The 51539-nt window shown below is 68.1% G+C and carries 51 protein-coding genes and 1 pseudogene (1 of these 52 cut by a window edge); 30 read left to right on the plus strand and 22 right to left on the minus strand.

The features are described 5' to 3' along the window. From J2739_RS22085 to J2739_RS22130, 10 genes are all read left to right on the plus strand, one after another. Positions 1-645, plus strand: the 3' portion of a protein-coding gene (locus J2739_RS22085; protein ID WP_309905608.1) for a LysR family transcriptional regulator. Its footprint begins 270 nt before the window's first position; only the last 645 of its 915 coding nucleotides appear in the window; its start codon lies beyond the left edge, outside the window; it ends in the stop codon at positions 643-645. Between the two features lie 163 nt (positions 646-808). Further along, the gene (gene madL / locus J2739_RS22090; RefSeq protein WP_309905610.1) at positions 809-1225 is read left to right on the plus strand and encodes a malonate transporter subunit MadL; all 417 of its coding nucleotides are present in this window, start codon (positions 809-811) and stop codon (positions 1223-1225) included. 5 nt (positions 1226-1230) lie between these two features. After that, on the plus strand, positions 1231-1995 hold the full coding sequence (gene madM / locus J2739_RS22095; RefSeq protein WP_309905612.1) for a malonate transporter subunit MadM: 765 nt from the start codon (positions 1231-1233) through the stop codon (positions 1993-1995). A gap of 11 nt (positions 1996-2006) precedes the next feature. Next, a complete protein-coding gene (gene mdcA / locus J2739_RS22100) occupies positions 2007-3689 on the plus strand; it encodes a malonate decarboxylase subunit alpha (RefSeq protein ID WP_309905614.1) in 1683 nt (560 codons plus the stop codon). A gap of 15 nt (positions 3690-3704) precedes the next feature. Next, entirely contained in the window at positions 3705-4037 is a 333-nt protein-coding gene (gene mdcC / locus J2739_RS22105; protein ID WP_309905616.1) for a malonate decarboxylase acyl carrier protein, read from the plus strand. Further along, complete coding sequence (locus J2739_RS22110) at positions 4034-4930, plus strand: biotin-independent malonate decarboxylase subunit beta (protein WP_309905618.1); 897 nt, start codon at positions 4034-4036, stop codon at positions 4928-4930. The genes mdcC and J2739_RS22110 overlap by 4 nt, the downstream gene beginning before the upstream one ends. A gap of 9 nt (positions 4931-4939) precedes the next feature. Then, the gene (locus tag J2739_RS22115; protein WP_309905620.1) at positions 4940-5641 is read left to right on the plus strand and encodes a biotin-independent malonate decarboxylase subunit gamma; all 702 of its coding nucleotides are present in this window, start codon (positions 4940-4942) and stop codon (positions 5639-5641) included. Positions 5642-5648: 7 nt separating this feature from the next. Next, complete coding sequence (gene mdcG, locus J2739_RS22120; RefSeq protein WP_309905622.1) at positions 5649-6341, plus strand: malonate decarboxylase holo-[acyl-carrier-protein] synthase; 693 nt, start codon at positions 5649-5651, stop codon at positions 6339-6341. Further along, positions 6338-7201, plus strand: a complete 864-nt coding sequence (gene mdcB / locus J2739_RS22125; protein WP_309905624.1) for a triphosphoribosyl-dephospho-CoA synthase MdcB — start codon at positions 6338-6340, stop codon at positions 7199-7201. Before mdcG ends, mdcB begins: the two co-directional genes overlap by 4 nt. Next, entirely contained in the window at positions 7198-8106 is a 909-nt protein-coding gene (locus J2739_RS22130; protein WP_309905627.1) for an acyltransferase domain-containing protein, read from the plus strand. The genes mdcB and J2739_RS22130 overlap by 4 nt, the downstream gene beginning before the upstream one ends. A gap of 44 nt (positions 8107-8150) precedes the next feature. Here the strand turns inward: J2739_RS22130 and J2739_RS22135 are convergent, their stop codons facing one another. Both J2739_RS22135 and J2739_RS22140 read right to left on the minus strand, forming a co-directional pair. Continuing rightward, positions 8151-9872 (minus strand): bifunctional protein-serine/threonine kinase/phosphatase, encoded by a 1722-nt coding sequence (locus J2739_RS22135; RefSeq protein WP_309905629.1) that lies wholly within the window; start codon positions 9870-9872, stop codon positions 8151-8153. A gap of 4 nt (positions 9873-9876) precedes the next feature. Next, on the minus strand, positions 9877-10698 hold the full coding sequence (locus J2739_RS22140) for a formate/nitrite transporter family protein (protein WP_309905631.1): 822 nt from the start codon (positions 10696-10698) through the stop codon (positions 9877-9879). Between the two features lie 393 nt (positions 10699-11091). Here J2739_RS22140 and J2739_RS22145 point away from each other — a divergent pair, with 393 nt between their 5' ends. After that, positions 11092-11415 carry a hypothetical protein gene (locus J2739_RS22145; protein ID WP_309905632.1) on the plus strand — a complete coding sequence of 108 codons (324 nt, stop codon included), beginning with the start codon at positions 11092-11094 and terminating at the stop codon, positions 11413-11415. Between the two features lie 127 nt (positions 11416-11542). On the opposite strand, the gene J2739_RS22150 is transcribed toward J2739_RS22145, so the two are convergent. Further along, the gene (locus tag J2739_RS22150) at positions 11543-13780 is read right to left on the minus strand and encodes an NADP-dependent isocitrate dehydrogenase (protein WP_309905635.1); all 2238 of its coding nucleotides are present in this window, start codon (positions 13778-13780) and stop codon (positions 11543-11545) included. Positions 13781-13998: 218 nt separating this feature from the next. Next, the gene (gene putA, locus J2739_RS22155; protein WP_309905636.1) at positions 13999-17772 is read right to left on the minus strand and encodes a trifunctional transcriptional regulator/proline dehydrogenase/L-glutamate gamma-semialdehyde dehydrogenase; all 3774 of its coding nucleotides are present in this window, start codon (positions 17770-17772) and stop codon (positions 13999-14001) included. Between the two features lie 80 nt (positions 17773-17852). Here putA and J2739_RS22160 point away from each other — a divergent pair, with 80 nt between their 5' ends. Beyond that, entirely contained in the window at positions 17853-18356 is a 504-nt protein-coding gene (locus J2739_RS22160; RefSeq protein ID WP_309905638.1) for an Lrp/AsnC ligand binding domain-containing protein, read from the plus strand. 215 nt (positions 18357-18571) lie between these two features. After that, entirely contained in the window at positions 18572-18904 is a 333-nt protein-coding gene (locus J2739_RS22165) for a hypothetical protein (RefSeq protein ID WP_309905640.1), read from the plus strand. A 60-nt stretch (positions 18905-18964) separates the two neighbouring features. Here the strand turns inward: J2739_RS22165 and J2739_RS22170 are convergent, their stop codons facing one another. Then, positions 18965-19246, minus strand: coding sequence for a hypothetical protein (locus J2739_RS22170; RefSeq protein WP_309905642.1), 282 nt, complete (start codon positions 19244-19246; stop codon positions 18965-18967). 186 nt (positions 19247-19432) lie between these two features. On the opposite strand from J2739_RS22170, the gene J2739_RS22175 reads away from it, so the two are divergent. Together J2739_RS22175 and J2739_RS22180 are read left to right on the plus strand one after the other, a co-directional pair. Then, positions 19433-20800, plus strand: coding sequence for a lytic murein transglycosylase (locus J2739_RS22175; RefSeq protein ID WP_309905644.1), 1368 nt, complete (start codon positions 19433-19435; stop codon positions 20798-20800). A gap of 131 nt (positions 20801-20931) precedes the next feature. Next, on the plus strand, positions 20932-22176 hold the full coding sequence (locus J2739_RS22180) for a c-type cytochrome (protein ID WP_309905646.1): 1245 nt from the start codon (positions 20932-20934) through the stop codon (positions 22174-22176). 20 nt (positions 22177-22196) lie between these two features. Here the strand turns inward: J2739_RS22180 and J2739_RS22185 are convergent, their stop codons facing one another. From J2739_RS22185 to J2739_RS22210, 6 genes are all read right to left on the minus strand, one after another. Beyond that, positions 22197-22895 (minus strand): GntR family transcriptional regulator, encoded by a 699-nt coding sequence (locus tag J2739_RS22185; protein ID WP_309905648.1) that lies wholly within the window; start codon positions 22893-22895, stop codon positions 22197-22199. Positions 22896-22952: 57 nt separating this feature from the next. Further along, positions 22953-23942 carry a zinc-dependent alcohol dehydrogenase family protein gene (locus J2739_RS22190; protein ID WP_309905650.1) on the minus strand — a complete coding sequence of 330 codons (990 nt, stop codon included), beginning with the start codon at positions 23940-23942 and terminating at the stop codon, positions 22953-22955. Positions 23943-23961: 19 nt separating this feature from the next. After that, positions 23962-24540 carry an amino acid synthesis family protein gene (locus J2739_RS22195; RefSeq protein WP_309905652.1) on the minus strand — a complete coding sequence of 193 codons (579 nt, stop codon included), beginning with the start codon at positions 24538-24540 and terminating at the stop codon, positions 23962-23964. A 7-nt stretch (positions 24541-24547) separates the two neighbouring features. Further along, positions 24548-25516: a Bug family tripartite tricarboxylate transporter substrate binding protein gene (locus tag J2739_RS22200; RefSeq protein ID WP_309905654.1), complete on the minus strand. Its 969-nt coding sequence runs from the start codon at positions 25514-25516 to the stop codon at positions 24548-24550. 62 nt (positions 25517-25578) lie between these two features. Further along, positions 25579-26442: a fumarylacetoacetate hydrolase family protein gene (locus tag J2739_RS22205; protein WP_309905656.1), complete on the minus strand. Its 864-nt coding sequence runs from the start codon at positions 26440-26442 to the stop codon at positions 25579-25581. A gap of 59 nt (positions 26443-26501) precedes the next feature. After that, a complete protein-coding gene (locus J2739_RS22210; protein WP_309905658.1) occupies positions 26502-27083 on the minus strand; it encodes a VOC family protein in 582 nt (193 codons plus the stop codon). Positions 27084-27236: 153 nt separating this feature from the next. On the opposite strand from J2739_RS22210, the gene J2739_RS22215 reads away from it, so the two are divergent. Together J2739_RS22215 and J2739_RS22220 are read left to right on the plus strand one after the other, a co-directional pair. Then, positions 27237-27818 carry an NADPH-dependent FMN reductase gene (locus J2739_RS22215; protein ID WP_309905660.1) on the plus strand — a complete coding sequence of 194 codons (582 nt, stop codon included), beginning with the start codon at positions 27237-27239 and terminating at the stop codon, positions 27816-27818. Between the two features lie 46 nt (positions 27819-27864). After that, positions 27865-29571, plus strand: coding sequence for a tannase/feruloyl esterase family alpha/beta hydrolase (locus J2739_RS22220; RefSeq protein ID WP_309905662.1), 1707 nt, complete (start codon positions 27865-27867; stop codon positions 29569-29571). 35 nt (positions 29572-29606) lie between these two features. Here J2739_RS22220 and J2739_RS22225 read toward each other — a convergent pair whose 3' ends face one another. Beyond that, the gene (locus tag J2739_RS22225; protein ID WP_309905664.1) at positions 29607-30536 is read right to left on the minus strand and encodes a LysR substrate-binding domain-containing protein; all 930 of its coding nucleotides are present in this window, start codon (positions 30534-30536) and stop codon (positions 29607-29609) included. A gap of 113 nt (positions 30537-30649) precedes the next feature. Here J2739_RS22225 and J2739_RS22230 point away from each other — a divergent pair, with 113 nt between their 5' ends. Next, a complete protein-coding gene (locus J2739_RS22230) occupies positions 30650-31738 on the plus strand; it encodes a tartrate dehydrogenase (RefSeq protein WP_309905666.1) in 1089 nt (362 codons plus the stop codon). A 14-nt stretch (positions 31739-31752) separates the two neighbouring features. After that, positions 31753-32730 (plus strand): Bug family tripartite tricarboxylate transporter substrate binding protein, encoded by a 978-nt coding sequence (locus tag J2739_RS22235; RefSeq protein WP_309905668.1) that lies wholly within the window; start codon positions 31753-31755, stop codon positions 32728-32730. Positions 32731-32755: 25 nt separating this feature from the next. Here the strand turns inward: J2739_RS22235 and J2739_RS22240 are convergent, their stop codons facing one another. Both J2739_RS22240 and J2739_RS22245 read right to left on the minus strand, forming a co-directional pair. After that, complete coding sequence (locus J2739_RS22240) at positions 32756-33217, minus strand: Lrp/AsnC family transcriptional regulator (protein ID WP_309905670.1); 462 nt, start codon at positions 33215-33217, stop codon at positions 32756-32758. Beyond that, positions 33178-34368, minus strand: coding sequence for a saccharopine dehydrogenase family protein (locus J2739_RS22245; RefSeq protein WP_309905672.1), 1191 nt, complete (start codon positions 34366-34368; stop codon positions 33178-33180). Before J2739_RS22245 ends, J2739_RS22240 begins: the two co-directional genes overlap by 40 nt. Before the next feature lie 256 nt (positions 34369-34624). On the opposite strand from J2739_RS22245, the gene J2739_RS22250 reads away from it, so the two are divergent. Beyond that, positions 34625-35842: an acyl-CoA dehydrogenase family protein gene (locus J2739_RS22250; RefSeq protein ID WP_309905674.1), complete on the plus strand. Its 1218-nt coding sequence runs from the start codon at positions 34625-34627 to the stop codon at positions 35840-35842. Positions 35843-35950: 108 nt separating this feature from the next. Here J2739_RS22250 and J2739_RS22255 read toward each other — a convergent pair whose 3' ends face one another. From J2739_RS22255 to J2739_RS22275, 5 genes are all read right to left on the minus strand, one after another. Beyond that, the gene (locus tag J2739_RS22255; protein WP_309905676.1) at positions 35951-36556 is read right to left on the minus strand and encodes a class I SAM-dependent methyltransferase; all 606 of its coding nucleotides are present in this window, start codon (positions 36554-36556) and stop codon (positions 35951-35953) included. 177 nt (positions 36557-36733) lie between these two features. Then, a complete protein-coding gene (locus tag J2739_RS22260; protein ID WP_309905678.1) occupies positions 36734-37438 on the minus strand; it encodes an SDR family oxidoreductase in 705 nt (234 codons plus the stop codon). A 36-nt stretch (positions 37439-37474) separates the two neighbouring features. Beyond that, positions 37475-38476, minus strand: a complete 1002-nt coding sequence (locus J2739_RS22265; RefSeq protein ID WP_309905680.1) for an NADP-dependent oxidoreductase — start codon at positions 38474-38476, stop codon at positions 37475-37477. A gap of 85 nt (positions 38477-38561) precedes the next feature. Further along, positions 38562-39167, minus strand: coding sequence for a TetR/AcrR family transcriptional regulator (locus J2739_RS22270; protein WP_309905682.1), 606 nt, complete (start codon positions 39165-39167; stop codon positions 38562-38564). A 48-nt stretch (positions 39168-39215) separates the two neighbouring features. Continuing rightward, positions 39216-40217, minus strand: a complete 1002-nt coding sequence (locus J2739_RS22275) for a LysR substrate-binding domain-containing protein (RefSeq protein ID WP_309905684.1) — start codon at positions 40215-40217, stop codon at positions 39216-39218. Positions 40218-40325: 108 nt separating this feature from the next. Between J2739_RS22275 and J2739_RS22280 the strand changes: the two genes are divergently transcribed. From J2739_RS22280 to J2739_RS22305, 6 genes are all read left to right on the plus strand, one after another. Further along, positions 40326-41309 (plus strand): tripartite tricarboxylate transporter substrate binding protein, encoded by a 984-nt coding sequence (locus tag J2739_RS22280; protein WP_309905686.1) that lies wholly within the window; start codon positions 40326-40328, stop codon positions 41307-41309. Positions 41310-41332: 23 nt separating this feature from the next. After that, on the plus strand, positions 41333-42886 hold the full coding sequence (locus J2739_RS22285) for a UxaA family hydrolase (protein ID WP_309905688.1): 1554 nt from the start codon (positions 41333-41335) through the stop codon (positions 42884-42886). A 93-nt stretch (positions 42887-42979) separates the two neighbouring features. Then, positions 42980-43654 carry a response regulator transcription factor gene (locus tag J2739_RS22290; RefSeq protein ID WP_309905691.1) on the plus strand — a complete coding sequence of 225 codons (675 nt, stop codon included), beginning with the start codon at positions 42980-42982 and terminating at the stop codon, positions 43652-43654. Next, positions 43641-45038, plus strand: a complete 1398-nt coding sequence (locus J2739_RS22295; protein WP_309905692.1) for a sensor histidine kinase — start codon at positions 43641-43643, stop codon at positions 45036-45038. The genes J2739_RS22290 and J2739_RS22295 overlap by 14 nt, the downstream gene beginning before the upstream one ends. Before the next feature lie 150 nt (positions 45039-45188). Beyond that, positions 45189-45914: a TerC family protein gene (locus tag J2739_RS22300; RefSeq protein ID WP_309905695.1), complete on the plus strand. Its 726-nt coding sequence runs from the start codon at positions 45189-45191 to the stop codon at positions 45912-45914. A gap of 10 nt (positions 45915-45924) precedes the next feature. Further along, entirely contained in the window at positions 45925-46356 is a 432-nt protein-coding gene (locus tag J2739_RS22305; protein ID WP_309905697.1) for a universal stress protein, read from the plus strand. 30 nt (positions 46357-46386) lie between these two features. On the opposite strand, the gene J2739_RS22310 is transcribed toward J2739_RS22305, so the two are convergent. Further along, the gene (locus J2739_RS22310; protein WP_309905700.1) at positions 46387-47301 is read right to left on the minus strand and encodes a LysR family transcriptional regulator; all 915 of its coding nucleotides are present in this window, start codon (positions 47299-47301) and stop codon (positions 46387-46389) included. A 119-nt stretch (positions 47302-47420) separates the two neighbouring features. Between J2739_RS22310 and J2739_RS22315 the strand changes: the two genes are divergently transcribed. The 4 genes from J2739_RS22315 to J2739_RS22330 are packed head-to-tail and all read left to right on the plus strand — an operon-like array spanning position 47421 to position 50726. Beyond that, positions 47421-48686 (plus strand): aromatic ring-hydroxylating dioxygenase subunit alpha, encoded by a 1266-nt coding sequence (locus J2739_RS22315; protein WP_309905701.1) that lies wholly within the window; start codon positions 47421-47423, stop codon positions 48684-48686. Position 48687: 1 nt separating this feature from the next. Next, a complete protein-coding gene (locus J2739_RS22320; RefSeq protein ID WP_309905703.1) occupies positions 48688-49158 on the plus strand; it encodes an aromatic-ring-hydroxylating dioxygenase subunit beta in 471 nt (156 codons plus the stop codon). Positions 49159-49166: 8 nt separating this feature from the next. Further along, positions 49167-49484: a non-heme iron oxygenase ferredoxin subunit gene (locus J2739_RS22325; RefSeq protein ID WP_309905705.1), complete on the plus strand. Its 318-nt coding sequence runs from the start codon at positions 49167-49169 to the stop codon at positions 49482-49484. 24 nt (positions 49485-49508) lie between these two features. Continuing rightward, complete coding sequence (locus tag J2739_RS22330; protein ID WP_309905707.1) at positions 49509-50726, plus strand: NAD(P)/FAD-dependent oxidoreductase; 1218 nt, start codon at positions 49509-49511, stop codon at positions 50724-50726. A gap of 22 nt (positions 50727-50748) precedes the next feature. On the opposite strand, the pseudogene J2739_RS22335 reads toward J2739_RS22330, so the two are convergent. Further along, positions 50749-50880: pseudogene (locus J2739_RS22335) on the minus strand (hydroxyacylglutathione hydrolase); the annotation flags it as partial. 24 nt (positions 50881-50904) lie between these two features. Next, positions 50905-51351, minus strand: a complete 447-nt coding sequence (locus tag J2739_RS22340) for a hypothetical protein (protein WP_309905709.1) — start codon at positions 51349-51351, stop codon at positions 50905-50907. Positions 51352-51539 lie beyond the last annotated feature (188 nt).

Genomic DNA, 51539 nt, shown 5'->3' on the forward strand with positions numbered 1-51539 from the left:
CGCGAGGTGGCCGGCTACTCGGCCGACCGCATCCGCATCGGCTCGCTCTATTCCCTGACCCATCGCACGATTCCGGCACTGGTGATGGGCATCAAGTTGCGCAAGCCGGACATCCAGACCGAGCTCATCCTCGGCTCCAACGCCGACCTGCTGCAGAAGCTGCGAGACGGCGCACTCGATGCCGCGGTGATGGCCATTCCCAAGGAGGCTTCCGACGTCGAGTCGCAAGCCCTGTTCGAGGACGACATCCTGTTCGCCGCGCCGGTCGGCTCCCGCTACGCGGCGCAGAACGAAGTCGACCTGAGCGCCTGCGCCGGCGAGCGCTTCGTGACGCTGAAGGAAGGCTTCGTCACCTACAGCGGCTTCCTCGATGCTTTCGAGGTGGCCGGCTTCACGCCGAACGTGGTGATGAAGACCGGCGACATCTTCTCGCTGATGAACCTGGTGAGCGGCGGCGTCGGCTACACGCTGCTCCCGGGCCGGGTGCGGGGGGTGATGCCGCAACGCGTGCAGCTGATTCCGCTGCAGCCGAAGTTCCTCATGCGCCAGACCATCGCACTCAACTTCCTGCGCACGCGCGAACGCGATCCCAACCTGCTTGCCCTGCTCGCCGTTTGCCGCACGGCCGGGGCCGAATTGGCCTGAGCCCGCGCCTGCCGATCAGGGTTAACCCGCGATCGTTTCGTCCGACGTAATCGTCGCGCCGCGCCCTTGATTGATCGGAAGGGGTGGGCGCCGATACGGTACGTCCCCAGGGGGAAGAGGCCGCACCGTCGTGCGGCACACGCCCCCCCCGGAGACACACCCCATGATCATCTACGGCACCGCGCTGCTGGCTGTCTGCCACCTGCTCGGCATCTTCATCGGCGACCTGCTCGGGCAGGCGCTGGGCGTCAAGACCAACGTCGGAGGCGTGGGCATCGCGATGCTGCTGCTGATCTTCGCACGCCTCTACATGCAGAAGAACCACAAGCTGCCCAAGCTCACCGAGCTGGGCGTGGAGTACTGGGGCGCGCTGTACATCCCGGTCGTGGTGGCCATGGCGGCGCAGCAGGACATGGTGGCGGCCCTGCGCGGCGGCCCGGTGGCGGTGCTGTCGGCGATCGCGGCCGTGGCGGTCTGCGCCGTCGTGATCGCGGTGATCAATCGCAGCGAGCGCCCGGCCGACGCGCCCGTTTCCGCGCCGATGCTGCACGACAACCCCCTGCTCACCGAAGCGGAGTGATCGCCATGCTCGACATCCTCGAAAAAGCCGCCGCCCACAACGGCCTCGTCACCGCCTTCGCGGTGGTCGGATTGATCGTCCTGGTCTCCGGCCAGATTTCCAAGCGCCTGACCTTCGGCCGCATCCACGGCTCGGCTATCGCCATCGTGATCGGCCTGGCCCTGGCCTACTGGGGCGGCACCAAGACCGGCGGCCACAAGGGCCTGGCGGACCTGTCGCTGTTCGGCGGCATCGGCCTGATGGGCGGCGCGATGCTGCGCGACTTCGCCATCGTGGCCACCGCCTTCGAGGTGCAGGCCACGGAGGCGCGCAAGGCCGGGCTGATCGGCGTGGTGTCGCTGTTGCTGGGCACCGTGCTGCCCTTCGTGGTCGGTGCCGTCATCGCGCGCAGCTTCGGCTACTCGGACGCGGTCAGCATGACCACCATCGGCGCCGGCGCCGTCACCTACATCGTCGGCCCGGTCACGGGCGCCGCCATCGGCGCGACGCCGGAGGTCATGGCCCTGAGCATCGCGACCGGCCTGGTCAAGGCGATCATCGTGATGGTCGGCACACCGATCGCGGCCCGCTTCCTGGCGCTCGAGACGCCGCGCTCCGCGATGGTGTTCGGCGGGCTGGCGGGCACCGTCAGCGGCGTGTCCGCCGGGCTCGCCGCGACCGACCGCAAGCTCGTGCCCTACGGCGCGCTGGTCGCCACCTTTCACACCGGGCTGGGCTGCCTGATGGGCCCGTCCATCCTGTTCTTCGCCACCAAGGCCCTGGTGGGCTGAGGCACACACCCATGGACCGATTCAACTGGAATTCAAAGGCGCACAACCGCGCCGCGCGGCTGGCACGGGCCGCCGAAGCCCTGGGCCATCGGCTGCGCGGCAAGCAGGTCGAGGCCGAGGCGATCGCCGCCCTGCTCGAAGCCGTGCTCGAGCCCGGCGACCGCGTCTGCCTCGAAGGCAACAACCAGAAGCAGGCAGACTTCCTCGCGCAGGCCCTGGTGCAGGTCGATCCGCAACGCGTGCATGGGCTGCACATGGTGCAGTCGGTGCTGGCGCTGCCGGAGCACCTGGACATCTTCGAGAACGGCGTGGCAAGCCGGCTGGACTTCAGCTTCTCGGGGCCGCAGGGCGCGCGTCTCGCCAAGCTGGTGTCGGCCGGGCGACTCGAGATCGGCGCCATCCACACCTACCTCGAGCTGTTCGCGCGCTACTTCATCGACCTCACGCCGCAGGTGGCGCTGGTGGCCGCGCACGCGGCCGATGCGGAGGGCAACCTCTACACCGGCCCCAACACCGAGGACACGCCGGCCATCGTCGAGGCCACGGCGTTTTCCGGCGGCATCGTGATCGCTCAGGTCAACGAGCTGGTCGACGGCCAGTCCACCACGCTGCCGCGCATCGACATCCCGGCCGGCTGGGTGAGCTTCGTGGTGAAGGCGCCGCGCCCCAACTTCATCGAGCCGCTGTTCACCCGCGACCCGGCGCAGATCAGCGAGATCCAGATCCTGATGGCGATGATGGCCATCAAGGGCATCTATGCCGAGTACGGCGTGCAGCGCCTGAACCACGGCATCGGCTTCGACACGGCGGCCATCGAACTGCTGCTGCCGACCTATGGCGAGTCGCTGGGGCTCAAGGGCAAGATCGGCAAGCACTGGGCGCTGAATCCGCACCCGGCGCTGATCCCTGCCATCGAGGCGGGCTGGGTCGAGTCGGTGCACTCCTTCGGCTCCGAGCTCGGCATGGAGGACTACATCCGCGCGCGCTCCGACGTGTTCTTCACCGGCCCCGACGGGAGCCTGCGCAGCAACCGCGCCTTCTGCCAGGCCGCCGGCCACTATGCCTGCGACATGTTCATCGGCTCGACCCTGCAGATCGACCTCGACGGCAACAGCTCGACCGCGACGCTGGGCCGCATCGCCGGCTTCGGCGGCGCGCCCAACATGGGGGCCGACGCGCGCGGCCGCCGCCACGCGAGCCCCGCCTGGCTCAAGGCCGGGCGCGAGGCGCGGGCCGGGCGCACCGGCGCGGCCGGCACGCCGCGCGGGCAAAAGCTGGTGGTGCAGATGGTCGAGACCTTCCGCGAGCACATGCAGCCCGCCTTCGTCGACCGGCTCGATGCCTGGACGCTGCAGGAGCAGGCCGGCATGGCGCTGCCGCCGATCATGATCTACGGCGACGACGTCTCGCACATCCTGACCGAGGAAGGCATCGCCAACCTGCTGCTGTGCCGCAGCGATGCCGAGCGCGAGCAGGCGATCCGCGGCGTTGCCGGCTACACCGCCGTCGGCCTCGCACGCGACAAGCGCGCCGTGGAGAACCTGCGCGACCGCGGCGTGATCCGCCGGCCGCAGGACCTCGGCATCGACCCCCGCCAGGCCACGCGCAACCTGCTCGCCGCGCGCAGCATGCGCGACCTGGTGCGTGCTTCGGGCGGGCTGTACCAGCCACCCAAGCGATTCAGAAACTGGTAGCCGGAGAGACTCACGATGAGCGACCTTCCCGCAGGGCTCGAAACCCTGGACTTTTCCTACGCCGGCGGCCGACCCGCCGGACGCTTCGCGCCGGTGCTCGTCGGCGTCGTCGGTTCCGGCAATCTCGAGGTGATGCTCGAGCCGGCCGGCGGCAACGATTGCGCCGTGCATGTGGAGACCTCGGCACGAGGCTTCGCACCGATCTGGCAAGCGGTGATGGACGACTTCCACCTGCGCCATCCGCTGGCCGGCGTGCGCGTCTCGATCAACGACATGGGGGCCACGCCCGCGGTGGTGAGCCTGCGGCTCGACCAGGCCGTGGCCGAGATCGCGGGAGGCAAGCCATGATCAGCTACGCCGAATGCTCGGCGCGCGAGCGGCTCGCGCTGCTGCTCGATCCCGGGAGCTTTCATGAATGGCTGCCGCCGGCCGAGCGGATCACCAGTCCGCACCTGGCGCAGCTCGGCGTGCCCTCGGCCTTCGACGACGGCGTGGCGATCGGCCGCGCGACGCTCGGTGGCCGCCCCGTGTTCGTGGCGGCGCAGGAAGGCGCCTTCATGGGTGGCGGCGTCGGCGAGGTGCACGGCGCCAAGCTGGTCGGGCTGCTGCAGCGCGCGCTGCGCGATCGCCCGGCAGCGGTGCTGCTGCTGGCCGAGTCGGGCGGCGTGCGATTGCACGAGGCCAATGCGGGGCTGATCGCAGTGTCGGAAGTGATGCGCGCGCTGCTCGACGTGCGCGCCGCCGGCATCCCGGTGGTGGTGCTGATCGGTGGCGCCAACGGCTGCTTCGGCGGCATGGGCATCGTGGCGCGCTGCGCCGACCACATCGTGATGAGCGATGTCGGCCGGCTGGCGATGTCGGGGCCGGAGGTGATCGAGGCCTCGCACGGCGTGGAGGAATTCGATTCGCGCGACCGGGCGCTGGTCTGGCGCACCACCGGCGGCAAGCACCGCTGGCTGACCGGCGATTGCGACGCGCTGGTCGAGGACGACGTCGCCGCTTTTCGCGCGGCGGCCATCGCCGCGATCGGCACCACGAAGCCTTTGACGCTCGCGTCGCTCGAAGACGAGCACGCCTTGCTGAACAGGCGCCTGCACGCTCTCCCTGCCGACAGCGCCGACAACGCCGACAACGTCGGCCACGACGAAGCGACGCGGCTCTGGCGCGCACTCGGCATCGCCGACGCCGAGCAGGTCCCCGAGCTGCCGGTCCCCGCCCTGCGCGCGCTGCGCGTCGTCTAGGAGCCTCACATGCAGTGGAATTCTTTGGTCACCCAGCTCTTCGGCTCCTACCACGGCATGCGCGCGGTGGGCGATTTCCTGAAAGGCGAGGTCGTCTCCGAGGGAGCACCTCTCACGGTCATCGGCACCACGAACCACGCGCCGATCGGCGTCGAGCTCGCGCTTGCCCAGGCCCGCGTGGTGCTCGATGCGATCGCGCAGCATCCCGGCCGGCCGATCCTGCTCTTGATCGACACCCAGGGACAGCAGCTGCGCCGGCGCGACGAGCTGCTCGGCATCAACCGCGCCATGGCGCACCTCGGCGCCGCCATCGACCTGGCGCGCCGCCGCGGCCACCGGGTCATCGGGCTGGTGTACGACCAGGCCCTGTCCGGCGGCTTCATTACCTCGGGCCTGATTGCCGATGCCTGCTACGCGCTGCCGGATGCCGAGATCCGCGTGATGCGCATTCCCGCGATGGCGCGCGTGACCAAGCTGCCGGAGGACAAGCTCACGGCGCTGTCGCAGTCCAACCCGGTGTTCGCGCCGGGCGTGCAGAACTACGTGGCCATGGGCGGCGTGCGCGCGCTGTGGCGGGGCGACCTGCAGGCCGCCTTGCGCGACGCGCTCGCGCACACGCCGACGGAAGACCTGCGCGCGCGCGACGGTGCCGAGCGCGGCGGGCGCCGGCTTGCCGCGGCCATCGTGGAGCGCGTGCTGGACGCTGCCTGAGCGCCCCATGGCCACCCTGTTCCCCCTGCGGCGCCACCAGCTCGCGCGGCTTTCCGCGTCGGGCTGGGCCGGCGTCCTGCGCCGGTGCTGGGACCCCCAGGCGCGCGACTGCCTGACCCATTGGGCGACGCAGCAGTTGCCGCTGGTGGTGACGCGCCAGAGCATCGAGGCCGCGGCCGACGGATGGATCGCGCTGGGTCTGCCCGCGCCGGGGCGCTGGGACCGCCGCCGGCTGGCGCTGCGGGTGCCGCGCATGGCGGTGCTCCTGTTCGACGAGTTCCCTCGCCTGGCCGAGGTGCGGCGGCTGCTGCCGCTGGCGGCGCGCCGCCCGGTGCGCGATCTCATCGACGGGCTCGACGCCTGCGGTGCGACGCCACGCGTCTTCGGCAGCTACGGATGGCAGGCGCTGAGCGCCCTCGATCATGTGCGGCCGGAGTCCGACCTCGACCTGTCGATTGCCGTGGACGGGGCGGCGCACGCGGATGCGGTGGCGCACGTGCTCCAGGCCTTCGGCGGCGCACGGCCCCGGCTGGACGGCGAGCTCCTGTTCGTCGACGGCGCGGCCGTCGCGTGGCGCGAATGGACGCCGTGGCGCACCGGACGCACGCAGGCGGTGATGGTCAAGCGGCTGGACGGCGTCAGCCTGCAGCGCGACGCCACATGGTGCGATCGTGCGGCCCTGGCGGAGCTGGCCGCATGAGGACCTCCGCGCTCCCAGTGCCGGCGCAGCCGCGGCTCACGGCGGCAGCGATCGGGCGCGCCGCCACGCTCGCGTTGCACGACGAGCTGTCGCTCTCGCCCAAGCCCGGCCTGGTGACCTTGACCGACCGCGGCAGCCACGAGGACATGGACGCGCACACCTTCATGCGCAGCCTGTTCTCGCTGCGCCGCTACTTCGCGCAGATCGCCGAAGCCGGCTTCGGCGGCGCCGGGTTCGCGGTGCTGGAGCGCTGCGGCATCGCGGCCGAGGCGCGCATGCTTGCCGCCACCGGCGGCGTCAACACACATCGCGGCGCGATCTTCATGCTCGGTCTGCTGTGCGCCGCGGCGGGCGCCACGCTGAGCGAGGGCGGCGGCGCATTGCATCCCGACCGGTTGCGCGATGCCTTGCGCAGGCACTGGGGCGACGCGCTCGCCGAGCGCAGCCGGCGCCCGCCCACCCTGCCCGGCGGCATTGCCGCGCGGCGCCACGGCCTGCGCAGTGCCTCCGAAGAGGCGGCGCTGGCATTTCCCGTGCTGTTCGAGACCGCGCTGCCGGCGCTGACGACCGGCGTGGCGCGCGGCCTGACGCTGCGTGAGGCGCGGGTCGACACGCTGTTCCGCGTCATGGCCGTGCTGGACGACAGCAACCTCGCGCACCGCGGCGGGCTCGCCGGCTTGCACCACGCCCGAAACGCCGCACGCGGGTTCCTGGATCGAGGCGGCATCGCGCGGCCCGAAGGACTCCGGGAGGCGCAGGCCATCGCCGACGATTTCGTGGCGCGGCGGCTCTCGCCCGGCGGCGCCGCGGACACGCTCGCCGCAGCCTGCTGGATCGTTCGCGTGTGTCCGGGCGCATGAGCTTCGCACTGCTTTTTTCCGGCCAAGGCACGCAGCATCCGGCCATGCTGCCCTGGCTGGCCGACGACGCGCTCGTGCGCGAGATGCACGCGCGCCTGCGCATCGATGACTGGCGCCGCGCGCTCGCCGACCCGGGCTGGGCCGAGCGCAACGACAACGCACAGACGCTGCTGACGAGCCTCGCCCTGGCGGCCTGGCGCCAGCTGGCGCCGCTGGTACCGTCCCCCAGTGCCGTGGCGGGCTACAGCGTCGGCGAATTGGCGGCCTTCAGTGCGGCCGGCGTGATCGACGCCGCCACGGCCGCGGCGCTGGCCCCGCTGCGGGCCGAAGCCATGGACCGGTGCGCCGCCCGCGCGCCCGGCGGCCTGCTGGCCGTCGGCGGTCTTCCGGAACCCGCGCTCGAGCGGCTGCGCGCCGAGTCCGGTCTTGCACTCGCCATCCGCAACGGCGACCAGAACGTGATCCTCGGCGGCCCCCATGCCGCACTGGACCAGGCCGAAGCCAGGGGCCTGGCCGCCGGCGCGCAGTGCACGCGATTGCGCGTCAACGTCGCCTCCCACACGCCGTGGATGCGCGAGGCGGCAGAGCGCTTCGCGGTGACGCTGGCGGAGCTGCCTTTCGGGGCGCCGCGCGTCGTACTCTTCGGCAATGCCGGGGACCGCATCCGGGATGCATCGTCCGCCCGCGCATCGCTGGCCGCGCAGATCGCCACGACGGTCCGCTGGGACGAATGCATGGAAAACGTCATGGCGCGGCAGGTGCGCTGCGTGCTGGAGGTGGGGCCGGGTCATGCGCTGGCGCGCATGTGGAACCAGCGCTACCCCGCCGTTCCGGCGCGGGCCTGCGACGACTTTCGCAGCGCTGCAGCGGTCGCCGCCTGGGTGAACGGCCATGCGGCCGATTGACTGCAGGCGCGCAGGTCCGCGCGAGGAGCCGCCGGAGGAAAGCCTCAACGGCGCAACAGCGCCAGCAGCAGCACGCAGCCGAGCGCGAGCAGGAGCGACAGGGTCTTCCAGAACGCCAACGGGTCCCGCTCGATCAGGGGCGGGTACTTGCGGCGCTGAAGCGCCGCGTCGGGCCGGTGCAGGCTGAAGGCAAATTCGGACACGTCACCGTAACGCAGGTTCGGGTCGGGATGGACGGCCTTGCGGATGGCATCGTCGATCCATGAAGGGATGTCGCGCCGCGTCTCCTGAACGGCACGGTAGCGCAGGCGCTTTTGCTCGCCCAGGCTCCTGCACCGGATCATTTCGAGGCCATAGGGCAGGCGGCCCGTGAGCATCTGATAGGTGAGCACGCCCAGCGAGAACACATCCCCCCGCACGGACCCGTCGGCCCCGAGGAAGTATTCCGGCGCCATGTACTGGGCCATGCCGGGCAGCGGGTTGCGCGCTTCGATGCCCATCTCCAGGATGCCCGCCACGCGCGTGGCGCCGAAATCGATGATCTTCACCGTCCCCGTCGCATCGATGAGCACGTTCTCGGGCCGCAGGTCCTGGTGGACCATTTCCGCGCGGTGCATGGTGCGCAGACCGCGGGCGAGCTGGCCCACGATATCGCGGACGCCGTCGATGGCAGGCAGGGGGTGATCCACCATCCATTGCGCAAGCGTGTTCCCTTCCACGTATTCCATGGCGATATACAGCGCATTGCGCGGCCGCAGGGGTGCATGGGCCTTGAGCAGGTGCGCACTCTCGACGCGCCGCGCCACCCACTCCTCGAGCAGAAAGCGCTCGCGGTAGGCGGGGTCATCACGCAAGTCGATGGACGGCGTCTTGAGCGCCACCAGCTGCTGCGTCGCCTCGTCGGCGGCCAGGTGCACGTGGCTGCGGCTGCTGGCGTGCAACTCGCGCAGCACGCGATACCCGTCAAACACCATCCGCGGCTCGAGCAGCGGCGGCAGCGGCAGCTCGGCCGCCAGGCGGGACACCTCCGTCGACTCCGGATCGGGAAGGGACAGTACGCGGACCACCTGCACCGTGAGGTTGTCGTCGCTGCCGCCGTGCAGGGCCTCCGCGGCGATGGCCGCAGCCGCTGCGTCGAGGTCATCGGCGTGGCGCTCGATGGCAGCTGCCACGGCTGCGGGCGTCACGTGACCGTGCACGCCATCGGTGGCGAGCACGAAGGTGTCTCCGACTTCCAGCGGCACCTTGCGGTAGTCGATCTCGACCTGCTGGGCGATGCCGAACGCCCGGCCGAGGTAGCTCTGGCCGGCCCCCGCGTGGATGCGGTGGTCGGTGGTCAGCGGCTCGAGGGTGCGGCCCTGTACCTGGCAGATGCGCGCATCGCCGACATGGAACAGGTGCGCCGTTCGCGACTTGATGACCATCGCGCTGAAGGTGCAGACCCAGCCGCGATCCTTGTCGTAGCGGCCCTGCCCCAGCTGCGTCTGCGCAAACAGCCAGGAGTTCGTCGCGGCGAGCACCCGCTCGGCCGACTGCCTGACGGACCAGGCCTCGGACGTGCAGTAGTAGTCCTCCAGGAAGCTGGTGACCGCCGCCTGGCTGGCCTGGCGGCTGAATTCGCTGCTGCTGATGCCATCGGCCAGCGCGATGGCGATGCCCTTGGCCGCGAGCCGCCGGTCGGACGGCATGCACAGGCCATGGAAATCCTGATTGCTGGACTTGCGCCCGGGCCCGGAGTACTGGCCCGCTGCGATCGTCAGCGGCACGGGCTCAGGCGGAAACGCGCGGAACGTGCTTGCGCGCCGTCTTCACGTGCGTGGCATAGAGCGTCAGTCCCGTGAAGGACAAGCCGCCGACGAGATTGCCGACGACGGTGGGGATCTCGTTCCAGATCAGGTAATCCAGGAACGAGAAATGCGCGCCGGTGAGCAGCCCGAACGGGAACAGGAACATGTTCACCACCGAATGCTCGAAGGTCATGTAGAAGAACACCGTGATCGGCATCCACATCGCGATGACCTTGCCGCCGACGGTGGTCGAGATCATCGCGCCGACGACGCCGGTGGACACCATCCAGTTGCAAAGCATGCCCCGGATGAACAGCGTGAGCATGCCCGCCGCGCCGTAATGCGCATAACCCAGCGTGCGATTCTCGCCGATCTTGGCGATCGTCTGGCCGACCGCATTCGGCTCGGTCGAGAAGCCGAAGGTGAAGACGATGGCCATCATCGCGGCCACCGTGAACGCGCCGGCGAAGTTGCCGATGAAGACGAGGCCCCAGTTTCTGAGCACGCCCGCCGCGGTCACACCCGGCCGCTTGTCGATCAACGCCAGCGGGCTCAGGACGAACACACCCGTGAGCAGGTCGAAGCCCAGGAGATAGAGCATGCAGAAACCCACGGGGAACAAGACGGCGCCCAGCAACGGGTTGCCGGTCTGCACGTTGATGCTCACGGCGAACACTGCGGCAAGGGCCAGGATGGCGCCGGCCATGAAGGCGCGGATCAGCGTGTCCCGCGTGGACATGTGAATCTTGGATTCGCCGGCGTCCACCATCTTGGTGACGAATTCGGAAGGCACGAGGTAGGCCATGGGATCTTCTCCTTTGAGGTTCGGTGTGAGCGCGCGTTGAACGGCGACGAGCACCTGGACAGGTGCACGCGACCCACGGGACCAGTCGATCGGGCACTTCGTTGTGCGCGAGGCGGCGCGTCTTGGGACGCCGCTGCATTGCCGCACGCCGAAGGCGTGCGCTGGCCTGAAACGGTAGGAATGCAAGCGCCATGCCACGGCGAATGGCCGATCGGTACGGCTGAAAGGCGCGCTTCCGGCACTGCCGTGCAGCGCCGGCACCGTTCTGGCGCAGAACGGCGCTCCAGGGTGCGCTACGGCGGTGCGCCGTGATCGCCGTCACGCACGCGGATGCCGGAGATGCAGCGCGGGCGCTTCACCTGTTTCAGAATGGCGACATGAAGGAGACGTCTCATGCACGCGCTGGCCTTCCACACCCTGCTCTACCGGTACTTCTTCTTCGACTGGATGTTCCGTGACGTCACGCGCGGCAGCCTCCTCGAGCGCTCGGCGGCCTGGCGGCACAACCAGTCCCAGGCCGACTGGCTTCTCACCTACATGCATCGATGGCTGTGGTGTGCCGTTCTCCTGTATGGCGTGGGAGCCCTTGTGGAGATCGGGATCGGCGCGCCCGCGATGTCGGCGCTGTTCTATGTGCCGAGCGTCTTGAGCATCTCGTTGAATGCGGTGATCGTGGCGGCTTGGCTGGGGCTGAAAACCCTGTCAGCGCCCTTCTGAAGCGCTGGCGGCTGGCGCGAATGGCCTCCGCGTGCACCCGCCTCCGGCGCTCGGCTGCGAACAGGCCGTGCGCAGCGCGCCGACGTCGTGGCGTCGTCGCGGCCGCGCAGCCCGGCCATCCGCCCCGTCAGCCCGCCACGGCCGCGAGCGCCGCGTTGAAGGTCGGGCTCGGGCGCATCACCGCATCGGTCTTGGCGACGTCCGGCAGGTAGTAGCCGCCGATGTCGGCCGGCTGGCCCTGCACGGCGGCCAGCTCATCGACGATCTTCTGCTCGTTGGCCGAAAGCGCGTCGGCGAGCGGCTTGAAATGAGCCGCCAGCTCCTTGTCTTCGGTCTGCTCGGCCAGTGCCTGGGCCCAGTAGAGGGCCAGGTAGAAGTGGCTGCCACGGTTGTCGAGCTGGCCGGTCTTGGGCGAAGGGCCCTTGTTGTTGTCCAGCAGCTTGCCAGTGGCCGCGTCGAGCGCCTTGGCCAGGACCTTCGCCTTGGGGTTGTTGCTCTTGATGCCCAGTTCCTCCAGGCTCACGGCCAGGGCCAGGAACTCACCGAGCGAGTCCCAGCGCAGATGGTTTTCCTCGACAAGCTGCTGCACGTGCTTGGGCGCCGAGCCGCCGGCGCCGGTCTCGTACATGCCGCCGCCGGCCATCAGGGGCACGATGGACAGCATCTTGGCCGAGGTGCCCAGCTCCATGATGGGGAACAGGTCGGTCAGGTAGTCGCGCAGGATGTTGCCGGTGGCGCTGATGGTGTCCAGCCCGCGGATCACGCGCTCCAGCGTGTAGCGCATGGCGCGCACCTGGCTCATGATCTGGATGTCGAGCCCGGTGGTGTCGTGCTCGTGCAGGTACATCTTGACCTTGGTGATGAGCTGCGCCTCGTGCGGGCGGTAGGCGTCGAGCCAGAACACCACGGGCATGCCCGAGTTGCGCGCGCGCGTGACGGCGAGCTTGACCCAATCGCGGATGGCCGCGTCCTTGACCTGGCACATGCGCCAGATGTCGCCCGCTTCGACGTTCTGGCTCATCAGCACCTCGCCCGTGGCGAGATCGGTGATGTTGGCCACGCCGTCCTCGGGGATCTCGAAGGTCTTGTCGTGGGAGCCGTACTCCTCGGCCTGCTGCGCCATCAGTCCGACGTTGGGCACCGTGCCCATGGTCTTGGGGTCGAAGGCGCCCTGCCCCTTGCAGAAGTTGATGATCTCCTGGTAGATGCGGGCGAAGGTGCTCTCAGGCATCACGGCCTTCACATCCTTCAGGCGGCCATCGGCACCGTACATCTTGCCGCCGTTGCGGATCATGGCGGGCATCGACGCATCGACGATCACGTCGTTGGGCGAGTGGAAGTTGGTGATGCCCTTGGCGGAATCGACCATCGCCAGCTCGGGGCGGTGCTCGTGGCAGGCGTGCAGGTCGCGCTTGATCTCGTCCTGCGTGCTCTGGGGCAGCGTGCCGATCTTGTTGTAGAGGTCGACCATGCCGTTGTTGACGTTCACGCCCAGCTCCTCGAAGAGCTTGCCGTGCTTCTGGAAGGCTTCGCGGTAGAAGATCTTGACGCAGTGGCCGAACACGATCGGGTGCGACACCTTCATCATGGTGGCCTTCACGTGCAGCGAGAACATCACGCCGGTCTTGCGCGCGTCCTCGATCTGGCGCTCGTAGAAATCGAGCAAGGCCTTCTTGCTCATGTACATGGAGTCGATCACCTCGCGATCGAGCAGGGAGACCTTGGGCTTGAGCACGATGGTCTTGCCGCTCTTGGCGATCAGCTCCATCTTCACGTCGCGCGCCCTGTCCAGCGTCATCGACTTCTCGCCGTGATAGAAGTCCCCGTGGTGCATGTGCGAGACGTGCGAGCGCGAGGCCGGGCTCCACTCGGCCATGCTGTGCGGGTTCTTGCGCGCGAATTCCTTCACCGCCTTGGGAGCGCGGCGGTCGGAGTTGCCCTCGCGCAGCACCGGGTTCACCGCGCTGCCGATGCACTTGTTGTAGCGCGTGCGGATGTCCTTTTCCTCCTCGGTCTTCGGGTTCTCGGGGAAATCGGGAATCTTGTAGCCCTTGTCCTGCAGTTCCTGGATGGCCGCCTTGAGCTGGGCCACCGAGGCGCTGATGTTGGGCAGCTTGATGATGTTGGCCTCGGGCCGCAGCGTCAGCCTGCCCAGTTCCGCCAGGTTGTCGGGCGCGCGCTGCGCATCGGTCAGGAACTCGGGGAACTGGCCCAGGATGCGGCCGGCCACCGAGATGTCGCTGGTGGCGACGTCGATGCCCGCCGGCGCGGCGAAGGCCTGGATGATGGGCAGCAGCGAGGCCGTGGCCAGGCGCGGCGCCTCGTCGGTGAGGGTGTAGATGATCTGGGATTTTCCGGCGGTCATGGCGGCTTTCGGGTGGACTGAACAACAAGGCGATGCCACGCGCCCGCCAGCGAGGCGGGGGGCGATCGGGCGCAAACTTTAACAAGTTGGCGGCGAGGGGGCCCGAAACGGGGCCAAAACCTCGCACCGGCCGGCGTGATTTCCGGGTGCGTGCGGCCGCGTGTCATCGGCGCGCGCGAGGGCGTTCATGCGTTCGTCGCGCGCTTCCTGCGCTGCGCCTAGGCGATCGTCATCAGGCTCGCATTGCCGCCTGCGGCCGCCGTGTTCGTGCTCAGGGCGCGCTCGATCACCAGGGCCTCCAAGGGGTGGGCGTCGCTCTCGACGGCGAAGCGTCGAAGGCTGACGATCGGACCGTCGCGTTGCGCCAGGCGCGCCGACGCGGCCAGCAGATCGGCGTCGCTGCCTTGATGCAAGGCCGCGTCGAACTCGACACCGGGCGCAGCCCAGTCGCTGGCCAGCGCGATCGCCTCCTGGACGTCCAGGGGGAGGCTGGCTCGCAAAGCCTGCGTCGCGGGTTCCGACGGCCAGATCGCGCGGCTGCCCACGACCAGGGCCGCCGCCAGCTGGAAGAGTCTCGACACTTCGGTCTCCGCCAGGCACAGCACGGCCTCGCGCGGATGCAGCGAATAGACGTTCCGCTCGCCGGTGGGACCTGCCAGCAGCCGGGCGCTGCGCGGGCCTGCCCACTGCGCGAGCCGCTGGCACTGCGCCGCGGTCGCACGATCGCGATGCTTCGCGAGCCACGACACCAGCGAGCCGAATGCGCCCGGCACGGGCGGCGCGGTGCCCTCCGGCGTCGATCCGGGCAGGCCGCTTTCGACGGCGCGCGCCAGCACATCCTCCGGCCGGGTCGCGAGCAGGCGGTACATGTACAGGGGGCCGCCCGCCTTCGGCCCGGTGCCGGACAGCCCTTCGCCGCCGAAGGGCTGGACGCCGACCACCGCGCCGACCATGTTGCGATTGACGTAGATGTTGCCGACACGGGCGTGGCCCACCACCCGGTCGATGGTTTCGTCGATGCGCGTGTGCAGGCCCAGGGTCAGGCCGTAACCGGTGGCGGTGATCTGCGCCATCACGGTGTCGAGCGCTCGCCGCGCGTAGCGCACCACGTGCAGCACGGGCCCGAAGACCTCCCGCTCGAGTTCGGAGATGCTCTCGAGCTCGATCAAGGTGGGCACGACGTAGGTGCCTCCCTGGAGCACGTCATGCGCGCAGCGGCCCAGCCGATGGACACGCCGGCCGCGCCCTCGCATCGCCTCGACGTGCGCCTCGAGGGTGTCGCGGGCGCCGGCGTCGATGACCGGGCCCACGTCCGTTCGCAGCAAGGCCGGGTTGCCCACGGTGGCCTCGGCCATGGCGCCGCGCAGCATGTGAAGCAGGCGATCCGCCACGTCTTCCTGGACGCACAGCACGCGCAGGGCCGAGCAGCGTTGCCCCGCGCTGTCGAAGGCAGAGGCGAGCACGTCGGCAACGACCTGCTCCACCAGCGCCGACGAGTCGACGATCATCGCGTTCTGTCCGCCCGTCTCCGCGATCAGCGGCACCGGTGCGCCGCTGGCACCCAGGCGCTCGGCCAGCATGCGCTGCAGCAGGCGCGCGACCTCGGTCGAGCCGGTGAACATCACCGCCTGCACGCGCGCATCGGCCACCATGCGCGCGCCGACCGTGGAGCCGCGGCCGGGCAGCAGCTGGAGGGCGGCGGCGGGCACGCCGCCTTCGTGCAGAAGGCGAACCGCCTCGGCGGCGATCAGCGAGGTCTGCTCCGCCGGCTTGGCGAGCACCGTGTTGCCGGCCGCGAGCGCCGCGGCGATCTGGCCCACGAAGATGGCCAGCGGAAAATTCCAGGGGCTGATGCAGACCACCGGACCGAGCGGCCGGTGCGTGCCGTTGTCGAAGTCCGCGCGCGCCTGGCCCGCATAGAAGCGCAGGAAGTCGATCGCCTCGCGCACCTCGGCGATGCCGTTGGCGCAGGTCTTGCCGGCCTCGCGCGCCAGCAGCCCGAGGAGGTGCGGCAAGCGCGCCTGCAGCAGGTCCGCCGCACGCTCGAGGACGCCGGCGCGCTGCGCGGAGGGCGTGCTCGCCCATGCCGGCGCGAACGAGCTCGCCGCGCGCAGCGCGGACTCGATCTCGTCTTCGCCGGCGGCGCGAACCTGGCCCACCACGTCGTGATGATCGGCGGGATTGCGCACCGGCTTCCACGCGGTCTCGGCCTGCGCCGGCGGCTGCGCCAGCATGGGCGCGGCCGCCCACTCGACGGTCGCGCTCAGCGCCAGGGCGCCTTCCAGCTCTCGCAGCGTTTGCTCGTTGGACAGATCCATGCCCTGCGAATTGCGCCGCACCTCGCCGTAGATCGCGGCCGGCTGCGCGATCGCGGGATGCGGCCGGCCGGCCTCGCCCTCGTCCTTCGCCATGCGCTCGACGGCTGCCACGGGGTCCTCCACCAGCGACTCGATGGAGATCGTCGGGTCGGCGATGCGATTGACGAAGGAGGTATTGGCGCCGTTCTCCAGCAGGCGCCGCACCAGGTAGGCCAGCAGCGTCTCGTGGGTGCCCACGGGCGCGTAGATGCGGCAGGGGCGGCCCAGCTTGCCGTCTTCCGTCCGTCCGACCACCTGCTCGTAGAGCGGCTCGCCCATGCCGTGCAGGCACTGGAACTCGTACTGCCCCGGTTGATAGGCGGCCGGGTCGGCCAGCGTGTAGATCGCGGCCATGGTGTGGGCGTTGTGGGTTGCGAACTGCGGATAGGTTTCCGCCGGCGCGGCCAGCAGCTGGCGGGCGCATGCGAGGTAGGACACGTCGGTGTAGACCTTGCGCGTGTAGACCGGGAAGCCCTCCTGCCCCTCGACCTGTGCGCGCTTGATCTCGCTGTCCCAGTAGGCGCCCTTGACCAGGCGCACCATCAGGCGATGGCGGCTTCGGCGGGCGAGGTCGATCACGTAGTCGATGACCTGGGGACAGCGCTTCTGATACGCCTGGATCACGAAGCCGATGCCGTTCCAGCCGGCGAGCGCGGGCTCGAAGCAGAGCTTTTCGAGCAGGTCGAGCGAGAGCTCCAGCCGGTCCGCCTCCTCGGCATCGATGTTCAGGCCGATGTCGTAGCGCCGCGCCAGCACGGCCAGGCTGCGCACGACCGGGTAGAGCTCGTCCATCACGCGCGCGTACTGGGCGCGGCTGTAGCGCGGGTGCAGCGCCGAGAGCTTGATGGAGATGCCCGGGCCTTCGTACACGCCGCGCCCGTTCGACGCCTTTCCGATGGCGTGGATCGCCTGCTCGTAGGCCTGGCGATAGCGGTCCGCGTCCTCGGCCGTCATGGCCGCCTCGCCCAGCATGTCGTACGAATAGCGGAAGCCCTGGGCCTCCAGGCCGCGGGCATGCGCCAGCGCATCGCCGATGGTTTCGCCGGTGACGAACTGCTCGCCCATCATCCGCATGGCCATGTCGACGCCCTTGCGGATCATCGGCTCGCCGCCTTTGGCGATCAGGCGCGTGAGCAGCGCCGACATGGACGATTCGCTGTGCGTGGCCACCAGCTTGCCGGTCAGCAGCAGCCCCCAGGTTGCGGCGTTGACGAAGAGCGAGGGGCTGTGGCCGGCGTGCTCCTGCCACTGGCCGCGCGCGATCTTGTCGCGGATCAACGCATCGCGCGTGGCGGTATCGGGAATGCGCAGCAAGGCTTCGGCCAGGCACATCAGCGCCACGCCCTCCTGGGATGACAACGCGTATTCCTGCAGCAGACCCTGCACGACGCCCGCCCGCCCGGCAGCGTTCTTGCGCTCGCGCAATCTCCGCGCGATCCGGGTGGCCAGCGCGTTGGCGCGGTGCGTGGTCTCCGGGTCCGTCTTCGCCTGGGCCAGCAGACGCGACACGGCTTCGGGCTCCGGCAGCCGGTAGGCGCTGGTGATGCGGTCGCGCAATTCGGAGCGGCTGGAGGCGGCATCGGCAAAGCCGCGGAAAGGCATGGCGAGGTCGGGCTGTGCGAGGGGTGTACGCATGGGAGAGTCCTCCGTGCTGATGGTGACTTCTCGCATAATGCAGCTTCAGAGGCCGACTTTTTGTTCGAATTTTCTCGCATATGCAGAACAAATCACTAGACGAACTGGCCGAGCGGCTTGCGCTGGACAGGCTGGATCTGCGCATCCTGGCGGCCCTCCAAACGGACGGCCGGATGACCAACCTGAAACTGGCCGACGCCATCGGCCTGTCGCCTACCGCGGTCCTCGCGCGCGTGCAGCGCCTCACCCGTGACGGATACATCCTCGGCTACGAGGCGCGGCTGAATCCGTTGAAGCTCGGTGCCGGCATGCTGGTCTTCGTGGAGGTCCTGCTCGACCGCACGACGCCCAACGTCTTCGACGCATTCAAGGCCGCCGTGCAGGTGCGCCCCGAGATCATGGAATGCCACATGGTGGCGGGAGGGTTCGACTATCTGCTCAAGACGCGAAGCGCAGACATGAGCGACTACCGCAACTTCGCCGGCACCGTGCTGTGGCAGTTGCCGGGGGTGCGCGAGACCCGCACCTACGCGGTCATGGAAGAGGTGAAGAACTCCGCCCGCTTGCCCCTGCCTGATGCCTGATGGCGCGCCTGCGAGGCACGGCGCCTGCTTGCGAGAACTTTGGAATTCAAGCCCCGCGCCCCGATCGCGAGAGCGATCACGCCCCCTCGCGCTCCTCACGAGAAACGCACGCTTTCGGCGTAGGACCTCACCGCGAGTTGAAGGCCTCCCTGGGCCGCAGACCCTAGCATTGCGCCGAAGTTCGCAGAAGCACTCGAACGAAGGAGGTTCGACCCATGACTCAGCGCAGCGACGCCATCGACACCCTGCCCCACGATCTGGATGCCTATCCGCCGCGGCGACCCGCCTCGAGAGCGGAGATGCGGCAGGCGACCCTGTGCAGGCATTGGAAGGCGATCAAGGCCCAAGGCATCACGGCATCACAGTTCATTGCTTTCCTGCAGCCGCTCGCCGATCTGGATGGCATCACCGTCTCGTACCTGTGCGGCGACGACACCCGCGAGGCGCAGCCCAGGGAGCGCATGCCGAGCTTTGCGCTCAACGAGGACGGGCGCGTGTGGATCGAGAGCAATTTCGCCGAACTGAAGGACCTGTTCCGCGATCTGTGACATCGCACCAAAGGGCAAGGTCGAGGCGTTCTGCCGACGGCCTTGGCTGCCGGCAAGCGCTCAGGGCTCGAGGTAGTAGCAGGTGGTGCTCGTGCGCACCCGGGAGCTGACCAGGGCGGACAACACGGCGCCCCCGAGCGCGGCGATCGCCACCGCCTGCATGGGTTGTCGGACCACATAACTGCGCACTGCATCGAGCGCATGGTCCACCTGGCCCTGCAGTCGGGCTGCGCCCGTCGGCGCCGGTGCCGCGGGCAATGTTTTCGCAATCACCTGCGCGTCGTCGACAACGGCGCTGCCCTCGTCGGCAATGGTGGGGCTGGTCTGATCGGGGTCGTTCATCATCAAGATTCCTTGGTCGCTTGGCGGGTGCCATTGCAGCGGTGAAGAAATCCTCTCAAATCACGCGTGGCTCCTTGTCGGAGCCGGACGACGCGCAACGTAAGCGCAACACGGCGCATCCGGGCGGCTTGGCAGACGCGACCCGCGCGGGCCGGCCATGACGATGACAAGGTCAAAATGGATCGAATGAACCACGCAACTTGCCCGCCGCGCCACTGGCCTCGCCTTGCCCCGATCGTTCTCGCCGCCGCCCTGCTGGGAGGCTGCGCCTCCGCGCCATCGACCGCACCATCGCAGCCATCGCAGGCATCACAGGCATCACAGGCATCACAGGCATCACAGGCATCACAGGCATCACAGGCATTGCAACCATCAACCGCGAGCCCCCCGACCGTCACGGCGCCGCCCTCGCCCGCAGACGAAGCGGCACCGTCATCGGCATTCGCACAGTGGGTCTCTGACTTCCGCGCCGGTGCCCGCACCGAAGGCATCAGCGAAGCCACGCTGCGCAGCGCGTTCGACGATGTCCGATACCTTCCCCGCGTCATCGAGCTGGACCGTTCGCAGCCCGAGTTCACGCGCACGGTCTGGGATTACCTCGACAACACCGTGACGCCCCAGCGCGTGGCGGCCGGGCAGGACAAGCTCCTGCAGTTCCGCAGCGAAGCCGATGCGGCGGCCGCACGCTACGGCGTCCCGCCCGCGATCGTCATTGCCATCTGGGGGATGGAGAGCAACTACGGCAGCAACTACGGCAGTACCCCGACCATCGACGCCCTCGCGACGCTCGGCTTCGAGGGACGGCGTGCGGAATGGGCACGCGCGGAGCTGCTCGCCGCCTTGAAGATCCTCGACAAGGGCGACATCCCCCGCGACCGCATGGTCGGCTCCTGGGCGGGCGCCATGGGCCAGACCCAGTTCATGCCCTCGAACTTCCTGGCCTATGCGGTGGATGCCGACGGCGATGGCCGGCGCGACATCTGGGACAGCATGGCGGACGTCATGGCCTCGACCGCGAACTTCCTTTCGCGTGCCGGCTGGCAGGCAGACAAGCCGTGGGGCGTCGAGGTCCGGCTGCCGGCGGGCTTCGACTTCGGCCGCGCCGACACGGCCGTGCGCCAGTCCAGCGCCCAATGGGCCGCCGAGGGCGTGCGCACCGTCGACGGCCAGCCGCTGCCGGCGTTCGACGAGAGCGCGATCCTGCTGCCCGCCGGCGCCCGCGGGCCGGCCTTCCTGGTCGGGCCGAACTTCCGCGCCATCCTGCGCTACAACAACTCGACCAGCTATGCGCTGGCGGTCGGCCTCCTGGCGCAGCGCCTGAACGGCGGCGCCGGCGTGCAGGCATCCTGGCCGCGGGACCTGGTCGCGCTCAGCCGCAGCCAGCTGCTCGAACTCCAGACCGCGCTCAACCAGCGCGGCTTTGCCAGCGGCACGCCCGACGGCGTCATGGGTCCGGCCACGCGTGACGGGCTGCGCCGCTATCAGCGCAGCGTCGGCTTGCCCGCGGATGGCTATCCGAGCGCAGAGCTCCTGCAGCGGCTGGAACAGCCTTAGCCACCGGCCGATCGCGCCGCTTGCAGTGCGCGGGAACAGGTCGATCCCGGGCGCCATCCAATGGACACCGGCTGCTGATTCGACGCCCGCTGCGGGCGCAATGTGGCTCGGCGTCCATCAAGGAGCTCCTCATGATCCATTCACGTTATCGAGCGCCCGGCGCGATCGCGCTTGCTGCCGTGCTGACTGCCGCATGCGGGGGTGGCGGTGGCGGCGGCGGGGGCTTTGGCGGCCCTGTGGGCACCGGCTCGGGGACCTCGGCCGCCGAGCAGGCCGCACTCGTCGAGGAGGGCAAGAAGATCTTCCGCTTCGACACCTTCGGCGACGAGGCCCAGTGGACCGACACCCTGCGGATCCATGAGGTCATCAGCACCGCGATCAGTCCTGCAGCGGCGCTGGCGGTCGGGCTGAAGGTCGACGTCGAGGCGCTGCCGCCGGCCATCGTGAAGGGCATCCAGGATGGAAGCATCGATCTCGCGAGTCCTGCCACCACCGTCGCGCTGCTGAAGCTCGACGCCGTGGTCGGCCTCAAGGGCAAGGTGGAAACCGTCAACGGCAAGGACGCGCTGACCCGCGTCGGCGTCACCTGCGCTCTCTGCCATTCGACCGTCGACAACGCCTTCGCGCCGGGCATCGGCAAGCGGCTCGATGGCTGGCCCAACCGGGACCTGAATCCCGGCGCCATCATCGCGTTGTCCCCGGCTGTCGACGCCGCCAAGAAAGCCGTCTACCTCTCCTGGGGCAAAGGCAAGTACGACCCGCGATACAACATCGATGGCCTCAACAAGCCGGTGGTCATTCCGCCGGCCTACGGGCTGGAGGGCATTCACAGCATCACTGTCACCGGGGACGGCACCGAAATCGCCTACTGGAACCGGTACGTGGCCGTCACGCAGATGGGCGGCCAGGGAAGCTTCACCGAACCGCGGCTGAACCTGAGCATCACCAACGGCACCACGGATCTGGTCACGAGCAAGTTGCCCGCCTTGCAGGCCTATCAGCTGTCGTTGAAGGCCCCCGCCCCGCCGCAGGGCAGCTTCGACGCAGCGGCTGCCGCGAGGGGCAAGGTGGTCTTCGAAGGCGCAGGCAAGTGCGCGACCTGCCACAGCGGCGCCCTCTTCACGGATGCCAATTCGACGCTGCATCCGCCCGGCGACTCGATGGCCGAACCCGAATCGCCGAGCTACGCCTCCCGCTCGGCGACCAGGATGTACCGCACCTCGCCGCTGCGTGGCGTCTGGCAGCACGCGCCCTACTTCCACAACGGGTCGGCCGCCACGCTCGAAGAAGTCGCAGCGGTCTACAACACCCGGCGATCGCTGGGCCTCGGCCCGCAGGAGATCGCAGACCTCGCCCAGTACCTCAAGTCGCAGTGAAGCGGCGGCGAGCGTGAGCCTCAGGCGGCCGAGCCGCGGCGCAGGGCCGCCTCGACATTGCGCTGCGTGCTGAGGATGTGCTCGCCGAGCAGCGCGCAGGCGGTGTCGGCATCGCGGCGCAGCGTGGCCTCCATGATCTTGCGGTGCTCGTTGGACTTGCGCCGGCCGGCCGGCCGATGGCGCGCCGAGAATCGCCGATAGCGCTCGGCCTGGTCGAACAGGCTCGAACTCCACAGCCGCTGGCGCTCGGAAGCACAGGCGGCAATCAATGCGGCGTGGAAATTCCGGTGCAGCTCGCTCCACTCCTCGTCCAGGATGACCGGCCCATCGCTCAGGCGCGACTCGACCTTTTCGAGCCGATGGAAGGCGGCGACGATCGCACCCTCCCAGGTGTCGTCGCCCAGTTCGATCGCGCTTCGCAGCGCCTCGACGTCGAGCATCAGCCGCATGTGCGTGATGTCGGCCAGGTCCTCGGCGGAAATCGGTGCAACCCGAAAGCCCCTGCGTTCGTCCGCCTTGACCAGCCCTTCCTGGGCAAGCCGGCTCAGCGCTTCACGCAGCGGGCTGCTGGAGAATCCATAGTGCTCCTGCAGGTCGTCCAGCTTCAGCTTGCTGCCGGCCTGGAACAAGCCGGTCAGCACGTCGCGGCGCAAGCTTCGGAAGGCCTGCTCCGCAAGAGGGGTCGAGGGCTCCAGGGCGGCCGCAGCGAATGAGTTCATGGAATTATTTTATGCACGATGCTGTGGAACATGCAAAGAGCCAGCCACGCGTCGCGGTCAGGGCTGCAGCACGATCTTCCCCGGCGTCCCTCCGCTGTCGAGCAGTTCGTGCACGCGGCGGGCCTCCGACAGCGCGAAGGAGGTGATCTTCGGCGCGCGCACGCGGCCTTCGGCCATGAGTGCGATGGCGGTCTCCATCAGGCCGCGCCGCTGCTTCGCATCCGCATCGATGGCGTGGATGGAGAAGGTGCGAACGGCCAGGCTGCGGCCCAGCAGCTTGCGAAGCTCCTGGAACACGTCGCCCGCGGGCGGGCCGTTGACGATGTTGTAGGAGACCAGCATGCCGCAGGGCGCCAGCGCGCGCAGGCAGGCGATGAAGAGCGCGCCGCCCAGATGATCGAAGGCCAGGTCGACGCCACGGCCGTCCGTCAGCTGCATGACCTTCTCGGTCAACCCCTGCGGGTCGCTCTCGATGACCTCGTGCGCGCCGTTGGCGAGTGCAAAGCTCCTCTTCTCCGGCGTCGAGGCAGTCCCGATCACGCGCAGCCCCCGGTCGCGCGCGACCTGCACCAGCGCCGTGGCCACGCCGCCGGCCGCGCCCGGCACCAGGATGGAGGTCGCCGGAAGGTTGCCGTTGCTCGACAGCATCGCCAGCGCGAGCTGGAAGTTGCCGAGGCTGACGGCGTCCTCGAAGCGGATCGAATCGGGAAGCACGAAGGGCGCGGCCTGGGGCACGCAGATGGCCTCGGCATAGCAGCCGCCGCGCTGCGCCAGTTCACGCGCGCTCACGAGCACGCGCTGCCCGAGCCGGAGTGCGCTCACGCCGGGGCCGATCGCGTCGACCACGCCCGACATCTCGTTGCCCGGGATCGCGGGCATCGGAGGCATCCACTTGTAGCTGCCGTTGCGGATCAGCACGTCGGGTCCGCCGGCGCCGATCGCCACGGCCTTGACCCGCACTTCGCCGGCCCGCGGCTGCGGCAGCGGCAGCTCGACGAGCTGCAGCACTTCGGGCCCGCCGGGCGCCTGGAGTTGAATGGCTTTCATGATGGTCGAACGGCCTGCATCAGCGCTGCCCATCGTGCACGGACACCTGGTCCTTCGTGAGCCCGCCGAGACGCGCGTGCACGCGGCCGCCGGTGCCCATCACCAGCGCGAAGAGGATCTCGTTGGGCCGCGGCGCGTCCTGGATGCCGATCTCCATCGCGTTGTAATGACTGCGCACGTACGCGGCGTGGATGTAATGCAGCGGCACCATGATCCGGTAGCCCGTCGCCGCCACCGCCTTCGATGAAGGAACGATCGCCTTCGGCTCGCCCAGCGCCTCGCGCATGGCCCAGCCGCCGGCCTCGTGCCAGACGGCGCCGTGCTCCAGCTCCCCATTCACGCCGACGATCGCGGCCTTGCTGTAGACCTCGACCCGGTCGCGGCCCAGCGTCTCGACCAGCTCGTCGGCCAGCAGCGTCCCCAGGGAGCGCAGCTCGGCCATGAAGGGCATGAGGTCGGGCTCGTACCTGCCGGCGTAGGGATTGCGGATGACCGCGCAGGCGGCCGCCAGCTTGAGCGGCGTCTGCACCGGCGGCCCGCCCTCGTGGTAGACGGTTTCGATGGCAAGGCTGCGCTTGCGGATTTCGATCAGGGACATGGGAACATCATTGCCTTGGAATGTGCGAGTCGTTCACGACGGCCGTCCAGCGCTTGAGCTCGGCGCTCACCATCGTGGTCATTTCTTCCGGCGTGCTGCCGCGGGCTTCGCCGCCCATGTCCTCCAGGCGCGCGCGAACGGCGGGCACCTGCAGGGCCTTGAGCGTCTCCGTGCGCAGGCGCTCGACGATGGGGCGCGGCGTGCCGGCCGGTGCCATGAAGCCGGCCCAGGAGCGCACGTCGTAGCCCGCCACGCCCTGCTCCACCACCGTCGGCAGTTCCGGCATCGCGCTCCATCGCTGCGCGCCGGTGGTGGCCAGCGCCCTCAGCTTGCCGGCCTTGATGTTGGGCATCACCGCGGTCGGCGGCGCGATGATCATCGGCACCTCGCCACCCAGCAGCGCCGTGACCGAGGCGGCATCGCCGCGATAGGGAACATGCAGCATCTCGACCTTCGCGCTCTTGACCAGCAGCTCGCCCGCCAGGTGATGCGTGGACCCGATGCCGGCCGAACCGTAGGACACGCTGCGGGCATCGCCGCGGGCCGCGGCCAGCAGCTCCCCCAGGCTCCGGTAAGGCGAATCGGCACGCACCACGAGCAGGAAGGGAAAGAAGGTGACCGTCGAGATCATCTGGAAGTCCGACACGGTCTGGTAGTTGAGCTTGTTGTAGAGCGCCCCCGCCACCGCATGCCCGCCGGTGGCCAGCAGCAGCGTGTAGCCGTCGGGCCGGGCCCGCGCCACCGTCGCCGCAGCGATGGTACCGCCGGCGCCCGTCTGCGCCTCGACCACGAACGGCTGGCCCAGGCCCTTGGTCATCTCCGCGCTGACCACGCGCGCGATCGTGTCGGCGTTGCCGCCCGCGGCGAAGCCCTGGTAGATCTTGATCGGCTTGTCCGGAAAGTCCTGGGCCGAGGCCGTTAAGGGTGCCGCGCAGGCCAGGGTGAGGCCTGCGGCAACGAACTGTCTGCGCTGCATGTATTTGTCTCCGATGTTCTTCGTCGTGAAGGCTGCATCCGTCAGCAGCCGGTTGCAAAGCCTCAGGCCTGCTGAACGATCGGGTTGCGCAGCACGCCGATGCCCTCGATCTCGACCTCGCACACGTCGCCGGGCTTCATGAAGCGCGGCGGCTTCTTGCTCCAGCCGACGCCGGCCGGCGTGCCGGTCGCGATCACGTCGCCCGGCGTGAGCGTGAAGATCGTCGAGGCGTAGTTGATCAGCTTCGGAATGCTGAAGATCATGTGCCCGGTGTGGCTGGACTGCACGACCTCGCCGTTGAGGCGCGTCTCGAGCTTGAGCGGCCGGCCCGGCTCGATCTCGTCGGCGGTCACCATCCAGGGGCCGAAGCCGCCGGTCGATTCGAAGTTCTTGCCGGAGGCGATCTGCTTGGCGTGGAACTGCCACTCGCGCACGCTGCCGTCGTTGTAGCAGGCGTAGCCCGCCACATGGTCGAAGGCATCCGCCTCGGCGATGTTGCGCCCGCCCTTGCCGATGATCACGGCCAGCTCGCCTTCCCAGTCGAGCGATTCCGACACGTGCGGGCGCACGATCGGCTCGTTGTGCCCGCATTGCGAGCGCCACACGCGCAGGAAGATTGGCGGCTGCTCGGAGAGCTCGCGCTGCATGCCGGCGGCCAGCACTTCCTGGTGATGGTCCATGTAGTTGCGCACCGCGCAGATGATCTTCTCGGATCGCGGAATCACGGGCAGGAAGCGGATGTCGGCGAGCTTGGCGACCACCGGCAGACCTTCGACATGCTGCGCCGCCTGCGTGTACTCGCCCGAGGCGATGTAGTCGGCCAGGCTGGCGTGCTGCGGGCGCGCCTTCCCGAGGTCGACGACGCCGTCGCCGACGACGGCGCCCCAGGTTTCGCGGCCTTGGTGGACAAATGACAAAAGCTTCATGGGAACTCCAGTTGGGATGCGTCGTTGGGAGGGTGGTGAAGAAGGCCTGTCGCGAGGCGTCAGGCAGCGGATGCAGTGGGCGCGGCGGAAGCCGTGGATGCGGGCGACTGCGCCGCGAACTGCGCCTGCCACTGCGCGAGCGGCATGAAGGTGGGGTCCCTGCGGCAGGCCTCCTCGGTCTCGCGCATCAGCGTCGCGTCGTCCTTGGAGAGATCCAGCGGATCGCCGTGGGGCTGAGCGACGTAGAACGGCGTGTCGACATAGATCTCCACCGTGTTGCCTTCGGGGTCGAGCATGTAGACGGACAGCGCGTTGCCGTGGTTGAGGCCGCGAATCCCGGTGGCGCCGCGTTCGGCCGCACGGGCCGAGATGTCGCGCAGGTGCTGGATGCCCGGGACGACGAAGGAGATCTGCATCACGGTGCTGAACCTGGCTTCCGCCGGCCGGCCCGAGGCCAGCACCAGTTGATGGTGCTGGTCCGGGCTGGCGCTCATGAAGACCAGCGTATTCCTGAAGGTCCGCCCCTCGCCGCGGTCGGTGACCGTCAGGTCGAAGGTTTCGGTGTAGAAGGCGACCATCCGTTCCAGGTCGGTGACGAAGATTCCGAAATGCGATGGCGTGGGTCGATCGACCTTGAGCATGATGTCTCCAGTGCGTTCTGCGATAGCGCAGCCCCGGGCTTCCTTCGAATGCGGCAGCGGCATCGCGCTGCAGACCCTGGGAGGGCGCTATCTTGTTCGTGCATTCTCTTCATTTTATGCATAAACTTCAATCTCTGTAAAACCCTGATAGCCATGCATCAACAAACTTCTGCAACCCGCACGCGCCTGCTCGGCATCTCCGGCAGCCTGCGACGCCAATCGAACTGCACCGCTGTGCTTCGCAGCCTTCAGGGGCTGCTGCCGGATTCGATGTCGATCGAGCTCTTCGCGCTGGACGAGATCCCGCTCTACAACGCCGACCTCGACGGGGCCACACCGCCGCCGGCGGTCGCGGGGCTCAAGCAAGCCATTGCGCAGGCCGACGGGCTGGTGCTGTGCTCGCCCGAATACAACTACGGCATGCCCGGGGTGCTGAAGAATGCGATCGACTGGGCATCGCGCCCCAGCTTCGCCTCGCCGTTGAAGGGCAAGCCGGCCCTCGTCATGACCGCCTCTCCCGGCACGGCCGGCGGGGTGCGCGCGCAGGCCCAGATCCGCGACGCCCTGGCCGCCACCCTCGCGCGCCCGGTGGTCCGGCAGCATGTGGCGATCGCGAATGTCGCGGCACAGATCAGCGATGGCCGGCTGGTTCACGCGCCGACGCTCGAGTTCTTGAAAGTCGCGCTCCATGACCTGCTCGACGAGATTGCGCTGCTCAAGAACGCCGATCGCTGATCAGGCAAGCTACGCTCCGCCCATCCCGCCAACCGGAGCTTCCTCGATGCCCATGAGACGCTTGAACCTCTTCTCCCTGATGGCCCTCTGCGCGACGCTGGCCGCTTGCAGCCACGCGCCATCCCGCGAGCAGATCGGGGCGGCATGCACGACCCTGGCCGGCAGGTCCATTCCGGCCGCCTCCATCGGGCTGCCCAGCGGCCCCGCCACCGTGCATTCGGCGGTGCTCGTGACGGCTGCGCCGGGGTCCGTCAGCGGCAACAGCCTTATGCCGGCGACGCCGGAATACTGCAAGGTGCTGGGCACCGTGGCCTCGCGCGATCCGAAGGCGCAGCCGATCAACTTCCAGCTCAACCTGCCGACCCGATGGAACGGGAAGGCGCTGCAGTATGGCGGCGGCGGATTCAACGGCGTGCCGATCAGCGGCCTCGCCCCCTTGCGGGATGCAGCGCCCGGCGACCCGCTGCCGATCGCGCGGGGGTATGCCACCTTCGGCACCGACTCGGGCCACCAGGCCTCGGCCTTCCCGGCCAGCGAGCCCGGCGCCTTCGCGCTCAACGACGAGATGCTGGAGAACTTCGCCTACGCCTCCTACAAGAAGGTACGAGACGTGGCCGTGGATCTCATGCAGTCGGTCTACGGCCAGCGGCCTCGCCAGCTCTACTACTTCGGCGGCTCCGAAGGCGGCCGTGAAGGCCTCACCATGGCGCAGCGCTTCCCGGCCGATTACGACGGCATCGTCAGCGTCGTGCCGGTGATCAACTGGACCGGCCTGTTCCACGCCTTCGTGCGCAACCAGGTGCCGCAGTTCGGCGACTGGCTCGATGCCGCGAAGACCCCGCTGATCGCGAAGGCGACGTCGGAGGCCTGCGATGCCCTCGACGGGCTCGCCGATGGCGTCGTCAACAACTACATGGCGTGCCCGGCGCGCGTGAACCTGCAAGCGCTGCGCTGCCCGGGTGGCAGCGATGCCGGCCCTCATTGCCTGTCGGACGCCGAGCTCTCGCTGATCCGCGGCATTCACTCGCCCTACCGCTTCTCCTTCCCGCTGGCCAATGGCATCAGCGAGTATCCGCAGTGGCTCTACGGCCACGAGGACAGCCTCGATGGCGCAGCGGCGCTGAACCTGGTTCGATGGGTGAGCGGCAGCGCCGCGCCGACCGTGCCGCCGAATGCATCGACGGCCGCCACGCAATGGCTCTATGGCAGCAACTGGATCCGCTACGCGATCGCGCGCGACGCGAATTTCGACGTGCGTTCCTATCGCCCGGAGCCCTTCGCGGCGCGCGTCCAGCAGACGTCCGCCCTCATCGACTCCACGAATCCGGACCTGTCCGCCTTCTTCGCTCGCGGCGGCAAGCTGATCCTTCGAGAGAACGCCGCCGACCGCGCCCAGAGCCCCCTGATGGGCATCGAGTACTACCAGTCGGTGGTTGCGCGGCTGGGTCAGCCGGCCGTGGACCGTTCGGTGCGCCTGTATGTGTCGCCATCGTCCACGCACTCCGGCAACGCACGATCGGTCACGGACAAGTCGGCGATCCCGACCATGGCGGACCTGCTCGATCCGCTGGATCGCTGGGTGACCACGCAAACCCCGCCGCCCGATGCGATCGTGCAGACGAGCAAGGCCGGCCTCCCTCCCTTTGCGCTCCAGGGCTCTCGTCCCATGTGCCGCTACCCGGGCTATCCGCACTACATGGGCGGCGACAAGGCGCTGGCGTCGAGCTATGCGTGTCGCGACGCGCAGCTCTAGCGGAAAGATGCATCGAACAGGGCACCTCCGCAGGCTCAGCCCTTTGCAGACCTCGCTTGCTGCGTGAAGGAAAGCGTCAGGAAATCGACGAACGCGCGGACCCGTGCCGCGAGCTGGTGGCGCTGCGGATAGACCGCGTAGATGTCGGCATCGGGCGTGTAGTACTGGGGCAGGACCTGCACCAGGCGGCCTTTGGCGAGGTAGCGCTCGATGTCCCACTCGGCGCGCATCAGGATGCCATGCCCTTCGAGCGCCCAGTTGACCGCGATCTCCCCGTCGTTGGTGGCGAGGTTCCCGCGCGTCTTGACGGCTTCGGTGCGCGCATGGCGGCCCCGGCCGCTCGCCAGGCGCCACACGCCGTAAGCTTCCTCGCCCTGCCGGATACCGATGCAGTTGTGCTTCGTCAGGTCGTTCGGAACCCGGGGAATGCCGAACTTGGCAAGATAGGCCGGCGCCGCGCACAACAGGCGGCGATTGCCCGCAAGGCGCCTGGCGATCACCCGGCTGTCCGGCGGCGCACCGAAACGCACGCAGACATCGAACAGGTCTTCGGTCGGCGCAGGAGGGTTGACCGACAGCTGCAGCTGAACCTCGACGTCCCGGTACTTGCGGATGAACTTCGAGATCAGCGGTGCCACGTGACTGCGCCCGAAGCCCAGCGTGGCGTTGACGCGCAGGAGGCCCTTCGGGATGGCCTTGGCAACGCCGAGAAGCTCTTCCATCTCGTCGATCTCGCCGAGGATGCGGCGCGCGTGCTCGAGGTAGAGCTCGCCCTCGGGCGTCAGGCTCATGCGGCGCGTGGACCGGTTGACCAGCAACACCCCGATGCGCGACTCCATCAATGCCAGGTGCTTGCTCACCGCGGGCGTGGTGACGCCGAGTTCACGCGCCGCCGCGCTCAGGCTGCCGGCGCTCGCCAGGGCAGAAAAGAAGCCGAGGTCGGCCGGCACGATGGCAGGGGCCATTGGAAGCTCCAATGTTGAATCCAGGTTAACAATGGATTCACTCTAGCGCCGAGGCGGCGGCGCGTCGAGTCCCTACAGTGGCGGCACTGACCCCACCCACGAGAGACAAATCCATGAAGACATACAGGATCGCCACCATTCCAGGCGACGGCATCGGCAAGGAAGTCGTGCCTGCCGGCCAGGAAGTTCTGGAAGCGCTGGCCTCGGCCAGCAGCACCTTCAAGTTCGAGTTCGAGAACTTCGACTGGGGCGGCGACTACTTCCGCGAGCACGGCGTGATGATGCCGGACGAGGGCCTGAATGCCATCCGCGACAAGGACGCGATCCTGTTCGGCTCGGCGGGCGACCCGCACATCCCCGACCACGTCACGCTCTGGGGCCTGCGCCTGAAGATCTGCCAGGGCTTCGACCAGTACGCCAATGTGCGTCCGACGCGCATCCTGCCCGGCATCGACGGGCCGCTCAAGCGTTGCGGCCCCGACGACCTGAACTGGGTCATCGTGCGCGAGAACTCCGAGGGTGAGTACTCGGGGGTCGGCGGGCGCGTGCACCAGGGCCACCCGATCGAGGCGGCGACCGATGTGTCCATCATGACCCGCGCCGGCGTGGAGCGCATCATGCGATTCGCCTTCAGGCTGGCCCGGTCGCGGCCTCGCAAGCTGCTCACCGTCATCACCAAGAGCAACGCGCAGCGCCATGCGATGGTCATGTGGGACGAGATCGCGCGACAGATCTCCAAGGAGTTTCCCGACGTCACCTGGGACAAGGAGCTCGTGGATGCATCGACGGCCCGGATGATCAACCACCCGGCATCGCTCGACACCATCGTCGCGACCAACCTGCACGCCGACATCCTGAGCGATCTTGCCGCCGCGCTGGCCGGCAGCCTGGGGATCGCGCCCACCGGCAACATCGATCCGGAGCACCGCTATCCGTCGATGTTCGAACCGATCCACGGCTCGGCCTTCGACATCATGGGCAAGGGCCTGGCGAATCCGGTGGGCACCTTCTGGTCGGTGGTGATGCTGCTGGAGCACCTGGGCGAGACAGAGGCCGCGCAGCACGTCATGCAGGCGATCGAGAAGGTCACCGCCGACAAGTCCCTGCACACCCGTGACCTGGGCGGCAAGGCGACCACCGCGGAAGTCACCAAGGCCATGTGCAGCCTGGTGGCCGCCGGCTTGCAGCGCAAGGCTGCCTGATGCGAGCCCGCCCCATGAAGACATCTGATTTCCGCCCCCGCACTGCCCTCGCCGCTGTGGCTTTCGGCTTCGCCGCCTCGCTCGCCACGGCCCAGGCCTGGCCGGCGAAGCCGATCACCCTCATCGTCCCCTTTCCGCCCGGCGGAAGCTCGGACGCGCTGGCCCGCGCCATCACCACGCCGCTTTCGCAAACCCTCGGTCAACCGGTGGTCGTCGAGAGCAAGCCGGGCGCCGGCGCGACCGTTGGCGCCGACTACGTGTCGAAGTCGAAGCCCGACGGCTATACGCTGCTCATGGGCGCCGTCCATCACACCATCGCCACCAGCGTGTACAAGAAGCTGCCCTACGACTTCCAAACGAGTTTCGCGCCGATCACGACGGTGGCCCTGGTGCCCAACGTGCTGGTGGTCAATGCCAGGTCGCCGGCGACGGACGTCAAGAGCCTGGTGGCGCTGGCCAAGACTTCACCCGGCAAGCTGTCGTACGGCTCGAACGGCAACGGCACGGTGCAGCACCTGATCGGGACGCAGTTCTCGGCGATTGCAGGCGTGGAGCTCCTGCACGTGCCCTACAAGGGCAGCGCGCCGCTGACCACCGACCTGCTCGGCGGCCAGGTGGACATGTCCTTCGACACCTTGACGCCTCTGGTCCAGCACATCAAGGCGGGCAAGCTTCGCGCCCTGGCCGTGACCACGGCGAAGCGCTCAAGCACCTTGCCCGACGTTCCAACGCTGGTCGAGGCGGGCATGAAGGACTTCAACCAGGGCACCTGGTTCGGCATCCTGGCACCGGCGGGGACGCCCAAGGACGTGGTCGCCAAGCTCAACGCGGAGATGGTGAAGATCATCCAGTCTCCGGAGTTCAAGAAGCGCATGGAGGAGATCGGCGCCGAGCCGGTGGGCGACACGCCGGCCCAGATGGCGGCACAGATCAAGGACGACACGGCCAAGTACGCGAAGCTGGTCAAGGACGCCAAGGTCTCCATCGACTGAGCCGCGGGCGAGAGCGCCAGCGCCGTCAATGGGCCGCGGCCACGGCGCTGCGGCGATCGATCTTCCGGCTCAGCGCGATCGAGGTGTGGGTCTGGTTGATGCCATCGATCTGGCCGAGCTGATCCAGCAGTGCATCGAGCTGCTCGGGCGTCTCGCAGCGCAGGAGCGCCATGTAGTCGAACTCGCCGCTCACCGCCCAGACCTCCTCGACCTCGGGCAATCGCTCGAGCGCCTTGATCACCGCCGTTGCGCTCTTGGCATTGACGCTGAGGCCGCAGAAGGCGCGCACGGCAGCCTGCTCCAGCCGGGTCCCGAAGCGCACGCCGTAGCCGGACACGATGCCCTCCCGCTCGAGGCGCGCGATGCGCGCCACCACCGTGGTCCTGGCGATCTTGAGCTTGCGGGCAAGGTTGGCCGCCGGCTCGCGGGCGTTGGCCTGCAGCAGGCTCAGCAAGTGGCGGTCGAGGTCGTCGAGTCGGAGGTCCATGGGCGGTCGGCGCGGGAAATAAGGCATTGTGGCGTGCCGCGCTCGTGCGCAGCAGGCGCGATGCCCAGATTCGCGTAGTAGCGTCCGACCTTGGTGGCGAGGAACTGCTCGAGCGGCACTTGCTCCTGCCCGACGAAACCGGCTTGGGGCAGCTTGCCGTCCCGCAGCAGCTCGAACACGCCCACCACCCCCGCCGCGATGGTCAGCTCGATGGCGGTGCGCTCTTGGCCGCGCAGCGGGGCACCGAAGATGCGGGCCACGCGGGTCTCCTGCTCGAAGCGGCCGCCGCGCAGACCCGAGGCGGCGGCGAACAGGATCACCACGTCCTCGCGGCTGTGCGGCACCGCATGCTCGAGCACCTGGCGAAGCAGATCGCGGCGCTCGATCAGCCGCAGGTCATGGAGCAGGAAGTTCATCGCGTCGCGGTGGCCCGGATAGCGGATCGTCTTGTAGTCGAGGTTGCGGACCTTGCCCTGGAGGGTCTCGCAAAGCGTCCCCAGTCCGCCGGAGGTGTTGAAGGCTTCGAAGGCCTCGGCATCCAGCGTGAAGGTCTCGTGCCCTTCGAGCGGCTGCACGGATACCCGCTGTCCGTTGACGATCGCATCGCACGCATTGCAGTACTCGTTGAGGACGCCGTCGATGCTCCAGGTGAAGTTGTAGCGCAGGCTGTTGGTCGCGTTGCGGGTCAAGGCGCCGACGCGCAGGCGCAGGTCGTAGAGCTCGTCGAAGCGCCCAGCCAGATGGCCGCCGAGCATGCCGATCACGCCCGGGGCCAGGCCGCTTTGCGGCATCAGGACCGAGGTCGCACTGCCGGCGAGCGCCCGGATGGCCTGCGTGGCAGCCACGTCCTCGGTCAGGTCGAAGTAGTGCACGCCCCGCCGGGCGGCCTCGGTGGCCATGCGGCGTGCCAGGTAGAACGGCAGCGCGTTGATCACCACCGCGTGCGCCGAGAGCGCGGCCCCCAGCTCCGAATCGCTCTCGACATCCAGTTCGATCCTGCGCACCAGCCGCTCGCTCTCGACGCCGCGTCCCGGCTTCAGGTCCGCCAGGGTGACCGGGATGCGGTGGAACTCCGCGATCATGTCCGCCACTGTGCTGCCGACCTTGCCGGCGCCAAGGACCAGGACCCTCTCGAATTGCAGCTTGGACATTTCTTTTCTCCGATCAGGCAGGGCTTGCCTCCTTGAAAGGAATGTAGAAGCGCGCCGCGACGGGCGGTAGAGAGCAAATCGTCGAAAAAACGAGGGCCTTCGACGAAATGGCGGCCGAGTTCGTCGCCCTGAGGGCAGCCGCTTTTCAGCTTTCGAAGGCAGCGCGCGCCTTCCCCGAATATCCGAGCTGTCACTCGGGTGATCGACAGAATCGACCAGCCCGCGTCCAATGGCAGCTTCGTCCAGAGGAGCTTCCATGTTCGCCGAACCGTCCCCGAAATCCGCCGAGTTGCTGCAGCGCCTGCGCGCATTCTTCGACCAGCACATCTACCCGAACGAGGAGCGCTATCACCGCGAGATGGATGCCTTCCGCCGGCAGGGCAGCCCCTGGCAGGTGGTGCCGCTGATCGAGGAGCTCAAGCCGAAGGCGCGCGCGGCCGGCCTGTGGAACATGTTCCTGCCGCATCCCTACGAAGGCCACGGCGGCATCTCCAATCTCGACTACGCGCCGCTGTGCGAGGTGATGGGGCGCGTGTCGTGGTCGGGGGAAGTCTTCAACTGCTCAGCCCCCGACACCGGCAACATGGAGACGCTGGAGCGCTACGGCACCGCGGCGCAGAAGCAGCAGTGGCTGCAGCCGCTGCTGGCCGGCGAGATCCGCTCGGCCTTCCTGATGACGGAGCCCGCGGTGGCCTCGTCGGACGCGACCAACATCCAGTGCTCGATACGGCGTGACGGCGACCACTACGTGATCAACGGCCGCAAATGGTTCTCCTCCGGCGCCGGCAGCCCGCGCTGCAAGATCTTCATCGTGATGGGCAAGACCGACCCCGACGCTCCGCGGCATGCGCAGCAGTCCATGGTGCTGGTGCCGCGCGACACCCCCGGCGTCACGGTGCTTCGCCACCTCTCCGTGTTCGGCTACGACGACGCGCCGCATGGCCACATGGAGGTGATGCTGGAGAACGTGCGGGTACCCGTGGACCATATCCTGCTGGGCGAGGGCCGCGGTTTCGAGATCGCGCAGGGCCGGCTGGGGCCGGGGCGCATCCATCACTGCATGCGCTCGATCGGCGCCGCCGAGCGCGCGCTGGAACTGATGTGCGACCGCCTGCAGAAACGCATCGCGTTCGGCAAGCCCCTGGCCGAGCAGTCGGTCTGGCACGAACGCATCGCGGAATCGCGCTGCATGATCGACCAGGCCCGCCTGCTGACGCTCAATGCGGCCTGGAAGATGGACACGGTGGGCAACAAGGGGGCCCGCGCCGAGATCGCGATGATCAAGGTGGTCGCGCCCAACATGTCCTGCAAGGTGGTGGACTGGGCCATCCAGGCCCATGGCGGCGGCGGGGTCAGCCAGGAATTCTGGCTGGCCGAGGCCTATGCCCACCAGCGCACCGTGCGGCTGGTCGACGGACCGGACGAAGTGCACCGCAACGCGATCGCCAAGCTGGAGCTCGCGAAGCACCGCTGAAGGGCGCGAAGGAGGCGTTGCGCGTGGGCGCGTCGCAGGGTCGACGCCCGCCCGCTGGTCGCGCGGCGGGATCCGATGGCGGATGGTGGACGTCCGACAGCTTCGAAGTCACTCCGCCACGCACTCCAGCGCGAACAAGGGCACATCGCATTGCCGACTCAGCCACACGCCGCCGCCCAGCTCCTTGAACTGCCTCGACAGCCCGCGCCGGTACACCTCGGCGCGATGGCGAAAAAGGCGCGGGTCGGTGAGACCCTGGTCCACGATGTCGCGTTCGTAGTCCTCGCGCGCCACGACTTCCACGTAGAGCGCGCCCTTGCTCAGCGCTCCGAGGTTGTGCAGTGCGCGTTTCAGGTCCGGCGGGCTCAGGTAGGCGAGAACCCCTTGGCAGATGACCAGGTCGAAGGGTTCCCTGGCGCGGTAATCCACGACCGAGCCCTGCTCCCACCCGTAGCGCCGGCAGAGGTACTCGCTGAACTCCACGCCCTGATAGCTGGATTGCGGAAAGTGCCGCGCCACGATGTCGCGCCACAGGCCGATGCCGCAGCCGAGGTCCAGGACTCGATGCACGGGCACGCGCAGGTATTTCAGGTAGGCGCACACGAAGGCCCCGAGCCGTTCGACGTGCTGCGGGTCCGCCACCCGGGTCTTCTTGTCGAAGTAATAGCGCTGGTAGTAAGACTCGTCGAAAGTAGCGGCACCGACCGATTCCATGGCTGATCCTTTGGGCTGAACTGTCCTATTCTGCCCAGCGATCCGCTGGCCCGCCGGCTGTGGACGAGCGAAGCGGACGGTACCCACCTGCTCGACTTCGAGTCGTTCGCGGCGCGCACCGACCCCTTGTGGTGCTTGTGGTCGGCAGCGGGCGGGCCGCGCGATCGAATCCTCGCCTCAGGAGGCCTGAGGCAGGTAGCTGGGCCTGGCCGCCGTCATCCCCAGCTTGACTTGCTGGGTCAGCGCATCGGCCAGCACTTCATCGAGCCCCGATTCGAGCCCGTCGAGTGCGCGCTCGACGATCTCCTCAGGACTCGATTTCGGAACGTCGAACCCACGCGTCAGGTCGGTATCGACATAGGCCATGTGCAGGGCCAGCACCTGCGTCCTCTGCGGCGCCAGTTCGCTGCGCAGGGCGTTGGTGAGCGACCAGGCCGCGGACTTGCTGGCGGAGTACGCAGCCAGCTCGCCCCCGTTCAGCCATGAGGCGATCGACAGCACATTGAGCAAGGCTCCCCCGCCGTTGGCCTCGAGAACCGGCGCAAAGGCCTTGCTCATGCGCAGCATCGCGAAGAAGTTGGTCTCGAAGATGCGTCGCGTCACGTCTTCGCTGTCCGGCGCAAGAAAGCTCCCGGCCTGGGCAATGCCGGCGTTGTTGATCACGAGCGTCACATCCGCCGCCTGCGCTGCGGCGGCCGCCACGTCGTCCGGCTTGGTGACATCGAGCCGCAGCGGCTGAGCGCCGGATGGCGTGATGGCCGCGGGGTCGCGCGCGCCAGCGTAGACCTTGCGGGCACCGCGGGCGAGCAGCGCGCGCGTGAATGCCAGGCCGATGCCACGATTGGCGCCTGTAACGAGGGCAACAGCGTTCTCGATCTTCATAGGAAACTCCGGGGTTGAGGTAAATCAGGCTCAGGCTCACTTGATCTTGACGACGACCTTGCCCTTTGCGCGGCCTGATTCGACGTAGGCCAGGGCGTCGTTGGTCGCCGCGAATGGAAAGACGCGATCGATCACGGGGCGGATGGCGCCGGCTTCGATCAGCGCGGTGATCTCGCGCAGCTGGCTTCCGTTCGCCTTCATGAAGAGAAAGGCGTAGCCAATGCTTCGGCGTTGCGCCTTTCGGCGGACGCCCAGGCTCAGCAGACGCATGACAAGTTTCATGAAGCCCGAGGCCGCGATCTCCTCGCCGAACTCGGGGTCGGGCGGGCCGGAGATGGAGATGAGCTTCCCGCCGCTTCCGAGTACCCGAAGCGATTTCTCGAGCGTCTTGCCATCCTGGCTGTTCAGGACCACGTCGTAGTCACGCAGGACCTCCTCGAAGTCCTGCGTCTTGTAGTCGACGACGACGTCTGCGCCCAGGCTCTTCACGAGTGCCAGGTTGGCCGCGCTCGTGGTCGTGGCGACCGTTGCGCCGAGATGCTTGGCCAATTGGATGGCGAAGGTGCCTACGCCGCCGGAGCCGGCCTGGATGAAGACCTTCTGCCCCTTCTTCAGCCCGGCCTTGCCGACCAGGGCCTGCCATGCCGTCAGGCCCACGATCGGGATGGAGGCGGCTTCTTCCATCGTGAGGCCCCTGGGCTTGAGCGCGACCGACGCCTCCTTGACCGGAACGAATTCGGCGAAGGTGCCGATCCGGAAATCATCCGGGCGCGCATAGACCTCGTCGCCCACCTTGAACTGCCGCACCTGCGGTCCCGCCTTGACCACCACGCCGGCCACGTCGTGCCCCAGGATGAGGGGCGGCTGGTAAGGCAGGACGAGCTTGAACTCGCCGTCCCTGATCTTGGCGTCCAGCAGGTTCACGCCGGCAGCATGGACCTCGATTAGGACCTCGTCGTCGCGCAGTTCCGGCACCGGCATCTCTGCCGCGCGCAACGCGCGCTTCTTTCCGTAGCGATCCAGGACAAATGCTTTCACGGTGCTTCCTTGATTTCGTTCTTGGCCTCGCTCACATGATGCTCATCATGTGTAAAGGCGAGCCAACAGGGGTCCATCGGCGGCTTCAGTGAGCGGCGGGGCTCAGGTGCTTGAGCGCGGCCTTTCGCAGGCTGTCCGACAGACCCCGCTCGTCGACGGCGCGGGCCAGCAGCAAGGCGCCGACCATGGTGGAGACGGTCACGAGCGCCCGTTCGTGGGCCTCGGGTTGTCCCCAGTCCGGCATCTGGCGGGCGATCAGGTCGATCATTTCCTTGAGGTGGCGGGTCGCCACCCGACGCACTTCAGGCGCCTGGCGCAAGGTTTCGGAACCCAGGGCCGCCAGGGGGCATCCTGTGTCGACGTGTTCGAGGTGCTGCCTGGAGAGATAGGCGCTCAGCATGGAGGCCAATGCGCTCTCGGGGGGCATGCGGGCGGCGGCCTCGGCTGCGGCCGCAGCCGACTCCTTGCACGCCCTCCCCGCCGCTTCGGCCAACATGGCCTCGCGCGACGGAAAGTGGGAATAGAAGGCGCCATGCGTCAGCCCGGCCTCTTTCATGATGTCCGCGACGCCCGTGCCGTCATAGCCGCTGCGCCGGATCGCCCGGGCTGCCACGGCCACGATGCGTTCGTGCGTGGCATCCTTGGCGGCCGCGCGGGCATTGGGTCTGGTGCTTCGCATGATGCGCATCATACGTCATTCGGCGGCTTCGCGCATGGCCTCGTCCTGCGCCGGCGTGCTTCAAGTCCTTCGACTTTTCGTGCGGGACCGCGCAACCGCCGCCTTGCCTTTTGGGCGACGCTCCGTCGACATCCGCTCGGCGGCGGCGGTTCGCAGGTATTGCATCAATTGCTCCGTTGCCGGCGTCGGGCTGCGCCCCTTCATAGTGATCATGCCGACCGGCGGAAGCTCGATCGGAACCGGCAGCCGAAGCGCCTTGACGAGCCCCTCGCCTTCGAAATGCCGCGCCACGCCGAGCGCCAGAAAGCCGACGGCGGAGCGCTCGCGCACGCAGCTGAGCGTGACCAGGAAGGATGCGGTCTCGACGATGTCCAAAGGCGGGGCAAGTCGATGCTTGTAGAACATCTGCTCGAGCTTCATGCGCGAGGACGCCCACGGCGGCGGCACCACCCACGGCAGCTGAACCAGCTGGCGCCAGCGGGGCTTGGCGGCGGACGCCAGTTCGTGGTCGGGCCGGACCACGACGCACATGGGCTCGGAATACAGGCCCTCCGTCTTGAGGTCCGGCGCCGCATAGCCGGGCTCCAGCCGCCCGACAAAGAGATCCAGTTCGCCGACACGCAAGCGCGGCAGCAACCGGGTCAGATCGCCTTCCTCGATCATCACGGTGGTCTGCGTCGAGCGCTCTTTCAGCAGTGCGACGGCACGCATCAAGAGGGATGGCGTGGCGACCACCATCGCGCCGACGCTGGTGCGGCCCGCAGCGCCGCTCGCTACGGCCGCGATCTCGTCGCGCGTGCGGCCGTAGTCGGCCAGCACCGAGCGCGCGAAGCGCACCACGGCCGATCCGTAGGGGGTCGGTTCGGTCCCGCGGGTCGAACGCACGAACAACGCGAGGTCGAACATGCGCTCGATCTCCGCCAACGTCTTCGAGACCGCTGGCTGGCTGACCGACAGGAATTCGGCGGCACGGCCCAGATGGCGGAACTCGTCGAGCGCCACCAGCAGCTGCAGGTGCCGCAGCTTGAGGTTGGACCGCAGCACGCGGTCGATATCAGGCATCTTGCTTCATAACCAAAAGGGAAAGTAGAGAGTCGCTATCCTCATTTGATCGTAATGACGGCGCCCCGAACAATGGGGCTTCCCACGATGCCACCAGGAGACAAGACGATGCGATCCAATCGCCGCCAGTTCGTGCTGGGCAGCCTCGGCGCTGCCCTGCTTCCGCTTGCCGCTACGCGCGCTGTCGCGGCCGGCTACCCCGAGCGTCCCGTCACTTTCATCTGCCCCTGGCCGGCCGGCGGCACCGCGGACGTGACCATGCGTGCCCTCTGCACGGCGGCGGGCCGGGAGCTCGGACAATCGGTCGTGGTGGACAACAAGGCCGGCGCTTCCGGGATGATCGGTCTGAAAGCGCTGGCGAGCGCCAAACCGGACGGCTACACCATCGGCCAGATCCCGATCTCGGTGACGCGCTTCTCGCAGCTCGGCATGGTGCAGGTCGATCCCCTCAAGGATCTCAGCTACATCGCCCGCGTCTCCGGCCAGACCTTCGGCATCGCAGTGCGCGCCGAAGCGCCCTGGAAGACGCTCGAGGACCTGGTGGCCGACGCCAAGGCCCACCCCGACAAGATCACCTACGGCACCGCCGGCCTGGGTGGCGCGACGCACGTCGGCATGGAAGAGTTCGCGATCGCTGCCGGCGTGAAGTTCAACGCCATCCCCTTCAAGGGCGGCTCCGAGGCGCTGCAGGCGCTGATGGGTGGCCATGTCGATGTGCTGGCCGACTCCAGCTCGTGGGCGCCGCACGTCAAGTCGGGCAAGCTGCGCCTGCTGGCGACCTGGGGCGAGCGACGCACGGCGGAGTTCAAGGACGCGCCGACGCTGAAGGAGGCCGGCTACGACGTGGTGGTAGACGCGCCCAACGGGATCGGCGCTCCGAAGGGCCTGCCCGCAGACATCGCTGCGCGGCTGCGCGCGGCCTTCAAGGTGGCGGCCGAGAGTCCGGAATTCGCTGCCGCCTGCGCCAGGATCGACGCGCCGCTGATGTACCTCGACGCTGCGGACTACGAGAAGTACGTGAGCGCGAGCATGGCCAAGGAAAAGGTGCTCATCGAGCGGCTCAAGCTCAAGGAGCTGATGAGCAAGAACTGAGGCGAAGCCGCCAGGAGATCCGCATGACCACCGCTGTTGCCACCGCTGCAGGCCCCCCCCCTTCGCCGCTCATCCGGCTGCACGAGAACGACAACGTGCTGATCGCCCGCGCGCCCCTCGCGCTGGGCCAGGCAGTGCCGGAGCTCGGCCTGCGCATGCGCGCGCAGGTGCCTGCCGGCCACAAGATCGCGGCAGGCCGGATAGCCGCCGGCGAGAAGATCAGGAAGTACGACACGGTCATCGGTGCCGCCATGCGCGACATCGAGCCCGGCGAGCACGTGCACACCCACAACCTCGAGTTGGTCGACTTCGACCGCGATCCGGGCTTCTGCGAAGACGTGCGTCCCGTCGACTACGTGCCGGAAGCCGAGCGCGCCACCTTCATGGGCATCGTGCGGCCCGACGGCAGCGTCGCCACGCGCAACTTCATCGGACTGATCTCGTCGGTGAACTGCTCGGCCACGGTCATCAAGCAGATCGCCGCCCACTTCACGCCCGAGCGCCTGGCGCCGTACCCGAACGTCGACGGCGTGGTGGCCTTCGCGCAGACCAGCGGCTGCGGCATGTCCTCGCCGAGCGAGCACTTCGACGTGCTGCGCCGGACCCTCGCCGGCTATGCCCGCCATCCGAACCTGGCCGGCGTGCTCATCGTCGGCCTCGGCTGCGAACGCAACCAGGTCGCCGACCTCGTGGCATCGCAGGGCCTGGTGCCGGGCCCGCACGTGCGGACCTTCGTGATGCAGGACACCGGCGGCACCCGCGCCACCATCGCCGAGGGCATCGCGGCCGTCGCGTCCATGCTGCCGGCCGCGAACGACGTCAGGCGCCAGCCGGTCAGCGCCGCGCACCTGAAGATCGGCCTCGAATGCGGCGGCTCCGACGGCTTTTCCGGCATCACCGCGAATCCGGCGCTGGGCGCGGCGATGGACATCCTCGTGCGCCACGGCGGCACCGCCATCCTGTCGGAAACACCGGAGATCCACGGCGTGGAGTTCATGCTGACCCGCCGCGCCGTGAGCCCGGCCGTGGGCCAGAAACTGCTCGACCGGCTCGCCTGGTGGGAGGCCTACACGCGCGGCCACAACGGGCAGTTCAATGGCGTCGTGGGCCCCGGCAACCAGGCCGGCGGCCTGGCCAACATCTTCGAGAAGTCGCTCGGGTCCGCGATGAAGGGCGGCACCACGCCGCTGCAGGCCGTGTACGAATATGCCGAGACTATCGACAAGGCCGGCTTCGTGTTCATGGACTCGCCCGGCTACGACCCCGTGGCCTCCACCGGCCAGATCGCCAGCGGCGCGAACCTGATCTGCTTCACCACCGGCCGCGGCTCGATGTTCGGCTCCAAGCCCTCGCCGACCCTCAAGCTGGCCAGCAACACGGCCATGTTCACCCGGCTCGAGGACGACATGGACATCAACTGCGGCCTGATCCTGGATGGCGCACTCGACGTCCAGCAGATGGGCGAGCGCATCTTCCAGCACATCCTGCGCGCCGCTTCGGGCGAGCCGACCAAGAGCGAATTGCTGGGCCTGGGCGATCACGAGTTCGTGCCCTGGCACATGGGCATCGTGAGCTGACGCCCGCACGCCCGTCCCTGACACTTTCCCGCCCCGGCCTGCTGCGCAGCGCAAGCAGTTAGCATCGGCACGAGACACGCGATCAGGAAACCCATGCGCATATTGCTCGTCGAGGATGACCGGGTGCTGGCCGACGCGCTTTCGCGGGCGTTGGTGCAGTCCGCCCATGCCGTCGACGTCGTTTCCACCGGCGAGGAGGCCGACCATGCCCTCGCTCCCGGCATCTATGACCTGGCGATCCTGGACATCGGCTTGCCGGGCCTGAGCGGGCTCGACGTGCTGAAGCGGCTGAGGGCGCGCAAGTCGGCGATGCCCGTGCTGATGCTCACTGCCTTCGACACCCTTGCCGACCGCGTGCGCGGGCTCGACCTGGGCGCCGACGATTACCTGGCCAAGCCCTTCGACCTGCCGGAACTGGAAGCGCGCGTGCGGGCACTGCTGCGCCGCAGTACCCAGTCCATGCCCTTCCTCGAACATGGCCCGTTGCGCTTCGACACCGTGGGCCGCCGCGTCTTCCACGACAAGCGGCCGCTGGACCTGTCGCCGCGCGAACTCGCCTTGCTGGAACTGCTGCTCATGCGCGCCGGGCGCGTCGTGAGCAAGGAGCAGATGGTCAATCATCTCTATGGCTGGGGCGACGAGGTGGGCGACAACGCGATCGAGGTCAACGTCTACCGGTTGCGAAAGAAGCTGGAGCCCCTCGGTTGCGAGATTCGGACCGTGCGCGGCATGGGCTACCTGATCGACAGCAGCGATGTGGAAGGCTGAGCCCCGGCTGCAGCGCAAGCTGCTCGCGTGGCTGCTCGGGCCGCTCGCCGTGCTGCTGGTGCTCGACACCGCCGTCGCCTACTGGAACTCGCTGCGCTTCTCCAACCTCGCCTACGACCGCGCGCTGCACGAGATCGGGCGCGAGATCGCCCTGCATGTGAAGCTCGACGGCACGCGTCCCCGGCTCGAGCTCTCGGAAGCCGCGGCCAACATCCTTCTGCTGGACCCTGAAGACCAGCTCTTCTACCGCGTGGTCGGCGAGGACGGCTCCGACCTCGGCGGCGACGCGCAGTTGCCCGCGCCCCGCAACGCAAGGCCCGCCACGCCGGATTTCTATGGCGGCGCGTTGCGCGGCCAGCCCGTGCGCATGATGGTCGCCTGGATGCCCGTCGGCGCGGACGGCGGGCCTCCGCAGGTCCGCGTGCAGGTGGCCGAAACGCTCCACAAGCGGGAGCGCCTGACCTGGGAGATGGTGGCCAACGTGGTGCTGCCGCAGCTGCTGCTGATCGTCATGGCGACGGCGGTGGTCTGGTTCGGCGTTTCGCGCGGACTGGAGCCGCTGCAGCGGCTGCGCCGCGCGGTGTCGAACCGCTCGCACCTCGACCTGAGCCCGATCGATACCCACGAGGTCCCCGGCGAAGTGCGCCCGCTGGTGGACGACGTCAACGAACTGATGGCCCGCCTGGGGCGCACCTTCGACTTTCAGAACCGCTTCGTCGCGGACGCCGCCCACCAGTTGAAGACGCCCGTCAGCGGCCTGAAGGCACAGATCGAGCTGGCGCTGCGGGAGAACGATCTGCAGCGGGTGCGCCATTCGCTCGCCCAGCTCTACATCAGCGCCGACCGGCTCTCGAGGCTGGTGCGCCAGCTGCTTTCGCTGGCCCGCAACGAGCCCGGCGCGCTCGACTCCATGCAACTGCAGCCGCTCGATCTGAACGCCCATGCCCTGGAGGTGAGCATGGAATGGGTGCCGCAGGCGATCAAGCGCAACATCGACCTCGGCTTCGAGGGCGCCGAGCATCCGCTGATGATCGACGCCGACCGGGACCGCCTGCGCGAGCTCGTCAACAACCTGATCGACAACGCCATCCGCTACAGCCACTCGGGCGGCCGCGTGACCGTGCAGGCCGGCCAGGTGGGAGACGACCAATGCCGCCTGGCCATCAACGACGATGGCCCCCGCATCCCGGTGCAGGAGCGTGCCCGCATCTTCGAGCGCTTCCATCGCCTGCTCGGAACGCAGGAGGACGGCAGCGGGCTGGGCCTCGCCATCGTCAGCGAGATCGCCACGCTGCACGGCGCACGCATCACGCTGGAGGAAGACACCGACGGCGTGGGCAACACCTTCAGCGTCTTCTTCCCCTTGCGCGCCGCCGCCGCCTGAGCGGTGCGGCGCCGGCGCCGCTCTGTAAGCTTCCTGACAGCTTGCAGACAACCGGCTGTCAGCGCGCCGGCAGTAAGGTGACAGGGCAAGTCTCTACGCTCGGCAGGGGCGGAACCGCCGTGGTTCCGAACCCCTTCACCAGGAGACACCGTGTCGTTTTTATCGAGTCCCGAGTTCTGGATCGCCCTGTCGCAGATCATCCTCATCAACATCGTCCTGAGCGGGGACAACGCCGTCGTCATCGCGATGGCATCGCGCTCGCTGCCCCCCGCGCAGCAGAAGAAGGCCATCGTGTTCGGCAGCATCGGCGCCATCGTGCTGCGCGTGATCCTGACCTTCTTCGCCGTCTATCTGCTGACCCTGCCCTACCTCAAGCTCGTCGGCGCAGCGCTGCTGCTCTGGATCGGCGTGGGCCTGCTTCAGGGCGAGGACGACGAGGAAGGCATCGAAGGCCATTCCGGACTGGCCGCGGCCATCAAGACCATCGTGCTGGCGGACCTGGTCATGAGCCTGGACAACGTCGTCGGCGTCGCGGCCGCCGCCAAGGGCAATGTGCCGCTGCTGGTCTTCGGCCTGGTGATCAGCATTCCGCTGATCATCTTCGGCAGTACCCTGATCCTGAAGCTGATGGATCGGTTCCCCGTCATCATCGTGGGCGGCGCCGCCCTCCTCGGCTGGGTGGCCGGCGAAATGGCGGTGTCGGACCCGGCCATCGCCGCCTGGGTCGCCGAGCGTCATTCGCTTCACACCGTCGTCCCCGCGCTCGGTGCCATGGCCGTGGTGGCCGTCGGCAAGTGGCTGAGCATCCGCAGCGAACAGCGCCGCGAAAAGCTCCGCGAAAAACTGCAGGCGGCCGAGAAGCAACCCGCCGTCTGAAGGTGCACGCATGCCGCGCATCCTGGTGCCCATCGACCCGGAGCAACCGGCTCGAACCCGCTCGGCCATCGAGCAGGTCCTGCGCATGCGCCGGACCGAGCAGGCGAGCATTCGCCTGCTCCGGGTCCGGCCCAAGGTCTCGGGCCATGTGGCGATGCTCTTCGGCACGCAGGAGCTGCTCGAGCTGCAGCTGAGCGCAGGGGCCGAGGAGCTGCAGTACGCGCAGAAGCTGCTCGACCTGGCCGGGGTGCCTTACGCCAGCACCGTGCTGGTGGGGCGCGCTGCCGAGACGATCGCCATGGCCGCGCGCGACTACGGCTGCGACCGCATCGTCTTCGGCCGCGACGAACCCAGCCTGGCAGGGACGATCTTCGGCTCGCTGGCGCAGCAGGTGCGCCAGCATCTGAGCGGCAGCGGCGATCCCCAGGTCATTGGCTCCTGAAACGAGCGAAGCGCCGGCCGGCCGCGAGGCTCAACCCGGCGCGCCTTCCCCGTGAAGCCGGATGATCAGCGAGCGCAGCCATGCGTTCGCAGGGTCCTTGTTGTAGCGGCCGTGCCAGAACAGGTTGATCGCGATCTCCGGGAGCTTGGCCGGATGGCGCACATAGGCCAGGCCGAAGGGCCCGGCCAGGGCCTCGGCGAGCCGCTCCGGAACGGTGGCCACCAGGTCGGAGTCATGCAGGATGTGCCCCACCGCCACGTAATGCGGCACGGTGAGCACGACCTTGCGGGCAATGTTCCTGCGCCGCAGAAGTTCGTCCGTCCGGCCGTGGCCGGTGCCCTCCGACACCACGACCACATGGTCGGCCGCGGAAAATTCATCCAGCGACACCTTGCGCTTGTCGAGCGCATGGCCGCGCCTGAACATGCAGACGTAGTGCTGCTTGAACAGCCGTCGCTGGAAGTAGCCTGCCTTCAGCTGCGGCAGCAGCCCGATGGCCAGGCTGACGTGGCCCGCTTCCATCTCGTCCTGCAGGTTGACCGCGGCGTTGCGGACCGTGCTGACCGAAACCGACGGCGCGACGCGCGACAGCTCCTGCATCAGCCTCGGCAGGAAGTAGATCTCTCCGATGTCCGTCATGCCGACGGTGAAGGCCCGGTTGGAGGTCGCCGGATCGAACGACGCCTTCTGATTGAGCGCCGCATGGAGGACCTGCAGGGCGCGCGCGGTGGGCTCGGCCATCTGTTGCGCGAATGGCGTGGGCTCCATGCCTTTGGGCGTGCGCAGGAACAGCGGGTCGTCGGTGAGCTTGCGCAGCCGCGCCAGCGCGTTGCTCACGCCCGGCTGGGAAAGCCCGAGACTGGTGGCGACCTTCGAGACCCGCCGATCGATCAGCAGCTGGTTGAAAACGACGAGAAGGTTGAGGTCGATGTCCTTGAGCTCCATGGGCTCCCCACATTCACGAAATCAATCTGGACTATTCCCCACATTCTATTGATCGATGGCAGTCGAAGCGCGATCATTCCCTCACGACGACGTGCGACAGCGCACCAAGGAGACAAGACATGGACGACGCATCAGCCGTCTTTCCCAAGGAGATCCGTTGGGAAGACCAGGGCACGAGCCGCATTCCCTTCATGGCCTACACCGAGGCCGATCAGCATCGCCGCGAACTCGAGCGCTTCTTCTACCGTGGCCACTGGTGCTATGTCGGGCTGGAGGCCGAGATTCCGAATGCCGGCGATTTCAAGCGCACCGTGGTCGGCGAACGCTCCGTGATCATGGTGCGGGATGCCGAGGGCGGCATCAACGTCGTCGAGAACGTGTGCGCCCATCGCGGCATGCAGTTCTGCCGGGAGCGGCATGGCAACCGCAAGGACGCCGGCTTCACCTGCCCCTACCACCAGTGGAACTACACGCTCAAGGGCGACCTGCAGGGCGTGCCCTTCCGCCGCGGCGTCAAGCAGGACGGCAAGGTCAACGGCGGGATGCCGGCCGACTTCAAAACGGCGGAGCACGGCCTCAACAAGCTGAAGGTCGCGACGCGCGGCGGCGTGGTCTTCGCGTCCTTCGATCCCGAGGTCGAGTCGCTCGAGGACTTCATGGGTCCGGCGATCCTCGGCTACTTCGATCGCCTCTTCAACGGCCGCAAGCTGCAGATCCTGGGCTACAACCGCCAGCGCATTCCGGGCAACTGGAAGCTGATGCAGGAGAACATCAAGGACCCCTACCACCCGGGCCTGCTGCACACCTGGTTCGTCACCTTCGGGCTCTGGCGTGCGGACAACAAGTCGGAGCTGAAGATGGACAGCCATCATCGCCACGCGGCCATGATCTCGACCCGCGGCTCGAGCGGCAAGGCGAACCAGGTCACGCAGGTCTCGAGTTTCAAGGAGAGCATGCAGCTCAACGACGACCGCTTTCTCGACATCGTGCCCGAGCCCTGGTGGGGCGGCCCGACCGCGGTGATGATGACGCTGTTCCCGAGCGTGATCTTCCAGCAGCAGGTCAACAGCGTCTCGACCCGGCACATCCAGCCGAGCGGCCCCGGGAATTTCGATTTCGTCTGGACACATTTCGGCTTCGAGGACGACGATGCGGCGATGACGCAGCGGCGCCTGCGCCAGGCCAATCTCTTCGGACCGGCGGGCTTCGTGTCGGCGGACGATGGCGAGGTGATCGAGCTTTCGCAAAAGGGCTTCGAGCAGAAGCCGTTCCATCGCACGCTGGCCGAACTGGGTGGACGCGAGGTCGGCGACACCGATCACATGGTCACCGAAACCCTGATTCGGGGAATGTACGAATACTGGCGCAAGGTGATGGAAGACTGAGATGGACTTTCAAGACTTCTACGAACTGAACCAGCTCTACGCCGACTACGCCAGCGCGCTCAGCGCCGGGCAGTGGGATCGCTGGCCGGAGTTCTTCACCGATGATTGCACCTATCGCCTGCAGCCGCGCGAGAACTTCGATCGGGGCTTTCCGCTGGCCACGCTCTCTTTCGAGAGCAAGGGGATGCTGAAGGACCGCGTCTACGGCATCCGGGAGACGTTGTTCCACGATCCCTACTACCAGCGCCTCGTCGTCGGCGCGCCGGTGGTGCGGAAGTCGGAGGCCGGCCGCTTCGAATGCGAAGCCAACTACGCGGTGTTCCGTACCAAGCTTTCCGAGCTGTCCTCGGTCTTCAACGTCGGGCGCTACATCGACGTGGTCGTCCGCACCGGGCAGGGATTGAAGTTCTCGTCGCGCCTGGTCATCTACGACAGCGAGATGATCCCGAACTCCGTCATCTATCCGATCTGAGGCCCGCCATGAGTGATCTGCAATGGACCGATGCCGCGCCGGTCGACGATGTCCCGGCGGACGACGTGATCGGCATCCTCGTCGACGGTCATGACGTCGCGCTCTACAGCGTCGAGGGTCAGATCTACGCGACCGACAACATCTGCACGCACGGACATGCGCGCCTGTGCGAAGGCTTCCTGGAAGGGCACGAGATCGAGTGCCCGCTGCACCAGGGCAAGTTCGATGTCCGCAATGGCCAGCCGAGCTGTGCGCCGGTGACGGAGGCGATCAAGTCCTATCCCGTGCGGATCGAAGCCGGCCGTGTGTTTCTCGCCCTGGACTGAGCCGGCCCTCCGGACTGCCGCCGAATGAACACCGACACCATCGTCATCGTGGGCGCCGGCCAGGCCGGCGGCTGGGCCGCACAGACACTGCGCAGCGAAGGATTCAAGGGGCGCATCGTCCTGATCGGCGACGAGGCGCATCGTCCCTACGAGCGGCCGCCCCTGTCCAAGGCGGTGCTCGCGGGCGACGCGCATGCGGACAGCACCCACCTGCTGAAGCAGGACGCCTTCGACCGGCTCGACATCGACTGGCGCCCGAAGGTCGCCGCGACGCGCATCGACAGGCCCGCCACGCAGGTTCACCTGTCGCAGGGAGAGCCGGTCCGCTACGACAAGCTCATCCTCTGCAATGGCGGCAGGGCGCGCCGCCTGGAGGTGCCGGGGGCCGACCTGCCGGGCGTCTTCACCTTGCGCAGCATCGAGGATGCGATGGCGCTGGGCGCCGCCTTGTCGGCGAACAAGCGCCTCCTGATCGTGGGCGGCGGCTGGATCGGGCTCGAAGTGGCCGCGACCGCTCGAAAGAAGGGGCTCGACGTGACGGTGGTGGAAGCGATGGACCGCCTCTGCAAGCGCACCGTTCCGCCGGTGATCTCCGGCTACCTCCACCGTCTGCACAGCGCGCACGGCGTCGAGGTGCTGCTCGGCACCGGCGTCCGTGCGCTGGCGCGCGCGCCCGGGGGCGGCCTGTCCGCCACGCTCGACGACGGACGCGCCATCGCCTGCGATGCCGTCCTCGTCGGCATCGGCCTGGTCGCCAACGACGCGCTGGCACGCGAAGCCGGGCTGGCCTGCGAAGGGGGCGTGGTGGTCGATTCGCAGTGCCGCTCGTCGGACCCCGACATCCTGGCCGCCGGCGACGTCGCGGCCTGGCATTGCGAATGGGCCGGACGGCGGATGCGGCTCGAGTCCTGGCAGAACGCCCAGGAGCAAGGCATCGCGGCGGCCCGCGCCGCACTGGGCATGGCGGTGAATCATCAACCCCTGCCTTGGTTCTGGTCGGACCAGTACGACGTCAACCTACAGATCTTCGGCATGCCGGCGCCGTCGCACCGCGTGGTGGTTCGGGGGGATCCGGACAGCCACGTCTTCGTGGTCTTCTTCCTCGATCAGGACAAGGTCGTCGCGGCGCTGGGCCCCAATTGCGCCAAGGATCTGCGATTCGCACGCCGACTCATCGAGCGCCGCACGAGCATCGACCCGGAGCGGCTCGCCGACAGCCGGACGCCTCTCGCCAAGCTTTGAAGTCGCTTCACCGGAGGGCCTGCTACAGGCAGTTCACCGGGATCTTGAGGTAGGCCACACCGTTAGCCTCCTCGGGCGGCAGATTGCCGGCGCGGATGTTGACCTGCACCGACGGCAGCATCAGCGCCGGCACGGCCAACGTGGCATCGGACCGCCCGATCTAGAGGCCCGGCAAACGCTACCTGGCGGCGGGAGGCCTCGCGACTTCCCGGTCCATCATCATCAGCATCATCATTTCCATCATGTCCATGCGGCGCTGCATCATGTCTTCGTGCATGGACGGCCCGCCGGGCCTCGAAGACTTGCCGCCGTCCTGCATCGGCATGTCCCGCATCCGGCCCATCATCGCCATGCCATCCCGCATGGCCTTCATGTGGTCCTTCATCAGGGCGGCGCGCTCGGCAGGCGTCTTGGCGGCCATCATCTTCTGATGCATGTCCTGCATCGCTTCCATCTGCTTGTCCACCTTGGCGGCCTCGACCTGCTGCTCGGTGGCGACGGCAGGATGATGGCCCGCATGCTCGTCGGCCTTGGGCGCGCCCTTTTCGGCGCCCGGCCACTGAAACGAGGAACAACCGGCCAGCGCCACCACCACGGCAGCGGCCAGGGCATGTTTGGGTTTCATATCGTGTGCACCTCCTGATTGCGTCTTGCGCTAGACCATGGCGAGTGAAGGTTCTCCGGCCTTGGAGAACGCGAACTTGCCGGGCGACCGCACCGGGTCGGTCGTGACGACGATCCGGTCCTTCGGTCCGAAGCTGCCGTCGAGCAGCAGCTTGGACAGCGGGTTCTCGATGCGATGCTGGATCGCGC

This window comes from Variovorax soli (assembly GCF_031454625.1).
GTDB lineage: Bacteria > Pseudomonadota > Gammaproteobacteria > Burkholderiales > Burkholderiaceae_C > Variovorax > Variovorax soli_A.

Bases quoted from the DNA above. Each gene is read 5' to 3' on its own strand.
- madL (WP_309905610.1), top strand. From the start codon at position 809: ATGATCATCTACGGCACCGCGCTGCTGGCTGTCTGCCACCTGCTCGGC.
- madM (WP_309905612.1), top strand. From the start codon at position 1,231: ATGCTCGACATCCTCGAAAAAGCCGCCGCCCACAACGGCCTCGTCACC.
- mdcA (WP_309905614.1), top strand. From the start codon at position 2,007: ATGGACCGATTCAACTGGAATTCAAAGGCGCACAACCGCGCCGCGCGG.
- mdcC (WP_309905616.1), top strand. From the start codon at position 3,705: ATGAGCGACCTTCCCGCAGGGCTCGAAACCCTGGACTTTTCCTACGCC.
- J2739_RS22110 (WP_309905618.1), top strand. From the start codon at position 4,034: ATGATCAGCTACGCCGAATGCTCGGCGCGCGAGCGGCTCGCGCTGCTG.
- J2739_RS22115 (WP_309905620.1), top strand. From the start codon at position 4,940: ATGCAGTGGAATTCTTTGGTCACCCAGCTCTTCGGCTCCTACCACGGC.
- mdcG (WP_309905622.1), top strand. From the start codon at position 5,649: ATGGCCACCCTGTTCCCCCTGCGGCGCCACCAGCTCGCGCGGCTTTCC.
- mdcB (WP_309905624.1), top strand. From the start codon at position 6,338: ATGAGGACCTCCGCGCTCCCAGTGCCGGCGCAGCCGCGGCTCACGGCG.
- J2739_RS22130 (WP_309905627.1), top strand. From the start codon at position 7,198: ATGAGCTTCGCACTGCTTTTTTCCGGCCAAGGCACGCAGCATCCGGCC.
- J2739_RS22140 (WP_309905631.1), bottom strand. From the start codon at position 10,698: ATGGCCTACCTCGTGCCTTCCGAATTCGTCACCAAGATGGTGGACGCC.
- J2739_RS22145 (WP_309905632.1), top strand. From the start codon at position 11,092: ATGCACGCGCTGGCCTTCCACACCCTGCTCTACCGGTACTTCTTCTTC.
- J2739_RS22150 (WP_309905635.1), bottom strand. From the start codon at position 13,780: ATGACCGCCGGAAAATCCCAGATCATCTACACCCTCACCGACGAGGCG.
- putA (WP_309905636.1), bottom strand. From the start codon at position 17,772: ATGCGTACACCCCTCGCACAGCCCGACCTCGCCATGCCTTTCCGCGGC.
- J2739_RS22160 (WP_309905638.1), top strand. From the start codon at position 17,853: ATGCAGAACAAATCACTAGACGAACTGGCCGAGCGGCTTGCGCTGGAC.
- J2739_RS22165 (WP_309905640.1), top strand. From the start codon at position 18,572: ATGACTCAGCGCAGCGACGCCATCGACACCCTGCCCCACGATCTGGAT.
- J2739_RS22170 (WP_309905642.1), bottom strand. From the start codon at position 19,246: ATGAACGACCCCGATCAGACCAGCCCCACCATTGCCGACGAGGGCAGC.
- J2739_RS22175 (WP_309905644.1), top strand. From the start codon at position 19,433: ATGAACCACGCAACTTGCCCGCCGCGCCACTGGCCTCGCCTTGCCCCG.
- J2739_RS22180 (WP_309905646.1), top strand. From the start codon at position 20,932: ATGATCCATTCACGTTATCGAGCGCCCGGCGCGATCGCGCTTGCTGCC.
- J2739_RS22185 (WP_309905648.1), bottom strand. From the start codon at position 22,895: ATGAACTCATTCGCTGCGGCCGCCCTGGAGCCCTCGACCCCTCTTGCG.
- J2739_RS22190 (WP_309905650.1), bottom strand. From the start codon at position 23,942: ATGAAAGCCATTCAACTCCAGGCGCCCGGCGGGCCCGAAGTGCTGCAG.
- J2739_RS22195 (WP_309905652.1), bottom strand. From the start codon at position 24,540: ATGTCCCTGATCGAAATCCGCAAGCGCAGCCTTGCCATCGAAACCGTC.
- J2739_RS22200 (WP_309905654.1), bottom strand. From the start codon at position 25,516: ATGCAGCGCAGACAGTTCGTTGCCGCAGGCCTCACCCTGGCCTGCGCG.
- J2739_RS22205 (WP_309905656.1), bottom strand. From the start codon at position 26,442: ATGAAGCTTTTGTCATTTGTCCACCAAGGCCGCGAAACCTGGGGCGCC.
- J2739_RS22210 (WP_309905658.1), bottom strand. From the start codon at position 27,083: ATGCTCAAGGTCGATCGACCCACGCCATCGCATTTCGGAATCTTCGTC.
- J2739_RS22215 (WP_309905660.1), top strand. From the start codon at position 27,237: ATGCATCAACAAACTTCTGCAACCCGCACGCGCCTGCTCGGCATCTCC.
- J2739_RS22220 (WP_309905662.1), top strand. From the start codon at position 27,865: ATGCCCATGAGACGCTTGAACCTCTTCTCCCTGATGGCCCTCTGCGCG.
- J2739_RS22225 (WP_309905664.1), bottom strand. From the start codon at position 30,536: ATGGCCCCTGCCATCGTGCCGGCCGACCTCGGCTTCTTTTCTGCCCTG.
- J2739_RS22230 (WP_309905666.1), top strand. From the start codon at position 30,650: ATGAAGACATACAGGATCGCCACCATTCCAGGCGACGGCATCGGCAAG.
- J2739_RS22235 (WP_309905668.1), top strand. From the start codon at position 31,753: ATGAAGACATCTGATTTCCGCCCCCGCACTGCCCTCGCCGCTGTGGCT.
- J2739_RS22240 (WP_309905670.1), bottom strand. From the start codon at position 33,217: ATGGACCTCCGACTCGACGACCTCGACCGCCACTTGCTGAGCCTGCTG.
- J2739_RS22245 (WP_309905672.1), bottom strand. From the start codon at position 34,368: ATGTCCAAGCTGCAATTCGAGAGGGTCCTGGTCCTTGGCGCCGGCAAG.
- J2739_RS22250 (WP_309905674.1), top strand. From the start codon at position 34,625: ATGTTCGCCGAACCGTCCCCGAAATCCGCCGAGTTGCTGCAGCGCCTG.
- J2739_RS22255 (WP_309905676.1), bottom strand. From the start codon at position 36,556: ATGGAATCGGTCGGTGCCGCTACTTTCGACGAGTCTTACTACCAGCGC.
- J2739_RS22260 (WP_309905678.1), bottom strand. From the start codon at position 37,438: ATGAAGATCGAGAACGCTGTTGCCCTCGTTACAGGCGCCAATCGTGGC.
- J2739_RS22270 (WP_309905682.1), bottom strand. From the start codon at position 39,167: ATGATGCGCATCATGCGAAGCACCAGACCCAATGCCCGCGCGGCCGCC.
- J2739_RS22275 (WP_309905684.1), bottom strand. From the start codon at position 40,217: ATGCCTGATATCGACCGCGTGCTGCGGTCCAACCTCAAGCTGCGGCAC.
- J2739_RS22280 (WP_309905686.1), top strand. From the start codon at position 40,326: ATGCGATCCAATCGCCGCCAGTTCGTGCTGGGCAGCCTCGGCGCTGCC.
- J2739_RS22285 (WP_309905688.1), top strand. From the start codon at position 41,333: ATGACCACCGCTGTTGCCACCGCTGCAGGCCCCCCCCCTTCGCCGCTC.
- J2739_RS22290 (WP_309905691.1), top strand. From the start codon at position 42,980: ATGCGCATATTGCTCGTCGAGGATGACCGGGTGCTGGCCGACGCGCTT.
- J2739_RS22295 (WP_309905692.1), top strand. From the start codon at position 43,641: ATGTGGAAGGCTGAGCCCCGGCTGCAGCGCAAGCTGCTCGCGTGGCTG.
- J2739_RS22305 (WP_309905697.1), top strand. From the start codon at position 45,925: ATGCCGCGCATCCTGGTGCCCATCGACCCGGAGCAACCGGCTCGAACC.
- J2739_RS22310 (WP_309905700.1), bottom strand. From the start codon at position 47,301: ATGGAGCTCAAGGACATCGACCTCAACCTTCTCGTCGTTTTCAACCAG.
- J2739_RS22315 (WP_309905701.1), top strand. From the start codon at position 47,421: ATGGACGACGCATCAGCCGTCTTTCCCAAGGAGATCCGTTGGGAAGAC.
- J2739_RS22320 (WP_309905703.1), top strand. From the start codon at position 48,688: ATGGACTTTCAAGACTTCTACGAACTGAACCAGCTCTACGCCGACTAC.
- J2739_RS22325 (WP_309905705.1), top strand. From the start codon at position 49,167: ATGAGTGATCTGCAATGGACCGATGCCGCGCCGGTCGACGATGTCCCG.
- J2739_RS22330 (WP_309905707.1), top strand. From the start codon at position 49,509: ATGAACACCGACACCATCGTCATCGTGGGCGCCGGCCAGGCCGGCGGC.
- J2739_RS22340 (WP_309905709.1), bottom strand. From the start codon at position 51,351: ATGAAACCCAAACATGCCCTGGCCGCTGCCGTGGTGGTGGCGCTGGCC.